Origin of the sequence: Pseudomonas cannabina, from assembly GCF_900100365.1 — a bacterium.
In the GTDB taxonomy this organism is placed as follows: domain Bacteria; phylum Pseudomonadota; class Gammaproteobacteria; order Pseudomonadales; family Pseudomonadaceae; genus Aquipseudomonas; species Aquipseudomonas cannabina.
Map to the genome: position 1 here is coordinate 1,491,328 of NZ_FNKU01000001.1, position 56,412 is coordinate 1,547,739.

The window sequence follows — 56,412 nt, forward strand, 5'->3', positions numbered from 1 at the left end:
GCCTGTGGCAAAGCCGCGAGGATCTTGCCGAGGTCTACCTGAATTGGGGCGGCTACGCTTACGGCGCAGCCGACGAAGGCACCCCGGCCCGGCAACGCTTTGCCCAGCGCCTGTCCCAGGTGCAGGCTGTCCTGCAAAATCAGGACAACCGTGAGCACGACCTGCTCGATTCGAACGATTATTATCAGTTTCAGGGCGGCATGCTCGCGGCGTCGGAAAGCCTCAGCGGGCAGAAGACCGCCAGCTACCATGGCGATCATAGCCAGCCGGACCTGCCGAAGATTCGTACCCTCAAGGAAGAATTGAACCGGGTGATCCGCTCGCGTGCGGCGAACCCGAAATGGATCGAAGGGGTCAAGCGCCATGGCTACAAAGGCGCGTTCGAAATGGCCGCGACCGTGGATTTCCTGTTTGCCTTCGACGCCACCACCGAACTGATCGATGATCATCAATACGCGCTGCTGGCCGACGCGTATCTGCTCGACCCGGCGACCCGCGATTTTATCGCGCAACACAACCCCGACGCCCTGCGTGACATGACCGAGCGCATGCTCGAAGCTCAGCAGCGCGGGCTCTGGCAGGAACCCGGCGAGTATCAGCAAGCGCTGGAAGACCTGTTGTTGGACATAGAAGAGAACTGATGACCTTGCCTGACTCAAGCCCGAGCGACACTCCACATTTTCCGCTGGCTGCGGTGGTCGGTGCCGATGACCTGAAGCTGGCCCTGTGCCTGACCGCCATCGATCCGCGCATTGGCGGCGTCCTGATCGAGGGGCCCCGCGGCATGGCCAAGTCGACCCTGGCGCGCGGCCTGGCTGATCTGCTGGCCAGCGGTCAGTTCGTCACCTTGCCGTTGGGGGCCACCGAAGAGCGGTTGGTCGGCACGCTCGATCTGGATGCCGCACTGGCCGAGGGCCGAGCGCGTTTCTCGCCGGGCGTGCTGGCCAAGGCTGACGGTGGCGTGCTGTACGTCGATGAAGTCAACCTGCTCGCCGATCATCTGGTTGATCTGTTGCTGGACGTTGCCGCCAGCGGCGTCAATCAGGTCGAGCGCGATGGCATTTCCCATCGCCACGCTGCGCGCTTCGTGCTGATTGGCACCATGAACCCGGAAGAAGGCGAATTGCGCCCGCAGTTGCTGGATCGTTTTGGCTTGAACGTGGCGCTGAGCGGTCAGACCCAACCGGCCGAGCGCAGCCTGATCATCCGTCGGCGTCTGGATTTCGATGCCGATCCAGTGGTTTTTTGCCAGCACTGGCAGGCGCAGCAGGACGACCTGAAGCTTCGTTGTGAACAGGCGCGTCTGCTGCTGCCAGGCATCGAGCTGGATGATCATTCCTTGGCCGAGATCACCGAACGCTGTTTCGCGGCGGGGGTCGACGGCATGCGCGCCGATCTGGTCTGGTTGCGGGCTGCTCGTGCGCATGCCGCGTGGCGTGGTGCGGGCCAGATCGAAGAGCAAGACATTGAAGCGGTGGCCGAATTCGCTTTGCGCCACCGCCGTCGCGAACCCACTCCGCCGCCACACAATCAAGACGCACCGCCGCCTGATTCGTCTCCCAGGCCAGACAAACCAGAGGGCGGGCAGGGCAGTTGGGGCGAGTTGCCAGCTCAGGCGGTGATTACCGGTTCTCGTCGCGAAGTGCCGAGTTGGCCAAAAAAGCCTTAGGCATCCGCCCTCGCGCTGCAAAGGGGGCGGATGCCATTCCCCGTCCCGGTCGACTGGCCGCCGGTAGACAAGGTGCCGTTCGCGCAGGTGCCGACGGCCCGGTGCGATGGCTACCGACGCTGCTGAAGGGGCGCCCGAAAAGTCGCAAGGATCTGGTGCGTCAGCCGCGCAGTGCTCGCCCGAGTGAATTGTTGCTGGTGATCGTCGATGCCTCGGCCTCAACGCGTCGTCACCAAGCGCTGAGCCAAGCCAAAGGCCTGCTTTCGCAAGTATTCGATGATGCCTATCGGCGCCGCGCGCGGCTGGCTCTGCTGACCGCGAGTGGCACTGCACCGCGCTGGCAGCATCAGGGCCTCAAGGCGTCAACAGCACTCACTCCATGGCTGGATGGACTGGGCGCGGGGGGTGGCACACCGCTGTCCGCCGCGCTTGAACAAGCCATGACCTGGCTGGCACAACGTCAAAAACGCCACCCCTCGGAACAGCATCGCGTACTGGTACTGACCGACGGCAGAATCAAGCAACTGCCAGCGCTGCCGACATTCGCCTGCGCCACCCTGCTGATCGACATCGAAAAAGGCCCGGTCCGATTGGGAAGAGCAAAAGAACTGGCATCAACCCTCGGCGCCGAATATCGGCACATCGACGAGCTGAAGCGGGTCTGAGCGGCTGATTCGTATGCGTGCCAAGGCTTCGGCACGATAGCCAATGCAATCAAACCGCTTTTGATGTGCTTTTCAACCACAATGGCACTGACGACGCAAATTGCGACGTAAGTGACGGCTGAGTCTTGACGCTGATCCGGGGGATGCGAGGCAGGACGCCGAGCAAGCCGCATCCGGGCCAAGGATGGCCCGTTGCGGCGGCCCCCGGATCAGTGTCAGGGCGAAGGAACCCGACGAAGTCGGGCCGGAAACGGAGCCGGGATTTTGGTTACTTTGATCCTTCAAAGTCACTCGCCGAGGGGCGAAAAAGTGCCTTGAGCCTTAAACAAATATCCCTGACATCGCGGAACCGCTGAGTGACGCGGAGCGTCGGCACGATAGTCAAAGCAAGCAAAGCGCCTCATGCCCAGAAACCTGAAAGCTCCGCTTCCAGACTCCCATGGGCCTGCGAGTAAGCCTCGCACAAAGCGTGATCAGGCCGGCATAGTCCAAGGCATCAAGTCATACCCTTCATTACTGATTTCCGCACGGGCCTGTTCCAGAACGCTGGCCAACTGCTGCTTGTCCGAATAAGTACTGCTCGGAATCTGCTTGCGGCCAATACGGTTACTGGTGCGATCGATCACCGTCAGGCTCAACTCGCCGTTACCGTCCTGTGGTGCCCAGGCAACACACTGGAAAGGTTCAAAAGCGTGTCCAGCGATCAGAAGTGCATCGTTGAAGCGCAGTGGGGCGTTCATGGTCGTTTCCTCAAGTGCCCGTATCAATTCAGTCACGTCGGTGCGCTGACCGTCCGGCTGGTTACTTGTATTGATGAGCGACAAGGGGACCTGAGTCACACGCTTAACCGGAAAAATCCTGAAATTTTTTTCACCCGCCCCCGGCGCGTGCAAGGCCGGGTCGGCCAGACAGGCGCGCGCTACATAATCACATTTGGTTATGACGATTAGATCCAAACGGTACAAGGGAGCGTCAAATATTTGCTAACGTAATATTCGGGCTCGCCAACATGCTGTTTATAAAACATTTTTAAAAATCCCCATTCGACGCCGGGCGCCAAGGAACCTATATGCATGAAACGGCCCCCGCGCGACGTCTGCTGATGATCGATCCAGACGAGGCGTGCCAGCACCTGATCCCGATCCTGCAAGCTGCCGGATGGACGGTCGAGAGCAGCACACTGGATACTGACCCTGTCGATGACTATGACGTCGGCTTGATCCACTTGAAAGCCACACATTTCGAACACCTCGACACACTTGAAAAACGGATCACCCGTGAGGCTACCCGCTGGGTCGCGCTGCTAACCGCCAACGACCTGCGACGCGAGCGAATCGGTGATTTTGTCTGCCAATGGTTTTTCGATTTTCAAACCGTGCCGCTCGATGCAGAGCGCATGCAGGCTACTCTGGACAAAGCGTTCGACAGTGCACTGTCAAACACGCAAAACAGGGGGCTTGCACCTCAGGGCGAACCGGAAATGCTCGGCGACAGCCGGCTGACGCGGGAACTGCGGCGTCTGTTGAGCAAGCTGGCACCCACTGAGTCGCCGGTGCTGATCCGTGGCGAGCGCGGCACCGGCAAGGCATTGATCGCACGGAGCCTGCATGCCCAGTCCCGGCGTCGTGACAAACCGTTCGTCACGGTCGATTGTGCTGCCATTGCCGAACATCTGATCCACGCCGAGTTGTTTGGCCATGAAGCGGGTGCTGTCGAGGGCCTGTCGGAGCGCAGGATCGGGCGTATCGCGGCGGCGGATGGCGGCACATTACTGCTTGAAAACATCGGTGATCTGCCGTTGGAAACCCAGGCGGATCTGTTGCGCTTTCTGGAGGACGGGCAGCTTCAGCGACTTGGCAGCAACGAGCCGGTCAGTGTGGACGTCCGGGTGCTGGCTGCCACCGAGGCAGACCTCGAAACGGCCATTCGTAAAAAGCGTTTTCGAGAGGATTTGTATTATCGGCTCAACGTGTTGCAGGTGGGCACTGCGCCACTGCGCGAACGGCATGGCGATCTGGCGCTGCTGGCCAATCATTTTGCTCATATCTACAGCCAGGAAAGTGGCCGACGGGCACGCAGTTTCAGTCAGGACGCGCTCATAGCCCTTGGCAAGCACGACTGGCCGGGCAATGTCAGTGAACTGGCCAATCGGGTGCGAAGAGGGCTGGTGCTGGCGGAAGGCAGGCAGATCGAAGCGGTCAATCTGGGGTTGCCGGGCGACGATGACGTGGCTGGCAGCATGAGCACTCTGGAGGAGTACAAATCCCGTGCCGAACGTCAGGCGTTGTGTGATGTGCTGACGCGTCACAGCGACAACCTGAGCATGGCCGCCAAGGTGCTAGGGATTTCGCGACCGACCTTCTACCGTTTGTTGCACAAGCATCAGATCCGCTGACGGACCCAGCAGATTGGACACGGCCGCCATCGCTTGCTCGCGGCGCTGCTGCCAGTCACCGTCGAGCACTTGGTAGGCTTGCCGGTGACTGTCGAGCCATGCGCGGCTGGCGTCGAAAAACGCCTGCCGCTCGCCCAGCGCCGGCTGGCAACGTTGACCGTCGCTGATCCAGTCCACACCCTGTGGCGACAGCAGCAGGTGCAGGTCGTAGGACCTGCCCAGCAGTTGCTGTTCGATCCATGCAGGGCAATCGCCGAACAGGGTCCGGCTCCAGAGCATGTTGCTCAGCAGGTGGGTGTCGAGAATCAGCAACTGCGGAGCGCTTGCCCGTGCAGCGTCCTCCCAGGCCAATTGGCCCTGAGCGATGGCCGGGATGTCGCTGTAACGTGTATCGCGGCCCTGCCGGTCGATGAACTCGCGAACGTATTCACCGACCATGACCCCGCCGAAGCGCCGCTGTATCTCAGCCGATAGCCAGCTCTTGCCACTCGACTCGGGGCCGGTCAGGACCAGAACCTTCATCGCGCCAGCACCAGATCATTGCGCCATTCGCGCCAGCCCTGAACCGCCAGCAGGGTGAACAGTGCATAAAGAGCGGCTGTCAGGTACAGGCCTTTGTAGATGAACAGGCCGACAAAAATCACATCCAGAACAATCCACAACGGCCAGCACTGCACGCGTTTCTGCGCCATCCACACCTGTGCCACCAGGCTGAAGCCGGTCAGGGCGGCGTCGAGCCAGGGTTGTGCGGCATCCGTGAAGTGCGCCATGCCCGCGCCCAGGCCCAGGCTGATCAGCACGCCGACCGTCAGCCCCTTGAGTATCGAATAGCGGTTCAGCACGCTGACGGCCCTGACGGGCAGGCCATGGCCATGCCGGGTCCATTGCAGCCAGCCGTAGACTTGCAAACCGGCATAGATCACCTGCAGCAGCATGTCCGAATACAACTTCACGTCGAAGAAAATCCAGATGTAGATCACCACCATCACCAGGCCGATTGGCCAACACCAGGGGTTCTGCTTCACTGTCAGCCATACTGCGATCACACCGATGGCTGCGGCGAAGAGTTCAAGCCCGGACATGGCGGCACCTTGGTTGGGGGAGTGGTTGCAGGGGCGGCGATTGTAATCGCTTCCGTGCCCGGCGGGGAGCCTGCGTGGCGACGAGCATTACGCCAGCAGGCGTTGTGCGTAAAGGTCTGCTAGCATTCCGCGCCTCGCGTCTGCGCAGGTTCAAGCTTCGTTCAGGTTTGTCAGGGCATAGTGGCAACCATTTTTTACACAATAACGTTAAACGGCGAGCCTGCGGCGTCGCTTCATGGGGGAAAGTGATGGATCTTTGGACCGCTGCTCAGGCGTTGATACTGGGTATTGTTGAAGGGCTGACGGAATTCCTGCCGATCTCCAGCACTGGGCACCAGATCATTGTTGCCGACCTGATCGGTTTTGGTGGCGAGCGCGCCATGGCCTTCAACATCATCATCCAGCTGGGGGCGATTCTGGCGGTGGTCTGGGAATTTCGGCGCAAGATTCTGGATGTGGTCGTCGGCTTGCCCAAACAGCAACAGGCTCAGCGTTTTACCCTTAACTTGTTGATCGCGTTCATGCCGGCGGTGGTGCTCGGGGTGATCTTTGCCGACCTGATCCATCATTACCTGTTCAACGCCATCACGGTGGCCACGGCACTGGTTATCGGCGGTGTGATCATGCTCTGGGCCGAACGCCGCGAGCACGCGGTACGCACTGAAACCGTCGATGACATGACGTGGACCGATGCGCTGAAAATCGGGCTGGTGCAGTGCCTGGCGATGGTTCCCGGTACGTCCCGTTCCGGCTCTACCATCATTGGGGGCCTGCTGTTTGGCTTGTCGCGCAAGGCCGCCACGGAGTTTTCGTTCTTCCTCGCCATGCCGACCATGGTCGGCGCTGCCGTCTACTCGGGTTACAAGTACCGAGACATGTTTCGTCCGGACGACTTCGCGGTCTTCGCGATCGGTTTCATCACCTCGTTCATTTTCGCCATGATCGCGGTGCGCGGGCTGCTCAAGTTCATCGCCACTCACAGCTATGCAGTGTTTGCCTGGTATCGCATCGCCTTCGGCCTGCTGATTCTGGCGACCTGGCAGTTTGGCTGGATCGACTGGGCGTCGGCCAAGGCATGACCACTGCCCGGCCACCCCAGAGGCCCGCCAGCCGGGGGCGTGCGCCTGTCCGGCACTTGCCCCTGAAGCTGGCGCTGTTCGTGCTGTTGTGCGCGTTGCCGGTGTACGGCTCGGTGTCGCTGTGGGTCCGGCAGGGCATGCTGATTCCGGGGTGTGCCTTGCTCGGAATGAGCCTGCTGGCGTTCGTGCTGTATCGGCACGACAAGCGCCAGGCCGGAAACGGCGGTCAGCGCACCCCGGAAAATGTTCTGCACACCCTCGAATTACTGGGCTGCTGGCCGGGTGCGCTGTTGGCGCAACAGCTGTTTCGTCACAAGACCCGGAAGGTGTCGTTTCAGGTCGCGTTCTGGCTGATCGTGCTGGTGCATCAGGCGTTGTGGATCGACTGGCTGTTTCTCGGCAAGCGGCTCTGGCAGATGCTGCCGTTGCCGCTTCAGAGCCTTATAACATCAGCGCAATCTGCTGGCGCTTTGGCAATTTGCTGACCACCAGTTGATGAGAGCGGGTCACCAGATCCCTGATTTCCGGTCCGCTCAACGCCTCCAGTTTCGTCACGCTGATCCAGTGCGCACTGGCCAGATAGGGCGCAGGGCGTATGCCGGGCCGGTCGACGTAGCCCAGAAACAAATCCGCAGCGACCTTGAACGCCAGCTTCCCGCCGGCCAGGTCCATGACTGCAAACATCTTCTTCTCTGCAACCGAAAACACCCGCACACCGCCCCATTTGTAGTCTTCCCGCGCACCCGGCAGGCTGAGGCAGAATCGGGCGATGTCTTCTTTGCCCATCGGCTTTGGCATGCGCAAGCTCCTTTATGTGGTATCGATAAGGTGATCTCGAACGGCAAGCTGTTCGATAGCCGCACGGATATTCGATCAGCGGATTGTATGCGGCGGTGACACTCATTAGTGTGCAGGTTTGCCCTTTCTATGGAGCCTGCTATGCCTGCCGCGCAACTCGCTGATGGTGAACTGAATTATCTGCTGGAAGGTCAGCCCGGCGCACCGGTGCTGGTGTTGTCCAACTCGCTGGGCACCGACCTGCACATGTGGGACAACCAGATTGCAGCGTTTACCCGGCATTTCCAGGTAGTGCGTTACGACACGCGCGGGCATGGTAAATCGCTGGTCAGCGAAGGCAGCTACAGCATCGAGCAGAACGGCCGTGACGTCCTGGCATTGCTGGACGCGCTGCAGATCGAAAAGGCTTCCTTCTGCGGGCTGTCCATGGGCGGTCTGATCGGACAGTGGCTGGCGATCAACGCGCCGCAGCGCCTGCAACGGGTGGTGCTGTGCAACACCGCTGCTAAGATCGGCAATCCTGATATCTGGAACCCGCGCATCGAAACCGTGCTGCGTGACGGGCAGGCGGCCATGGTCGCGCTGCGTGATGCCTCCATCTCGCGCTGGTTCACCCCGGCATTCGCGGTACAGCAACCGGCAGTTGTGGACCGTATTGTCAGCATGCTGGCGCATACTTCACCGCAAGGGTACGCGGCCAATTGTGCTGCCGTACGCGACGCCGATTTTCGTGCGCAACTGGCGGGCATCAAGCTGCCGACGCTGGTGGTCTGCGGCACCGAGGACGCGGTCACCACACCGGCAGACGGGCGTTTCATGGTGGAGCGCATTCAAGGCGCACAGAGTGTCGAGTTGCCGGCCGCGCATTTGTCCAGTGTCGAAGCAGGGCAGTCATTCACTGCGCCGGTACTGGCCTTTCTGACTGCCGATTAACCGGTCCGCTTCTCGCACCGTGTCTTGAGAGGCTTGTGCTAGCGCTGCATACTCGCTGCTCCAGAAACGAGGTGACCGGTGTTTGATCTCAATGATCTGTATTATTTCGTTCAGGTGGTCGAGTGTCGGGGCTTCGCGCCGGCCAGCCGCAAGCTGAGTGTTCCGAAATCCAAGCTCAGTCGGCGCATTGCCGGGCTGGAAGAGCGGCTTGGCGTCACGCTGATTCACCGCTCGACCCGCAAATTCGCCGTGACCGAAAGCGGACGCGACTATTACGCCCATTGCGTAGCGATGCTGGTCGAGGCCGAAGCTGCCGAAGAAGCCATTCAGCGTTCCAAATCCGAACCTCAGGGCAAGGTCGTGGTGAGCTGTCCGCCGGCCATGGCGGCCATGGGCATCAACGAGGCAATTGCCGGTTTCATGGCCGCGCACCCCAAGGTGCAGGTGCATATCGAGAGTAGCAATCGGCGAGTCGATCCGCTGACCGAGAACATCGATATCGCCTTGCGCGTGCGTTTTCCGCCGCTGGAAGATGACGGCCTGGTGGTGAAGACGCTCGGGCACAGTGCGCAACGGCTTGTTGCCCACCCTGATCTGGCTGCACTGCTCCCGACGAATCCTTCGTTTGACGATCTGGCCCGGTTACCGAGTCTGGATGTGCCTTCTTCCACCCCGGAACATCGCTGGCTGCTGGAGAACGGACCGGGGCATTATGTCGAAGTACGGCACGCACCGCGTCTGGTCAGCTCGGATCTGGACGGCATACTGCAAGCCGCTCTGCAGGGTGTCGGCGTCGCCCAGTTGCCGGAAATTCTGGTCAGGGAAGCCTTGCAGCAGGGCCGCATGGTGGAGTTGTTCGATGCGCACCGCCCCAAGTGCGGGTTCCTGCACGCGGTGTTTGTTTCGCGCCGCGGCCTGCTGCCTGCCGTCAGAGGCCTGCTGGACGCGTTCGAGAACTCGTTCAAGGAACTGACGCACAATCCTGAGTCTCTGTATTGTTCCTTACATAGAACGAACAGTCGCATTCAAGGCGACTAATCATTCATTACGATCACAGATAGGATGCTCCTTACTTGATCGCCCCTCGGCGATATTCACTTGGGAAGCCCGTTATGAACCTTTTGCACCTTGATTCCAGCATCCTCGGCGACCATTCTGCTTCGCGTCAGCTGACCCGTGATGTCGTCCAGGCCTACCAGAGCGCGCACGCTGACGCTCAGGTGACGTACCGCGATCTGGCCAGCGATGCGCTGGGTCATTTCTCTGCCGCCAGCCTTGCCGCAGCCGGTACGCCGGTAGAAGCCCGCGATGCCGCCCAGCAGCACGAAGTGGAAGCCAACGAAGCGACACTGCAACAATTTCTCGATTCCGACGTCGTGGTGATCGGCGCGCCGATGTACAACTTCACGGTGCCATCCCAGTTGAAGGCGTGGATCGACCGCATTGCCGTTGCCGGTCGCACGTTCCGCTACTCCGAAGCCGGTCCTGAAGGTCTGTGCGGCGGCAAGAAGATCATCATCGTGTCCACTTCCGGTGGCCTGCACCAAGGCCTGCCGAGTGGCGCGGGTCATGAAGAGCTGCTCAAGGCGTTGTTCGCGTTCATCGGCGTGACCGACCTGCAATTCGTGCGTGCGCACGGCCTGGCCTACGGTGAAGAGCCTCGTGCTAGTGCCATGACGGCCGCGCAGCAGCAGATCAAGGACCTGTTCGCCGCCTGATCATCAGCACAAACCTGGTACGAACTCCACCGCCTGCGCATTGATTTGCGTCGCGCCGTGGAGTTTTTTTCTATGTGGCAAAACTGCTTGTAACCTTGACAGCTTCCTTACAGGCAAGCAGGCGGATTGAGGATTAAGCTGATCCTCCTGACGCCTGTTTTCGGCGTTTTTGTCGAATAGTTCGCATGTGCGAAAAAGAGTGGGCCGATGCTGGCTCGACTTGTGCACTATTTCAGTTTCAAAGACTCTCATTTTTAGGATCTGTACGAAAAGTGGCTGCGCTCGGTGATGCTGCGTTAAAAACAGGCTCGGAATGCTCATTTACAACACGTAGAGTCGAACGCGACTCCGACCGTTCCTCGCCTGTTTTTGCCTTGCCTGACCTTCGCTCGCCGACTTTTCGTACAGAACCTAGTAACACATAAAATAAGAGCGGCGCGCTGGAGCACGATGCTCGACACAAGCGCATGAATGGACTGTCCGGACACGCTGCCGGAATGACAAAGGTTGGGCCTTGCCACGGTACGTCTTTGTGCAGTTATGCTGGTTTGCCTGCTCGACAGCATGATTTCGGTGCACGCTCAGGCTGCTGATGCCTGGAGCGCGGGTTATCACGAATTGACTTTTCCCGATCCGCTTGACTCGCAGCCGATGCAGGCGATTGCCTTCTATCCTTCGACGGGCAGTGAGCAGTCCAGCATTATTCAGGGCTATCGTGTCGAGGCGGGCGAGGATGCACCGATTGCCATGGGCCGCTTTCCGCTGCTGCTGTTATCCCATGGCAACACGGGTACGCCGCTGGCACTGCACGATCTGGCGACTTCGCTGGCACGGCAGGGTTTCGTGGTGGTCGCGGTGGTCCATCCCGGCGACAATGATCGCGATCACAGCCGCCTGGGCAGTCTGAGCAACCTCTATGGACGTCCGTTGCAGATATCCGAGGCCATCAGCTCAGCCTTGCTCGATCCGATGCTTTCGCCTTACCTCAATGCGCGCCAGGTGGGTGTGATCGGCTATTCGGCTGGTGGCGAAACCGCATTGATCCTCGCTGGCGCGCGCCCGGATCTGAAGCGCCTGCGCCAGTATTGTCTGGAGCGGCCGGGTGATCGGGATGCCTGCAAGACTCAGGGCGAGCTGGTAGCCGATCGTGACGATTTGCACGCACAGGCGGACCCGCGGGTGGGCGCATTGATGCTCATGGCCCCGTTAAGTCTGATGTTCGGTCGCCATACGCTGGGCGACGTGCATGTGCCGGTGTTGATGTATGCCGGTGATGATGATCAATTGCTGGCCATCGACCGTAACGCCGAGGCGCTGGCGCGCAAGCTGCCGCAGGCACCGGATTACAGGTTGTTGGCGGGGGCGGGGCACTTCGTGTTCATGGCACCGTGCAGCGACGAGCAACGTGCGACTGCGCCGCTGCTGTGCAATGACCCTGACGGGGTTGATCGAGAAGACATCCATCGCACCTTGAGCGCTGAAGCAGTGCGCTTCTTTACCACGGCGCTCAGTGCCGCTGACCCGGATCGCTCCGGCATGCAGACCGCGCACCATCAGTAATGGCTGTTCAGCCGTTCAGCGAGCGCAGGTAATCGCCAAACCCGCCTCTGGCTTTAGAGTCGAGGCGGGTGCTGGTGGTGACTCTGGGGCGGCAACTCCAGGCGATCCGCGCGCCAATCAATTCCAGTTGCTGAACCAGATGCACATCCTCGTGACAGGCCAGCGCTGGGAAACCGCCGGCGCTGACATAGGCAATCGAACTCACCCCCAGATTGGCACCGTGTATGTGCCGATGGCCGTCGCGATGCTGGTAGTGGCTGAGGTAGGCGGCCTGCGCAGCGGCAGAAATGTCCTTGTTCCAGTCGCCGGGCATGACGGTTCCGCACACGGCGTCGGCATCCAGGGCAAGCTGCTCGCTCAACCAGTCGCTGGCCACGCTGCTGTCGCCATCGGTGCAGGCCAGCCAGCGTGCACCCCTGTCGAGCAGAAACGCAGCCCCTTCGGCACGCGCCTGGCCTACGTTGCGCGCCGTCACTTCCAGAATCATCACCCCGTGAGCACGAGCGATCTCTGCCGAGCTGTCTGTGCAGCTGTCGAGCACCACCAGCACCTCCACCGTTTCCCCGTTGAGGTCCGGGTGGGCAGCGGCTTGCAGCACAGTGGTCAGGCAGGCGCCCAGCAACTGCTCTTCATTGTGCGCCGGAATCAGAATGCCGATCATTCGAGAACTCCTGTTCTGCGACAGAGGTAGCATCACGACTCCACAGGTCCAGCAGGAAGTCCTGTTCGTGATGACTGAAAAGCCGGTGCATGGACAGCCTTTCAGCAAGTGTGTCGTGAACGCGCTGTGCGTTCAGCGGACAGCCTTCGATGTCGGGCCGCCAGTGGCAGGCGAGCAGTTGGCCGTCAGGCGTCAAGGCGTCAAGCGCGCAGTCGATCAGGCGGTTCAGATCCTCAAGGTCCAGGTAATAGCCCAGTTCGCTGAACACGATCAGGTCGAACTGTCCCGCTGGCCATTGTTGCGGCAGACGAGCTTGCAACACCCGGACGTTGGGCAGGTCAGCCAGACGCTGGCGCGCCAGCTCCACGGCCAGGGTCGAAGTGTCGCAGCACAGCAGGGTATCGCAGCGTGCGGCAAGGTCAGCGCTGAGTTCGCCATTGGCGCAGCCCGGCTCCAGAATCGCCCGGTAGTGCTCACGGGGCAGGGCGGCCAGGGTCAAGGCGCGCTTGCGGCGTTCGTACCAGCGCTTTTTGAATGCCCACGGATCGCTGTCATTACTGAAAAGACTGTCGAAGTAGCTGTCGGCAACGCTGCTCATGTGAACACCACTTCGAACGGCTGCATCAGCCGTTCCAGAACGCTGGCAGGCAGCACCGGAGACAGCCCGACAGCCGGATCGCCTTGCAGCTGGCTGGTGAACGCCTGGGCGGCATGACGCTTGCGGGCGAGTGTCATCGGGTCAAGCAACAACTTGCGCGCCCGCTCCCAGGGCAGGCGCGGGTCTTCCGGATCTGCCCAGTGCCAGGCCCAGATCGGCACCTCATGTAATTGCGCGCCGGTGGTGGCACATGCACTGGCACTGGCCCTGCCAACTGCTTCGTGGTCACCATGGCCATCGCCTGACCAGGTCGCGAACACCACATCCGTCGGCCCAAGGTGCTGTTCAAGAAATTCGACCAGACGCTCTTCCTCTACTGCAACCTCGCCATCCTGAAAGCCGCCACGCACCCACTCCAGGCGTTCGAGGGGAATGTCGAGACGTTGCAAGGCCTCAGCGCTTTCCTGAGGGCGAATGGCAGACAGACGCTCGATAGACCAAAGTGCCGAACCCGGATGGCTGGAGGTGCCGTCGGTGATTGAAATCAGCAGAAGATGGCGCTCCAGTTGCGCGAGCTGACTCATCAGCCCGCCACAGCCCAATACTTCATCATCCGGGTGCGGCGCGATGATCACCGCCCTGCAATTGGGCGGTACCAGCAGGTCGGCGGTGATTGCCGGCAAGCCGCGCAATTTGCTGGAGGCATTCCAGGCGGCCAGTGGCGTGCCTTGGCCGGCTTCATCTTCGCTTACCAGAAAATCTTCACTCATGATGCATACGCTCTCATAGCGACCACGCCGAGGGCGACTGCAGCCGTTTGCCAGTCAATTGCCCCAGCGCAGCCAGGTCTTGCTCGGCATGGCTCTGACGCAAAAAGACAGGCAGATCGGCAATCAGTCGGGCGAAATGCGCATCCTTGCAATACGGGCCTGCGCCCACGGCGCGACCGACGTGCTGGATAACCTGCTCGGCGGTCTGCTCGATAAACGCCCGACAGCGCCGGGCGATGACTTCCGCGTTCTCGGTGGGCGCTTTATTCAGGTGTGTGGCGGCCGCACGCAGCACATCGGCCGCGGCGTGCAGCGCGACGTCTACGGCGCCCAGATGCGCGAACGCATGGGGCTCGTCGCGCTTGCCGACCTGTTGCAACAGACGCGTCGCGATCGAACGCGATGCGCCGAACCAGCAGGCCGCTATGCCGATACCGCCTTGCCAGAACCCCGGTCGAGCCAGATAACCGCCCGGTTCGCCGACCCGCTCTGCGCTGGCCCGCTCGAACAGGACTTCGACGCTACCGGTCGCACCCATGCCTACCGCTCGCCAGCCGTCGTTGGTGACGTGGACGCCCGGCTGGTCGAGACGTACGGCGACCAGTTGTTGACGCTGTTGCTCGTCCCATACGGTGATCAGCGCGTGGCTCAAGGCCGACGCACCGGAGCACCAGGCTTTGCGGCCATCCAGGCGAAGTGAATCGCCGCTGCCGCGAAGCGTTACCCGTGCCTGTGGCGGCTCTGCCGCCCACATGCCCCAGGTACTGAATTGTTCGGGGGGCGGGGCACCCAGTTCCGCCATGATCGCCAAGGCGTCAGTGTGCCCCTCGTACAACTTGCACAACCCCAGGTCATGGCCTGCAACGCAGGCCAGCGCCTGCCAGCGCTCAAGTGTCTGACCACCGGCAGGCAGGGGGAGCTGATCCAGACCTTCATTGACCAGTGCCTGCAAGCACTCGCCCAGCGCACGCGTGTCGGCATAGCCCTGCCTGCGCCAGTCGAGAAACTCACTCAAGGCATCGGTCATTGCTGATCTTCGCGCTTCAATTCGAACAGCAGCAGTGAACGCGGGGTGACGGTGTATTGCGAACCGAACGCGAACTGCTCCTTGTTGCGGGCATCGTCCTGATTGGTATCGATCAGGCACTCGTAATGCGTGCCTTCAGGCACTTCCGGCAGCGTGAAGTTGACGCCATCGTGATGGGCGTTGACCACCAGCAGCAGGGTGGCGTCTGCGCCTGGGCGGCGGATGCCGGTTTCCTGTGCGCGACCATCCATCAGCATGCCCAGGCAACGGCCATTGGCATCGTGCCATTGTTCGACACTCATCTCTTCGCCATTCGGCGCGAGCCAGGTCACGTCCTTGACGCCGATTTCTTCGTTGTAGTCGCCTACCAGGAAGCGGCTACGGCGCAGGATCGGGTAAGTCTGACGCAGCTTGATCACGCGGGTCACGAACTTGAGCAGCGCCTCGCCGTCCTCGTCCAGATCCCAGTTGATCCAGCCAATCTCGCTGTCCTGACAGTAGGCGTTGTTATTGCCGTGCTGGGTGCGGGCGAACTCGTCACCGGCCACAATCATCGGTGTGCCTTGCGCCAGCAGCAGGGTGGCGAAGAAGTTGCGCATCTGGCGCAGACGCAGGGCATTGATTTCCGGATCTTCGGTCGGACCTTCAACACCATGGTTCCAGGACAGGTTGTTGTTGCTGCCATCCTGGTTGTTTTCGTCGTTCGCTTCGTTGTGCTTGTCGTTGTACGACACCAGGTCGTGCAGCGTGAAGCCGTCGTGCGCAGTGATGAAGTTCACCGAAGCCTGAGGGCGGCGACCGCGCTGGTTGAACATGTTGCCGGAGGCCGTCATGCGCGCTGCGAAGTCGGCCAGTTGGCCTTCATCGCCTTTCCAGAACGCACGCACGGTGTCACGGAATTTGTCGTTCCACTCCATCCAGCCCGGCGGGAAGCCACCGACCTGATAACCGCCCGGGCCGCAGTCCCAAGGCTCGGCAACCAGTTTGACCTGACGCAGGATCGGGTCCTGACGGCAGGCAACGAGGAAGCTGTGACGCTCGTCGAAACCGTCGTGGTACCGACCGAGAATGGTGGCAAGGTCGAAGCGGAAGCCGTCGACGTGCATTTCCGACGCCCAGTAGCGCAGCGAATCGGTGACCATCTGCAGCACGCAAGGGTGACTCAGGTCGAGGGTGTTGCCTGTACCGGAATCGTTGATGTAGTAGCGCTTGTCGTCCGGCATCAGCCTGTAATAGGAGGCATTGTCGATACCGCGCATGGACAGGGTAGGGCCCAGCTCGTTGCCCTCGGCGGTGTGGTTGTAGACCACATCGAGAATGACTTCCAGACCGGCGTGGTGCAGGTGTGCAACCATTTCCTTGAACTCGGCAATCTTGCCGCTTGCTAGGTAGCGCGGGTCCGGGGCGAAGAACGCAATACTGTTGTAGCCCCAGTAGTTGGTCATGCCTTTTTGCAACAGGTGCTGATCGTTGACGAACGCGTGGATCGGCAACAGCTCGACGGAGGTCACGCCCAGCTTGCGGATGTGCTCGACGACCGGCGCTGACCCCAGCCCGGCGAAGGTGCCGTGCAGTTCTTCGGCAACCTCAGGGTGGCGCATGGTGATACCGCGCACGTGGGTCTCGTAGAAAATGGTCTTGTCCCACGGCGTACCGACACGCTGGTCACGGCCCCAGGTGTAGGCCTCGTCAATGACCTTGCTTTTCGGTACGAACGGCGCGCTGTCGCGTTCGTCGAAGCTCAGGTCGCCATCCGGATGGCCGATGGTGTAGCCGAACAGCGCTTCCGACCACTTCAGTTCACCCACCAATTGCTTGGCGTACGGGTCGATCAACAGTTTGTTGTGGTTGAAGCGATGGCCGTTCTTCGGATCGTAAGGGCCGTACACGCGGTAGCCGTAAATCTGGCCGGGATGAGCATCGGGCAGGTAACCGTGGTAGATCTCATCGGTGTATTCCGGAAGCTCGATGCGCTCCAGTTCTACTTCACCGGTCGAGTCGAACAGGCAAAGCTCCACTTTGGTAGCGTTTGCCGAAAACAAGGCAAAGTTGACGCCCAGGCCATCCCAGCTGGCACCGAGTGGGAAGGGAAGTCCTTCACGAATGCGTGTCGGGGTACTGGACGGTGTGTCTTGCGTGGCCGAACTTTCTTCCGACGCTGATGTGGACTTCGTATTCATGGGACCTTCCTGACGTCTGATGATTTTCTGAGCGGCCAAGACCGCTACCGAAGCCGGAAGGCTTCGATATTGACGATAGAGTGTGGGGGTGCAGCAAGCCTGACTTCAATGTTCCGAGCAGGCCTGCGGTAGTGGACTGGCATAGCGTACGAAGAGTATCACTCAGCCGATGGCTTGCGCGGTTTCTTCGCGGCCGACTTGGCGGGAGCGTCGGTTGCCGGCGCCGAACCTGCCGCTGCCTTTGGCTTGGGAGCTGCTTTGGCCGCTGGCTTGGGCTTGGCTGGCGTCGGTTTTGCCGCAGGTGCAGACTTGGCCACCGGTTTGGCAGCGCCCTTGGCTGGCGCCTTGGCTTTGTCCACTTCAGGCAGCTTGGGCTTGCTCGACTTGCTGACGGTGGACTTGTTCGGCGCCAGCGCCTCGGCTTCCGCCAGCTTGCGCGCCATTTCCCAATGACGCTCGTCGTGACCGGAAGGCTTGCCTTCCGATTCCCAGATTTGATAAGCAAAATCGCGAATTCGTTTTTCGTCGGCACTCATCTCGACACTCCCAGGTATTACGTAGTTTGAATAAGCATATTGACGGAAAATCTCTCAAGCACTGTGCTGAGGGGCAGTTCCCGATCATGTGTAACGACAACGTCAGAAAAGAGGCCTTTCCAATCTGAACCAGAATCGGCAAATGGCACGATAATCTGCGTGTCGCCCCAATTGGCAGCGTTAATCAATGGAGTTTGTGCAGTGCCCAATAGTTCACTGCTTATGCGTGGGACTACGATGATAGCGCGCACTCCTTGCGTGACCCTGGCAAACGCCATGACCTGATCGGCATGGCTGCCCTTTATTTCCAGCGGGAGATACTCCCCCTCACTGAACAGCGTCGAATGCGTGGCCCGCAGGTTCAACACCTTCGCAATCAGTGCCTGTTTGATTCGGCCGTCCTGCCAGTGACTCAACAGATCGTCAACGCTGGCCTGTTCTGCCAGTGCCTTTTGCCGGGCTGCGTAATCCACCGGACGACGGTTGTCCGGATCCACCAGACTGAAATCCCAGAACTCGGTGCCCTGATACAAATCGGGGACGCCGGGCACGGTCAAGCGTAGCAAGGTTTGCGCCAGGCTGTTGAGCGCGCCGGCGGTGGCAATACGATTCGCCGTAGCGCTGAGTGACTGGCGCAGCGCCAGCGCTTCGGGAGCCAGCAGCAACCGTTGCAAAAACTCGCGGCAGGCCGTTTCGTAGGCCTGATTGGGCGCGCTCCAGCTGCTCTGCAATTTGGCTTCGCGCAGGGCCTTCTCCTGCCACTGCACCATGCGCTTGGTATACGCTTCGTGGGCCTCTTCGCCTTCCAGACTCAGAGGCCAACTGCCCAGTAAAGCCTGGTAAAGCATCAATTCGTCACCGGCGCTGATTGGCGATTCATCGCCTTTCAACGGCAGGGCCAGCTGCCGCCAGCGTTCTACTTGCTCGGCATACCAGGGCGCGCACTCGCTGAGTACTGCCAGACGGGTGCGGGTGTCTTCGCCACGCTTGTGGTCATGCGTCGCAGTGGTCAGCAGGTTGTCGGGAAACTTTTCCAGACGTTGCAGGCAGACCTGATGGAAGTCCTCGACCGGTGCACTGAAATGCTGCGGATGAAAGCCCACGTCGTTACGCGACAGCAGCACCGCAGAACGGTAGAACGACGTGTCCTCGACCGACTTGGCAGCCACCGGGGAGGTCAGTTGCTGGAAGCGCACGCAAGCGTTCTTGTACAGCTTGCGCAAGTGCCCGCGTGGCAGTTGACGCCACGACTCGCCACCCAGCCAGCGGGCCAGATAGTCCAGCACCGGCCAGTCGCCTTCATTCAGCGTGGTACGAGCGCCTTCCATCGCTTGCTGGAAGTAGCGATCGTCTTCTGCCGAGCGGCCGCAGACCGAAATGTAGGTACGGTAGATCGGGAAATTCACCACCAGCGCCAACAGCGCCCGGCGAATCGCGCCCAGTGTCAGGTCACGGCTCATCAAATCGCTGCGTGCCACTTGCAGCAGGGACTGCGCGACGTTCTCGAAATCGCCTGCGAGGGTGCCATGCAAGACCAGATCACGAGCGACCAGCACTTCTTGATCGAAGTCAGCAGTCCGCTCGCTCAGTCGGCTCCACAGCTCGCCCAGTGGCTCTTTGCCTTTGGGATCGTGTTGCAACAGCGACACCTGATTCATGAATTCGTAACCGGTGGTGCCGTCCACGCTCCAGTCTTCGCGCAATGGCTCGTCCGGGCCGAGAATCTTCTCGACGAAAATAGGCAGATGCTCGATCTGCGCTTCGGCAGGGCGTTGCTTGAGCAGGCTCTTGACCCGCCGATGCAGCTTGCGGCCGTAGCCACGCGGATTGGCCAGCCCGTCGATGTGGTCAATGCGCAAGCCGTCAACCAGGCCATCGGCAACCAGCTGGAAGATTTTGCCGTGAGTCGCTTCGAATACCTGTGGCCGCTCGACACGCAAGCCGCCCAGTTCGTTGATGTCGAAGAAGCGCCGCCAGTTGATGTCGTCGCCAGCCGTTCGCCAACTGGCCAGACGGTAGTGCTGGCGCTCGAGCAACTGGTGCAGGCGCTGGAAACCTGCGGGTGTGCTGGAATCGAAATGTGCCAGCAGTTGGTCGATTGCCTTGCGGGTCTGCGAGCTTTTCGCCTGCTCGGCCAGTTCGGCCTTGGCCTGACGGGCACGCTCGTAGGCCTGCGGGTACTCGACCAGCGCGGTGAAACGCTGGGCCAGCTCTTTGAGCTGTGGATCTTCGACCGATTGCAGCAGTGCGCCGTAGGTCAGCGGACAGATCGGGAAGTGATGCTGATAGTGCTCGATGTAAAACGAACCCTGGTCAGCATCGAAGCGCAGCGGGATTTCTCCGGCCTGCAACACCGTGCCGTAATCGCTGCTCAGGAAGGGCAGCAGCAACTGTCCTTCCAGCAGCGGATCAGGTGAATTCCACTGAATGTCGAAAAATTCCGCGTAAGGGCTGCGACCGCCCCATTCCAGCAGGTCCAGCCACCATGGGTTGTCTGCGCCACCGACGGCCATGTGATTGGAGACGATGTCGAGAATCAGCCCCATGCCGTGTTCGCGCAGGGTGGCGACCAGACGCAGCAGCGCAGGTTCGCCGCCCAGTTCCGGGTTGATGACGGTCGGGTCCACAACGTCGTAGCCGTGCATCGAGCCGGCCCGTGCTTTCAACAGCGGTGAAGCGTAGATATGGCTGATGCCCAGGCTGGCAAAGTAGGGCACCAGTGGCACCGCATCGTCGAGGGTGAAATCTTTATGGAATTGCAGGCGCTGAGTGGCACGCAAAGGTTGTAATGGACGGCTCATCGGTCACGCTCCGCAGCTTGCAGCCGGGATTGGGAGAGCAATTCCAGTCGTCGAGCAGCATGTGGTTTATCAAGCAGGGTGGCGGCATCGCCGGGCAGGCGTCTGCGCCAGTTCGGGTGGCTGTCTATGGTGCCGGGCAGGTTGGCCTGTTCTTCGACACCCAACGCATCTTCGAGGGGCAAGAGCACCAGCGGCGCGCGGGTCTGGCCCAGGTAGCGAACGCTGGCGTCGATGATGTGCTCCGGGTCTTCGCTGTCGGAAGGCAAGTCATCGATGTTTTGGCTCAAGGCAAAGCGCAGGCTTTGTGACTCGCGCACGCGCTCTTCGCGCCACTGGGATTCGCGCTGTTCGTCGATATGATCCAGACGGGCATTCCATTCGATGTCCAGCTCGCTGAGCCAGCCAGCGAGTGTCGGCAGGTCGTGGGTGCTGGTGGTTGCCAGCGCCTGATCGGACCAGTCGAGGATCGGTTTGAACTGGCCGTTGTTCTGTTCGAACAACAGCACGCGCATGCCGAGAATGGAGCGCGCGATCAGCTTGTCGCTCAGGCCTTCGGGCACCGTGCCCAGGTCTTCACCCAGCACGATTGCCTTGTGGCGCCACGATTCGAGGCTTAACAGGCGCAGCATGTCGTCGAGCGGGAAATTCAGGTAGGCGCCTTCACTGGGCGGCGAACCCATCGGGATCACCCACAGGCGTTGCAGGCCCATGACGTGGTCGATGCGCAGGCCGCCAGCGTGGGCGAAGTTGGCCCGCAGCATCTCGATGAAGGCACGAAAACCGTTGCGCTTGAGCCCGTCCGGGGAAAAGGCAGAGATCCCCCAGCTTTGTCCGGCGCGTTTGAGGATGTCCGGTGGTGCGCCGACGGTCAGTGCTGATAGCAGTTCATCCTGACGACTCCACGCCTGACTGCCAGCGCCATCGGCACCGACTGCCAGATCGGCGATCAGACCCACGCGCATGCCGCTGCTGCGGGCGGCGTCCTGAGCGCGTTTGAGGCTGCGGTCGATCAGCCACTGGGCAAACGCATGGAAGCTGATTTGTGCGCTGTGACTGGCGGCAAAATCGGCAACGGCCTTGCCACGCGGGTCCTTGAATGGCTCTGGCCATTCATGCCAATTATCACCGATACCGAGCTCGGCGGATGCTGCGCGCAGCGCTTCGAAGCGGCAATGATTCTCCAGCGCCTCGCCGCCACTGTGGCGAAAGCTGTTGAAGTCTTCATGCAGTGGATGAGCCGCCTTGCTGAACGCTTCGTAAAGCGCATGCAACGCTTTCCATTTGGCATTGGCGGCGGCTGGCCAGTCGATCAGTTGCAGCGTTTCCAGGCGTTTCATCTCGTCGCCAACGCCCGCCTGTTCGATTGCTTCGCGCCAGGCACGCTCGCCGAGAATCGCCCCCGGCGACGCATACAGGCTGTTCAGAAACAAGCGGCTGGACGGCGAATAGGGGCTGTAACGGTGTGGATCGTTGGCGAACATCGCGTGAATAGGGCTGATGCCGATTGCATCAGCACCTCGCTCTCCGGCAGCGCGTACCAGCGTCTCAAGTGCTTCGGTGTCGCCAAAGCCGCCGTCGCCGTTACGGCGCAGGCTATACAGTTGGGCGGTCAGGCCCCAGCCGCGCGGCACATCGGCTTCGGTGGCCATGGCCATGCTGAAACAGGTTTTCGGCGCAACTGCGATAGTCAGATGCTGCCCGGCGATTTCGAGCTGTTGATAGCCGGGCGGCGCGAGTGCAGGCAGTTCGCCTGACGCAGTCAGCCTGGCATCCAGCGATGAACCGTCTTCAAGATGCAGTGTGAAGGGCGTCTCTGGCGCAAACCACGCCGACATATCAAGATTGCTGTCCAGATCGACAGTCAGCAGCGGCGGGGCGCTGGCAGCGTGGCGCTCGGTTTGCAGGCATTGCAGGCTGGCGTCTATCGCTTCGCCATTTTCAGCAGAAAAACCCAGTGCTTCCAGAACCTTGCGCAAGACATCAGGGCTGACGGTCTGAGGCCGAGCGTTGGCGTCGACCCAATGCACCGACAGGCCGGCTGCGGTCGCAAGCCTTTCCAATTGCTCATTGTTCATCCTGTTCCTCCAGAACATCACGTGCTGTCAGACTGACAATGGCCGTGTAAGGATTGAGGATGCCATCAGATGAAAGTTCGGACGATTTTTCGGCGCTGGAGAAAATCAGCCGTGCCTTGCGCTGCGGCTGGGTGGCAACCGCCTGCTCGCTGAGGTTCAGATCAATGCGCAGCACGCTGTCGTCGCCCAGCGTCCAGCGTGCACTGACGGCCTTGTCACCGAGGATGTCGGTTTTCAGGAACCGCGCGCCCTGCAGGCGAGGCACGATTTCCTGATGCCGCAAGGCCAGCAATCGTGTGTAGAACTCAAGCCAGTTGCGGTGGTTTGCAGCTTTGTCGGTGTCCATATCGAAGGCCGCGAAATCCGGGCGCGATGCCTCGAATGTCTTGATGTCGTTCGGGTCAGGAATGTGCTCGCGTTTTTCCGGGTCGGCGAAGGCCGCAAAGTCGGCAAACTCCTTGCGGCGGCCTTCACGCACCAGATCGGCCAGTTCGCCATGGTGACTGGTAAAAAACAGAAACGGCTCGCTGGCCGCCCACTCGTCACCCATGAACATCAGGGGAATCATGGGCGAGAGCAGCAGCAGGGCGGTCGCGGCCTTGAGTGCTTCCGTGGAGCACAGTTGCGGCAGGCGTTCGCCCAGCGCGCGATTGCCGATCTGGTCATGGTTTTGCAGGAACAGCACGAACGCGCTAGGCGGCAGGTGGCCGCTGGGCTCGCCACGGGTGTGGCCATGGCGGGTCGGTTCGCCCTGATAGACGAAACCTTCACTGAGCAGACGCGCAAGCTTTTGCGTCGGTTCTCTGGCGAAATCCGAGTAGTACGCATCGGTTTCACCGGTCAGCAGCACGTGAAGCGTATTGTGCCCGTCGTCGTCCCACTGCGCATCGAAGCCCTTGTCGAGGTGTCTGGCCTGGTTGAACTCGTTTTCCAGGTTCAGCCAGACGTGACGCGATGGCTCGATCTGCGCGCGTACGCGTTGGGCGAACGCCGGAAGAAATGTCTCGTCACGAATGGCGTGTACGGCATCCATGCGCAGCCCGTCGAAGCGGTATTCGAGCAGCCACATCAGCGCGTTGTCGACGAAGTAGTCCCGCACTTGCGGGCGACGAAAATCGATGGCATCGCCCCATGGCGTGTGCAGGTCGCTGCGGAAAAACTCTTTGGCGTAACTGCCGAGGTAGTTGCCATCCGGGCCGAAGTGGTTGTAGACCACGTCCAGAATCACCATCAGGCCATGTTCGTGGGCGGTATCGATCAGGTGTTTGAGCTGTTCAGGCGTGCCGTAGGATGACTGCGGAGCATATGGCAGCACGCCGTCGTAGCCCCAATTGCGATCACCCGGGAACTGCGCCAGTGGCATCAGCTCGATTGCCGTGATGCCAAGGGCTACGAGACGCGGCAGGTGTTGTTCGACGCCTGCGTAGCCACCCATGGCACCCACGTGCAGTTCATAGATGACTGCCTCGTGCCAAGGGCGACCTTTCCATTCGGTGTTTTGCCAGGAATAGGCGGGATCAACCACGACGCTGTGCGCATGTACATCGCCAGCCTGCGCGCGCGAGGCCGGGTCGGGTACTTCCAGCTCATGATTGATCTTGAAGCGATATCGAGTGCCTGCCTTGCAGCTTGCGTCGACAACGAACCAGCCTTCAGGCTGAGGCAGCATGGCCAGCGACTGGCCATCCTGCAATTCGACACTGACGTATTCGGCATCCGGCGCCCAGAGGGCAAAGCGGGTGTGATCAGAATCCAGTAAAACGGCGCCGTGGCGCCAGTTATCGTCTGTACGCAGTGGCATCCATTGATCCTTTTCCTAGTAATGAGTCGAAACGCCCACGTTTTTCTTCAGCAAGTCGCGGTAGAGTTCTGCGTAAGGCTCCACTGCCTGGTGCCAGTTGAACGGGGCGGCCATGGCGCGGCAGCGCATGGCGTTGAATAATTCCGGGTGGGAAAACACATTGAAGGCGCGGTTCAGCGCTTCCATGTAGCTTTCGACCGTGGATTCGTTGAACAGGAAGCCGGTCACGCCATCTTCGATGGTGTCAGCCAGGCCGCCGGTATTGCGGGCAATCGGCAGCGAGCCGAAGCGCTGCGCATACATCTGGCTCAAGCCGCAAGGCTCGTAGCGCGACGGCATCAGCAGGAAATCACCGCCGGCGAACATGCGCCGCGCATCGGTCTCGTTGAAACCGACACGAACGCCGATACGGCCAGGGAAGCGCGCAGCCAGCTCACGCATGGCCTCTTCTTCTTCGGGCTCGCCGCGACCAATAATCGCAATCTGCCCGCCGCTGTTGACGATGTGCTCGGCAACACCAATGGTCAGATCCAGACCCTTCTGATAAACCAGACGCGAAACCACCGCGAATAACGGGCCGGTGGACTCATCCAGTTCGAACAGTTCACGGACGTGATCGGCATTGATCTCCTTGCGCGTCCATTCGTTTGGCGCGAAATGGCAGATGAGGTGTTCATCGGTCGCTGCATCCCAGCTTTCATCGATGCCGTTGGGAATGCCACTCAGCTGGCCCTTCTTCGCCTTGCTCTGCAAAAAGCCCTCAAGCCCGCAGCCAAATTCCGGTGTGGTGATTTCCCGAGCGTAAGTGGCGCTGACTGTGGTGATGTGGCTGGCATAAGCCATACCGGCCTTGATGAACGACAACTGGCCGTAAAATTCCATGCCTTCCGGGTGGATGGCTTCATCCGGAATGCCCAGCTCGCGACTCGACGCAGTGCTGACCGTGCCTTGATAGGCAAGGTTGTGAATGGTGAAGATGCTCGGCGTGGACTGCCCGCGCCAGCGCATGTAGGCGGGCGCCAGGCCGGCTGGCCAGTCGTGGGCGTGAACCAGCTCGGGGCACCACTGGCTTTTCACTTCGCCAGCGGCAAATTCTGCAGCGGCAAGGCCGAGGCGCGCGAATCGAATATGGTTATCGGACCAGTCCCGGCCTTCGCTGTCCGCATACGGCGTGCCTTCGCGTTCATACAGCTCAGGGCAGATCAGCACGTAAATCACCAAGCCATCTTTCATGTCCATGCGGCCCACCTTGCATGGTGGAAGCGCGGCATGGCCACCCAGCTGACTGATGATATGAATCGGGTTACCGCTATTGATAACTTGCGGATAGCCGGGGATCAGAACCCGGACGTCGTGCAGATGACGCATGGCGCGTGGCAGCGCAGCGGACACATCGCCCAGCCCACCGGTTTTCACCAGATCAGCCAGCTCGGAGGTCACGAACAGCACTTTGCGCCTGTTGACCTGAGACATGGTCTGTTGGGTCGATGCAGGCGGCATTTGCAACACAGGTAAATTAGTAGTCGCAAAAACCGGCAGATGAGTCAGCTCGCCGACCGGCTGGTTAAAACTCTCTCCCTTCTGGGTTTTGACAGCGGCGCTAATCATCGTTTTTCCCCTTAAAACAGTTTTGGTGCATCACTTGATTTTTATTGGCCATTTCCTATGGCCGGGTACACATACGTGCACTACGCAAGATCGATACCCGTTCGGATCATGCGTAGTGACAAAGCGGTGTGATGTCGCCATAACCGGATGTCAGCCAATAGCATAGATGCTCTATTCACCTGACCCAGGTGTTTTAGAGAAGTTTCCACTTTTTTATGCGCAAATGTCTGGCCTGCGGCGTTGCGCCCGTCGGACAGCCGGCTACAGACGCCTGCCGCTATGCCGTTGCGCGTTTAAGGGGCAAAAATCTGCACGCTATCAGCGCATGACCGGCCGTCGGATCGTTTGACTATCCTGTCTCCGGGCGCTTCCCTGACGCTGCCGCATGCCTGGTTATATCGCGTTTCGATCTCAATCAGTGCGATGCGCCTTTTCGCGGTGCATTTGAAGCGCTGTCTACGTGCATCATGGGAAATTTCCTACATCCGTGCTGAAACAATTTAAGGTGAGGCAGGATAGAATCGATTTGTGCTGCCCACGGGAACCGCCCTGGCCTCACTGAATCATGCTGTTTTGAATAGTTGACGAGGATGGAAATGGAAGCCCCTGAGGTACTGGTATTGCAAGCGAGCTACACAAACCCCGTGCATGCCGATGCAATCGGTTTTGTCCTGAATGAATACTCACTGGATGCCATGGGCACGGGGCGGCCTCTTTCAGCCGACACTCGTCAGCAATTGGCCATCGAGCTGGCAAAACGCCCGCACGCGTTCAGTGTGCTGGCGTTCGTTTCCGGTGAGCCGGTAGGGCTGATCAACTGTTTCGAAGGGTTTTCAACGTTTGCCTGTCGGCCGTTAGTCAATATTCATGACGTGGCGGTCATTTCAAAGTACCGGGGTCTGGGTATCAGCCAGAAGATGCTGACCAAGGTCGAAGAGATCGCACGCCAGCGCGGTTGCTGCAAGCTGACACTGGAAGTGCTCGAGGGTAATGAGGTTGCGCAGGGTGCTTACAGGAAGATGGGCTTCGACAGTTATCAGTTGAATCCGGAAATGGGCCGGGCGATGTTCTGGCAGAAGGCGCTCTGATCGCGCGCCGGAACTCAAGGGCATGACGGGCATCTGCCGGGTGCGCGGGTTCGGCCTGGAGAAAAGGCGTTTATATAAAGGCGGATCGATCGAGGAGGGCGGATCAAGCGGGCAAGCCAGCGTATCGGGCTTGCCACGGTGCGGTCTAAATCGTTTTTACGTTGCTGTCAGGCGTGAAGCATTGCGCCGGGCGCAGACAGCTGGGCTTGCTGCAGCATTCCGCTCAAATGGGCGACCTTTCGCTGCAACTGCTCGCGCCCTTCTTTCAAGGCACGCAGCTCGTCGCGACGGATAGTGACATACAGGGTTTGTGGTGCAACCGGTGGTAGTACAGTGCCCATTGCTCACCTCGCAAATGGCGGATTCAACCTCAGAAAGGTCCTGAGCAATGACGTTCAATCCCTGAGTGCCGCTGCTTACCTCTCTATCGGCTACGATTCTGAATTCTTTTGCGCTTTTTTGGAACTTTTTTATTTTTAATGGTCGCGAGTGCTCGCCGATCACGCCAAAATGCACCGACTGAGGGCGTTGACGCCATCACTTGCTTTATAGGGAATCGACTATAAGGGAACCGACGTTCCGCCTCGCTTGACTAACCTGCATGCTCATAACCTGTCGAAGCGCTGTCAGTCAGGTGAGGCACCTTTTTACGAGTTAAGGAGCACCTTCATGCAACTTGGGATTATTGGACTGGGCCGCATGGGCGGCAATATCGCACGGCGTCTGATGCTGGATGGTCACACTACCGTGGTGTACGACCGTGATGAAGCATCACGCAGCGCCCTGGCCAATGACGGAGCGACCGCCGTCGCCGATCTGGCAGAAATGGTCGCCGCTCTGGCGAAACCCCGCGCTATCTGGGTAATGCTCCCGGCAGGCGCTCCGACCGAAGACACCATTCAGATGCTCAGCCAGGTGCTCGAGGCCGATGATGTGATCATCGATGGCGGTAACACCTTTTATAAGGATGACATTCGCCGTGCTCAGGAGCTGACCGAAAAAGGTCTGCACTACGTTGATGTCGGCACTTCCGGCGGCGTCTGGGGGCTGGAGCGTGGCTATTGCATGATGATCGGTGGTGAAGACGCCATCGTGCGTCGTCTCGACCCGCTGTTCGCAACGCTGGCGCCCGGCCTGGGTTCCATCGAGCGCACCAAGGGTCGCGTCTCCGACGATGATCGCGCCGAACGTGGCTATATTCATTCCGGCCCCGCGGGCTCCGGCCATTTCGTGAAGATGATTCACAATGGTATCGAGTACGGCATGATGCAGGCATTCGCCGAGGGCTTTGACCTTCTCAAGCAGAAGAATTCCGAACACCTGCCGCCTGAGCAGCGTTTCGATCTGAATACCGCCGACATTGCCGAAGTCTGGCGGCGTGGCAGCGTGGTTTCGTCCTGGCTGCTGGACCTGGCCGCCGATGCGCTGGCCACCGATCCGCAACTGGACGCTTTCTCCGGCTCGGTTGCCGACAGTGGTGAGGGGCGCTGGACCATCGAGGCCGCCATCGAGCAGGCCGTGCCGGTCCCGGTACTCTCCAGCGCGTTGTTCGCACGCTTTCGTTCGCGTCAGACCAGTTCGTATGCAGACAAGATGCTGTCGGCGATGCGCTTCGGATTCGGTGGCCACAAGGAACCTAAATAATGGGCCTGTCGCGTGGCACCGCCAATCAGACACCGGAAGTGGCGCCGCCCACGACCCTGTTCCTGTTCGGCGCCCATGGCGATCTGGTCAAGCGTCTGCTGATGCCGGCGCTTTACAACCTGTCACGCGACGGTCTGGTGGACGAAGGTCTGCATATTGTCGGGGTCGATCACAACGCGATCAGCGACGCCGACTTCGCGAAAAAGCTGGAAAACTTCATTCGTGAAGAAGCTGCCGGCAAAGTCGCCAGCGGTGGCAAGGAACCTCTTGATCCGGCACTGTGGAGCAAGCTGGCCGAGCGCATCAGCTATGTGCAGGGCGACTTTCTCGATGATTCGACTTACCGCGACATCGACAGCAAGATCAAGAGTACCGGCGCGGCGAACGCGGTGTTTTATCTCGCCACGGCGCCACGCTTTTTCAGCGAAGTGGCGCAGCGCCTTGGCGCATCGGGCCTGTTGAAAGAGACCGATGACGGGTTTCGGCGAGTGGTGATCGAAAAGCCGTTTGGCTCCAACCTGGCAAGTGCCGTCGAGCTCAATCAGTGCCTGCTCAAGGTGATGAGCGAAAAGCAGATCTACCGTATCGATCACTATCTGGGCAAAGAGACGGTGCAGAACATTCTGGTCAGCCGTTTCTCGAACGGTCTGTTCGAGTCGTTCTGGAACAATCACTACATCGACCATGTGCAGATCACTGCGGCAGAAACCGTAGGCGTTGAAACACGTGGCAGTTTTTATGAGAACACCGGCGCACTGCGCGACATGGTCCCCAACCACCTGTTTCAGCTGTTGGCGATGGTCGCGATGGAGCCGCCAGCGGCTTTCGGCGCTGACGCTGTGCGTGGCGAGAAGGCCAAAGTTGTCGGCGCGATTCGTCCGTGGAGCGAGGCGGAGGCGTTGGCCAATTCGGTGCGCGGCCAGTATGCGGAAGGGACGGCCGGGGACAAGACAGTCGTCGGCTATCGCCAGGAAGACCGCGTTGCGGCTGACAGCACAACCGAGACCTACGTGGCAATCAAGGTGATGGTCGACAATTGGCGCTGGGTCGGTGTGCCGTTCTATTTGCGCACCGGCAAACGCATGAGCGCCCGCAGCACTGAAATCGCCATGTGCTTCAAGCCCGCGCCCTATGCGCAGTTTCGCGATACCGAGGTTGACCGGCTCAAGCCCAACTACCTGCGGATTCAGATTCAGCCCAACGAAGGCATGTGGTTCGATCTGTTTGCCAAACGCCCGGGCCCGACGCTCGACATGGAAGACATTGCTTTGGGCTTCGCTTACAAGGACTTTTTCGAAATGCAGCCTTCGACCGGCTATGAAACGCTGATCTACGATTGCCTGACCGGTGATCAAACGCTGTTTCAGCGTGCCGACAACATCGAGAATGGCTGGCGTGCCGTGCAGCCGTTCCTCGATGCCTGGGCCAGACAACCGGCAGTGGAGCTGTACGCCGCCGGCAAGGACGGTCCCGACGCCGGTGAAGAGCTGTTGAGCCGCGACGGCCGTGAATGGAGAGAACTGAATGTCTGAAGCCCCATCATTGCCCGTGCAGTTTGTGATGTCCGATATCGACGGCACGTTGCTGCGTCGTGATCACAGCCTTAGCCAGGCCAATATTGACGCGATCGGGCGCCTGCGAGCGGCGGGCATCCATTTCACACTGGCCAGCAGTCGCCCGCCGAGGGCCATGCGTCAGGTGATAGAAGCATTAGGCGTCGATCTGCCGACCGTTGCGTTCAACGGCGGCACCATCACGCATGCCGATGGCAGCTTGCTGGTCGCCCATCGTATCGACCAGGCTGCAGTGCGAACCTGTCTTGACCTGTTTGCTGGCGAGAAGGTTGCCATATGGGTCTTTGCCGATGATCAGTGGCTGTTACTCGACCCGGCAGGGGATTATGTCGATCACGAGCGTGATGCCCTTGGCTACGAGTATGTCCAGGTCGAGAGCTTCGAGCCTTATCTTGACCGGGTCGACAAGATCGTCGCGGCAAGCGCTGACTTCGAACTGCTCAAAACCCTTGAAGCCCGGCTCAACCCGATGATTGACGGGCTTGCGCTGGCTGCGCGTTCGCAAAAGTATTACCTGGACGTTACCGCGCTGGACGCCAACAAGGGTTCAGCGCTGGCAACGCTCGCGGATTACCTCGGCGTCGAGCTTTCACGCACGGCCGCCATCGGCGATGGCGGCAATGACGTGGCGATGTTTCGCAAGGCCGGGTTATCGATTGCGATGGGGCAGGGCGAGCCGACAGTCAAGGGACAGGCTGACCATGTTACAGATAGCAACGAACAGGACGGCGTGGCTCGCGCTATCGAGCGCTATATCCTGCCGGCCTGAACAGATCTGGCGCGGTGATGGGCGCTGCGCGGCACTGTGCACCATCAATATAACGGGCAACATGACGGGCATTTCTGAACGGCTGCATTGATCGAAGACTACGCGTTGCTGGGCAATTGTCAGACTGCGGCGCTGGTCGCTCGCGACGGTTCGCTGGACTGGTTGTGTTTTCCCCGTTTCGATTCGACCGCCTGTTTTGCTGCGCTGCTAGGCAGCAGTGACCACGGCCGCTGGAAGATTGCGCCGACCGCCGAGGTCATTGCAGTCGAGCGTCGCTATCGAGAAGGCACGCTGGTGCTTGAAACAGTCTTCGAGACCCGCGAAGGTCGCGCCATGCTGATCGATTTCATGCCCATGAACACCAGCGGCCATGTGGTGCGTATCGTGGTCGGGCTGGAGGGGCAGGTCGAATTCGCTGTCGACCTCGCCATTCGTTTCGACTACGGCAGCAGCGTGCCGTGGGTCGAGAAAAAGGACGCGCATACGCTCACCGCAGTGGCAGGCCCGGAAATGCTGGTCTTGCGCAGCCCGGTGCCGTTGCACCCTCAGGATCATCACACGGCCAGCCAGTTTCAGGTGGCTGAAGGCGAGCGCAAGGTCTTTACCTTGGCGTATCAGGCGTCCTATGAGCCGTTGCTGGCGGATATCGATGTCGAGAAAGCGCTTCAGACCACTGTCAGCTACTGGCGTGAATTTTCTGATCGGTGTCCGGATGTCGGTCCCTGGACCGGGCAGGTCAAGCGTTCGTTGATCACCCTCAAGGCCATGACCTACGCGCCGACCGGGGGCATTGTTGCCGCCGTCACGACGTCGTTGCCCGAGCAATTGGGTGGCGAGCGTAATTGGGATTATCGGTATTGCTGGTTGCGCGACGCAACGATGACCCTGTTGGCGTTCATGAATCTGGGTTATTTCGAAGAGGCCACAGCCTGGCGGGACTGGCTGTTGCGTTCGGTGGCCGGCAACCCGGAACAGATTCAGATCATGTATGGCGTAGGCGGCGAGCGGCGTTTGCAGGAGTACGAGTTGCCCTGGCTGAGCGGCTATGAGAACTCGCAACCGGTGCGGGTTGGCAATGGCGCTGCGACCCAAGTGCAGCTCGATGTTTACGGCGAAGTTGCCGATGCCATGATTCAAGCGCTGCGTAGCGGCATGCCGGCGCACCCGCGCAGTGTGGCGATCTCCAAGGTGGTCATGCCCTATCTGGAAACCATCTGGCACCTGCCGGATGCCGGAATCTGGGAAATCCGTTCCGAACCGCGGCATTTCACCCATTCGAAAGTCATGGCCTGGGTGGCGTTCGACCGCAACGCCAAGCAAATCGCCCAAGCCGCTGACAGTGATGAAGACCGCGCGTTGGCCGAGCATTACCGGCAGGTGGCGGATGAGATTCATGCTGACGTCTGTCGTCACGGTTTTGATGCCGACCTGAACAGTTTTGTGCAGACATATGGCGCGACCGAGGTTGACGCCAGTCTGTTGCAGATTGTCCTGACCGGCTTTTTGCCGCCCGAAGACCCGCGCGTTATCGGCACCGTCGCGAGGATCGAGCGCACCTTGATGCAGGATGGCTTGCTGCTGCGGTATGACAACGAGCGCAGCGATGATGGGGTAGCGGGGCGTGAAGGCACGTTTCTGGTCTGCTCGTTCTGGCTGGCCGACGCCTATGTGCTGCTTGGGCGCGCTGACGATGCTGCCAGGCTGTTCGAGCGACTCTGCGGCCTGTGCAACGACGTTGGCCTGCTGGCCGAGCAATATGATCCTAAAGATGGCCGCATGCTGGGTAATTTCCCGCAGGCGTTCAGTCATATCGGCATCATCAATACCGCATTGAACCTGCACCGGGTCGTGTGCCCGGCGCTGACGCGAACGTCTGCCGAGCTTGCCGCCACTTGATCAGTCGTGTCGACCGGCTTTGCGAAAGGTCAGGTTGATGCGCTGCTCGCCCAGCAGCGGGTGCCCGGCCTGCTTGACCGGCAGAATACCGTGAAAGCGCAGTCGGTCCTCACCACCCCAGACCACGACATCGCCGTGAAACAGTGAGATACGCTGGGGTTTGTCGCTGCGCAACATGCCGCCGAACTGAAAAATCGCCGGAATGCCCAGTGATACCGAAACCACAGGCCATTGATGGTCGTGTTCGTCACGATCCTGATGCAATGACATTTTGGCACCGGGAACGTAGCGATTGATCAGGCATGCGTCCGGTATGAAGCCTGGATAGCCTGCAGCGCGCGCGGCATTTTGCGCCAATTGCATGAAAACATCTGGCATCGCCGGCCAGGGCCTGCCGTTTTGCGGGTCTGTTGCGCTGTAACGGTAGCCGTGGCGATCGGTGATCCAGCCCAGTTGCCCGCAACTGCTGAGCGCGGCCGACATGTTCAGGCCGCTGGGCGTTTGCATGTGGCGGAACGGGGATTGCGCAACGGTTTCTTCCAGGGCAGCCAGCAGTGGCGCCATCACCTCAAGCGCAAAACCGCTGAGCAACCATGATCCCGGCCCTATCTGTTCGTTGCGCCGCGGTTGGGGCGCCTGCTCGGCAAACAGATCGAGATTGGCAGGTGTTTCACCTTTGCGCTGCATAATGGATCGAGCACCTTCAAGGAGTCATCAAAGCGCCTTGCTGACCTTGACGTCGGTAATCCGGTCGTCACTCTGGTCGTGCATTTTTTTCAGTGCGGCTTCGGCTTCTTCGACCGAGGCGGACTGTAGCTGCGCGAATTCGAAACGGCGTTCACCGTTGAGTTTATAGCTGACCGCGTATTTGGTCGTGCGCGTGGCGGGATTGTTCACAGTGACTCCTTGCATCATCTCAACTGAGAGGTCGAGCGGCGGACGATCTTGATGGCGTGGGTAAACGGCGGCTTGCGACCAGCGTTGGTATCGACCTTGCGTCCGGCAGTGTCAATGGTAATGTTCCAGAAACCGGTGCTGGGTGCCGCGATCTTGGCCGGAAAAGTATCGAATGCACCGCCGTGGTAAGTATGACGGCCACCGTTCTTGAAGCTGCGAAAGTTCGCATCGTTCATCAGGCGAATATTGCAGGTCTGCGAGCATGTGATGACGACCAGATCGTCCTCGTTCAAATGCTCACGCTGGTGTACGAATTTCATGACCGGGGCTCCGAAGCAGGGCTTTTTCTGAAAAATCAAAACGATAGCATGCTGTGCCCGTGATTTGCCGCCGGGCATCATTAATTTGCAGTCTTTCAGGTAAAAAATGCCGGTGTGGGGATTTAATTGTCACCAGCCTTGTCGTAGCTCCTTTATTCGGGAGACTTTGTATGAAACTGGCTGTAGTAGTCTTGGCTCTGGCGATGACCGGCTGTGCAACGGTAAGCGATATCGAACATACCCCCCCGACCATGAATGTCATGTCGGGCAAGAACCCCAAGGAATACACTGACTGTTTCGTCAGCAAGATCAGCAGCAGCCGCAAGCCTTCTCTGATCGAGTCCCGTCATGACGGTCTGCGCATCATTGTTCCGCAAAAGCTCAGCAAGGCGCCGGCAGCCGTGCTGGATGTCGAGAGCCGTTCAGGTGGCAGTACCATCAAAGTGTATGAGCGTCTTTCCAACGTGCCGATCCGCTTCAGGGATGTGCAAAACGCCGCTGAAGCCTGCATTTCCGGCTGACGGTCAAACAGTCAGAGGCGCCCGGCCAGCGAAGCGGGTCGGGCTGTAAGTCGGGTCTGCCTGATGCGTTTTTATTGGCACGTCGTTAGTTTGCGGACTACTTATTTGCACACGACCAGTACGCTGCGGCTCTTGTAGTTGCCGACGTCCACGCCCAGTGTTTTTTCGCTTTCAGCCGGTTGCGGGGTGCCGTCAGTGCCGACGATTTCATACCCCGTGCCCGCGCAAGAGGCGTCTGCCTTTTCATAGCAGCTTGCCCAGGACATCGCCTCACCTGAGCAGTCGATGCTCAGGCCCTGTTTGCCATTTTTCAGGTAGGTGTTAGAGGCGGTTGCGCAGCCGGTAAGGCCCAGCACAGCAATTATGGACAGGATTCTGATCATGTTTTTCGCTTCGAGAAGATGAAGATAAGGCCGGAAATCAGCAAGTGCAGCGTTGGACTGATGTACAGTGCCATCGTTCCGCCATGTTTTACATTCCTATCAGCTGTTTTGTAGCCGTGCGCTGAGCGACAGGACGTCATTCAAGCGTGTGATTCGGGATACAGGCGGCTGGCGGGATTGGTGGCAAATCAATAATAGTGCGGAACTATCTGCCCGTGGATTCCTCTATGAAGGCATCAGACGGCCAAAGGCGGGGCATTGTAACGTGACCGCCGCCTGATTAGACTGCGCCGTTAACACCAACAGCCCTTATCAAGGACTTTTATGATCAAGAAATGCTTGTTCCCAGCAGCCGGTTACGGCACTCGCTTTTTGCCAGCGACCAAGGCCATGCCCAAGGAAATGCTGCCGGTGGTCAACAAGCCGCTGATCCAATACGGTGTTGAAGAAGCACTTGCGGCTGGTCTGACTGAAATCTCCATCGTGACCGGCCGCGGCAAGCGCGCTCTGGAAGATCACTTTGACATCAGCTACGAGCTTGAGCATCAGATCAAGGGCACCGACAAAGAGAAATACCTGGTCGGTATCCGCAAACTGATCGACGAGTGCAGCTTCTCTTACACCCGTCAGACTGAAATGAAGGGCTTGGGCCACGCGATCCTCAGTGGTCGTCCGCTGATCGGTAACGAAGCGTTTGCCGTAGTTCTGGCGGATGACTTGTGTGTCAACCCTGACGGTGACGGCGTGCTGGCGCAGATGGTCAAGCTGCACAAGCATTATGGTTGCTCGATCATCGCCATTCAGGAAGTTGATCCGCTGGAAACCAACAAGTACGGCGTGATCGCGGGTGAAGAGATCAAGCCTGGCCTGTTCCGCGTGACCAACATGGTTGAAAAGCCAAAGCCTGAAGATGCGCCGTCTAACCTGGCCATCATCGGCCGCTACATTCTGACGCCGGATATCTTCGAGAAAATCGAGCAGACCGAGCCGGGCAAAGGCGGCGAGATCCAGATTACCGACGCGCTGATGAAGCAGGCTGCAGAAGGCAACGTGCTCGCCTACAAGTTCAAGGGTGAGCGCTTCGACTGCGGTGGTGCCGAGGGCTACATCCAGGCCACCAACTTCTGCTTCGAGCATTTCTACAAAACCGGCAAAGCGCATTGATTTTTGATTGATGACGTTCTGGACAAAGCCACCTTCGGGTGGCTTTGTCATTTCTGACAGGCCGCCAAGCGGTTATGCTGTCCCTCTGTCCAGGAGATATCAATGGCCTTTGATTTTGATCTGTTTGTAATCGGTGCCGGTTCGGGTGGCGTCAGAGCGGCACGTTTTGCGGCCGGTTTTGGTGCTCGGGTAGCGGTGGCTGAAAGCCGCTATCTGGGAGGAACCTGCGTGAATGTGGGGTGTGTGCCCAAGAAGCTGCTGGTGTACGGGGCGCATTTTTCCGAAGACTTCGAGCATGCCAAGGGTTTTGGCTGGTCATTGGGCGAGGCTGAATTCGACTGGTCAATGCTGATCGCCAACAAGGACCGCGAAATCAATCGACTGAACGGTATCTACCGAAAGCTGCTGGTCGACAGCGGTGTCACGCTGCTGGAAGGTCATGCGAAGCTCGTCGGTGCACAGCAGGTCGAGATCAACGGTCAGACGTACAGCGCCGAGCGCATTCTGATCGCCACCGGTGGCTGGCCGCAAGTGCCCGATGTGCCAGGGCGCGAGCACGCGATTACGTCTAACGAAGCGTTCTACCTCAAGACGCTGCCAAAACGCATTGTGGTCGTCGGCGGTGGCTACATTGCCGTGGAGTTTGCATCGATTTTCAACGGGCTGGGTGCCGATACCACGCTGGTCTACCGTGGCGAACTGTTCTTGCGCGGCTTCGATGGCAGTGTGCGCACCCATCTTCATGAGGAGCTGCTCAAGCGCCACATGAATATCCGTTTCAACAGCGACATCGCGCGTATCGACAAGCAGTCCGACGGGAGTCTGCTGTTGACGATGAAGGACGGCGGCACGCTGGAAACGGACTGCGTGTTTTACGCGACGGGGCGTCGACCGATGCTCGATAACCTCGGTCTGGACAGCGTCGACGTCAAGCTTGACGAGCATGGCTACATCAAGGTCGACGAGCATTATCAGAGCAGCGAGCCCTCCATTCTGGCGATCGGCGACGTTATCGGTGGTGTGCAATTGACCCCGGTTGCGCTGGCGGAAGGCATGGCGCTGGCGCGACGTCTGTTCAAGCCTGAGCAATACCGTCCTGTGGACTACAATCACATTCCGACAGCGGTTTTCAGCCTGCCGAATATTGGCACTGTGGGTTTGACCGAAGAAGACGCGATCAAGGCGGGTCATGAGATTCAGGTTTTCGAAAGTCGTTTTCGGCCGATGAAGTTGACCCTGACTGATGATCAGGAGCGCACGTTGATGAAGCTGGTGGTGGATGCCAAAACGGATCGAGTGCTGGGTTGCCATATGGTGGGGCCGGACGCTGGCGAAATCGTGCAAAGCCTGGCGATTGCCATCAAGGCTGGCGCGACCAAGCAGGTGTTCGACGATACGATCGGCGTGCACCCGACCGCAGCGGAAGAGTTCGTCACCATGCGCACCCCGGTACAGCGATAAATTGCGGCGCCCGGAGGTCAGGATGATCTCCGGGGTAACTGCTTGAACTGGACGGAACCCTATAGTGAATAAAAGCAAACCGTCGATTTGCACGCCCCTTCACACGGAGGGGCAAAGCTCTGAAGTCCGGCAACACACCGACGTGTTGCGCGAAAGCGAACAGCCGTTCAAGACGCTGGCCGACAACATGAGCCAGCTTGCCTGGACCGCCGACCCGCGCGGCCAGGTCAATTGGTACAACCAGCGCTGGTACTCCTACACCGGCGCTTCGTTTGAAGCCATGAAGGCGCTGGGCTGGCGATCGGTTCTGCACCCCGAGCACCGAGAGCGGGTGGTGGCGAGGCTGCAATACTGCTTTGCGACCGGCTCTGTCTGGGAAGATACGTTTCCGTTGCGGGGCAAAGATGGCGTCTTCAACTGGTTTCTGTCACGGGCACAGCCCATTCGCGACGTGCACGGCCATATCACCCACTGGCTGGGCACCCACACTGACATCACCGCCCAGGTCAAGGCTGAAGAAGCCTTGCGCGATCTCAATGAAAGTCTGGAGATGCGCGTTGAAGCGCGAACCCGTGAGCTGGCCAAAGCCTATGAGTTATTACAGGTCGAGATTGCCGAGCGTGCCCAGGCTGAAGAGGTGCTGCGTCATGCACAAAAGATGGACGCTATCGGCCAGTTGACGGGCGGCATCGCCCATGATTTCAACAATATGCTTTCCGGGGTGCTGGGGGCGCTGGAGCTAGTCAAGCGTCGCCTGGCAGCCGGGCGTGGCGATGAGGTGGAGCCCTATATAGACGCGGCAACCGCGTCGGCCAATCGCGCGGCAGTGCTGACCCAGAGGTTGCTGACATTTGCGCGACGTCAGTCGCTGGATGTCAGTGCGGTGGATATCAATCGCATGGTGCGGTCGATGGAGGCGTTGTTGCGAGGCACGCTTGGCAGCCGTGCGGCGTTGCGCATCGAGCTTGAAGAAGGGTTAAGCGTTATCCATACCGACGAACATCAACTGGAAAATGCCTTGTTGAATCTGGTGATAAATGCTCGCGATGCCGTACCTGAGGGTGGGCAAGTCCGGGTGCGCAGCCAGTCGGTAAAGCATGCGGTGCGGCAGGGGGCGCTGCCTGCGGGCGATTACGTGCGGCTCAGTGTCGAGGACACGGGGTGTGGAATTGCTCAAAGCGTTATCGACCGGGTATTCGATCCGTTTTTCACCACCAAACCTGTCGGTCAGGGCACCGGGCTGGGCTTGTCGATGGTCTACGGTTTCATCAAGCAGGCGGGCGGGCACGTGCAGATTGACAGCGTCGAAGGGCAAGGTACCGAGGTCCATCTTTATCTGCCTTGTCCTGTCGCCTAGCGGGTTGATGTCTCACGTGCTGGCTGGCGGCTTCTTGGCGCTGGCTTTGGGTTTTGCAGCCTGGCGGGTCTGGTGTTGCAGGTTTTCCAGGGCAACTTCCTTTTTGGTCAGCAGTAACTCCAGAACCCGGTTTTGCTGCTGAGCGTCTGTCAGGTTCTGCCTGAGTGCGGCCGCTTCGTCTTGCAGGCTGCCCAGCCTGTCCTCCAGCAGTGCGCAGTGGGTGCGCGCTTGTTGCTGCTGCTCGGCTGAAGCGGTCGCCTGAAGGGTTGCCTTGCTCAGCAGGTCTTGCTGGCGGTGCAATTCGCGTTGTGCGGTGCGGTTCTCGGCCAGCAATCTTTCGTTGTCGCGATTCAGTTGCGTAATGTCTTCCTGGCGCATGGCCAGACTTTGTTGTGCCTGCCGCAACTCCATCTGCAGCTGCTGAACCTGACCTTCATGACGTTGTTGCTCGTGTTCACGCTGATCCTTGATCGAGTTGCGATAGTGCTCAAGCGCTTCGCGAGCATGCTGATGTTTCTCTTCCAATGAGCCTATCTGCCCATCCTTGTCTTGCAGGCGCGCCTCCAGGTCAAGCCTGGCCTGAAGCAGTCGGGCCTGCTCGGTCTGGGTGCTCTGAAGCGTCTGTTGAGTGTGGAGCAGGGCGGCGGCCTGCTGTTCAAGCGTCTCATCCCGCTGCTGCAGGTGTTTTTGCAGTTCGTCGATCTGTTGCTGAGCGGTTGAAAGTTGCTGCCGTAAATCATTACAGCTGGTTTCGTACTTCTCGTGCGCCTGGTCGATACGCTCTCGGGCCTGTTCCTCAAGCCGTTGGGCGAGACGCGCCACCAGTTCGGTGAGCTCCTCATTGATGTCGGGGGCCGATGCGTGCGCTGTATCCAGCTCTTTAAGGTAGCGATGGATGGTGGTCTTCGAGCCGGTGTTGCCCATTTCAATGCGTACCGCATCGATACTGGGGTTTTCGCCTCTGGCCAGCAGGGCGACCCTTGCTTTCTGCACCAAAGCCTTGTTTACGCCGCCCCGAGCCATGATTACTCCTACGATTTCGTACTGTGGTATGTACTCTGTAATTACATACTATAGGAGTGGTTCAAATTCGTCATTTTTAGAATTAAATAACGCGGGATATTGGCGTATTATCCCGTGTCAGGCGGATCTGAGCGGTTTTTTGCGCCTGATCCCGTACGATTTGCAGGCTTGAGCCATGAATGACATTGATCGCTACATCGATGCCGCAACCCGTGACAACACGCGGCGCAGTTACCGGGCCGCCGTCGAGCATTTTGAAGTGTCGTGGGGCGGCTTTTTGCCAGCGACCAGCGAAAGCATTGCGCGTTATCTGGCCAGCTATGCGGGGACGCTGTCGGTCAATACCTTGAAGCTGCGGCTTTCTGCGCTGTCGCAGTGGCATGTCAGCCAAGGTTTTGTCGATCCGACCAAGGCGCCGATGGTGCGCAAGGTGCTCAAGGGCATTCGCGCCCTGCACCCGGCGCAGGAAAAGCAGGCCGAACCCTTGCAGTTACAAGACCTGGAAAGGGTCGTCGCTGCACTGGAGCTGGAAGCCAGCGATGCTGACGCGCACCACGATCAACCACGGTTGTTGCGCTGTCGTCGTGATACGGCGCTGATATTGATGGGCTTCTGGCGGGGCTTTCGCAGTGATGAGCTGTGCCGCCTGCAGGTGCAGGACGTCAAGGCAACTGCCGGGTCAGGCATCAGTCTGTACCTGCCGCGCAGCAAAGGTGATCGCGAGAATATAGGCAAGACTTACCAGACGCCGGCGTTGCAGCGGTTGTGCCCGGTGCAGGCGTACATCGAATGGGTCAACTGTGCTGCGCTGGTGCGCGGTCCGGTGTTTAGAGCGGTCGACCGCTGGGGCAATCTGGGCGAGGAGGGCCTGCACGCCAATAGCGTCATTCCTTTGCTGCGCCAGGCGTTCGCACGCGCGGGGGTCGAAGCGTCGCAGTACACCAGTCACTCGTTGCGGCGGGGTTTTGCGAGCTGGGCGCACAGCAACGGCTGGGACCTCAAGTCGCTGATGGCCTACGTTGGCTGGAGGGACATCAAGTCCGCAATGCGTTACATTGACGCCGCGCCGTTCCCGGGCTACTCCGAGGCAGTGAGCGGCCTGAAGGTTTCTTCTATTGATAAGCTGCCTTCATAGCGAAAAGCAATGGGTGACATGAGGTTTGCCAATGAGCGATTGTCACTGATGATGCGTAAGCTTCACTCCATCGAATTCACAACCCATCCAATCCATCAGGAGATATACCGATGCCTATCATCAACAGCCAAGTAAAACCGTTCAAGGCTACTGCGTTCAAGAACGGCGCTTTCGTTGACGTTTCGGACGCTGACTTCAAAGGCAAGTGGTCTGTCGTATTCTTCTACCCGGCTGACTTCACCTTTGTGTGCCCGACCGAGCTGGAAGACCTGGCTGACAACTACGAAGCCTTCAAGAAGCTGGGCGTTGAAATCTACAGCGTGTCGACTGACACCCATTTTGCTCACGCTGCATGGCACAACACTTCGCCAGCAATCGGCAAAATCCAGTACACCATGATCGGTGACCCGACGCTGACTATCTCGCGCAACTTCGACGTGCTGATCGAAGAAGCCGGTCTGGCGGATCGCGGCACGTTCGTGATCAACCCTGAAGGCCAGATCAAAATCGTCGAACTGAACGACGGTGGTGTAGGCCGTGATGCTTCCGAGCTGCTGCGCAAGATCAAGGCTGCTCAGTACGTCGCTGCTCACCCGGGCGAAGTCTGCCCAGCCAAGTGGAAAGAAGGCGAGGCTACTCTGGCTCCGTCTCTGGACCTGGTCGGCAAGATCTGATTCGCATGAATCGGCTGGGGGCGTTGAGCTCTTGAGCAAGTAAGCCGCATCGCCCCAAAAAACGCCCGGGCGGTAATCGCCTGGGCGTTGTTATTTCTACCCTTCGTAAAACAGGAAGTCGCCACATGTTGGACGCCAATCTTAAAGCCCAGTTGAAATCCTACCTGGAGCGGGTCACTCGCCCCATCGAGATCGTCGCGTCCCTTGATGACGGCGCGAAGTCTCAGGAAATGCTTGCACTGCTCAACGACGTAATCAGTGTTTCCAAAGACGTCACCCTGAACGACAGCGGCACCGATGCGCGTACGCCGTCGTTCTCGCTGAGCAGCCCTGGCCACGATATCAGCCTGCGTTTCGCCGGTATCCCCATGGGTCACGAATTCACCTCGCTGGTCCTGGCGCTGCTGCAAGTTGGCGGCTACCCACCCAAGGTCAGTGCAGAAACCATCGAACAGGTTCGCGCTCTGCAAGGCGAGTTCCATTTCGAAACTTATTTCTCGCAGTCCTGCCAGAACTGCCCGGACGTCGTCCAGGCGTTGAACCTGATGGCAGTATTGAACCCCGGCATCAAGCACGTCGCCATCGACGGCGCGTTGTTCCAGGACGAAGTCACCGAGCGCAAGATCATGTCGGTGCCGAGCATCTACCTGAACGGCGAGCTGTTCGGTCAGGGCCGCATGGGCCTGGAAGAGATTCTGGCCAAGATCGACACCGGTGCCGGTGCGCGTCAGGCCGAGAAACTCAATGCCAAAGACGCGTTCGACGTGCTGGTGGTTGGCGGCGGCCCTGCCGGTTCGGCGGCTGCGGTCTATGCGGCTCGCAAAGGTATTCGTACCGGTGTGGCGGCTGAGCGCTTTGGCGGTCAGGTGCTGGACACCATGGCGATCGAGAACTTCATCTCGGTACAGCACACTGAAGGGCCGAAGCTGGCTGTGGCGCTTGAAGAACACGTCAAGCAGTACGAAGTCGACATCATGAACCTGCAACGCGCCGACAAGCTGATTCCTGGTGCAGCCGGTCAGCTGCACGAAGTGAAATTCGCCAGCGGTGCGAGCCTCAAGGCCAAGACCGTCATCCTTGCCACTGGCGCGCGCTGGAGGGAGATGACCGTTCCGGGCGAGCAGCAGTATCGTAACAAGGGCGTGGCCTACTGCCCGCATTGCGACGGTCCGCTGTTCAAAGGCAAACGCGTTGCCGTGATTGGTGGCGGTAACTCAGGTGTCGAGGCTGCCATCGACCTGGCGGGGATCGTGTCACACGTGACTTTGCTGGAATTCGACGTGCAACTGCGCGCCGATGCTCTTCTGCAGCGTAAACTGCACAGCCTGCCGAACGTCACAGTGATCACCAGTGCGCAAACCACTGAAGTGACCGGTGACGAGCAGAAGGTCAACGGCTTGCGCTACAAGAACCGCACCACTGGCGAGGAAATCACCGTTCCACTGGAAGGCATTTTCGTCCAGATCGGTCTGCTGCCAAACAGCGAATGGCTCAGAGGCGCCATCGAATTGTCGCCACGTGGCGAGATCGTGGTGGATTCTCGCGGTGAAACTTCTGTTCCTGGCATCTTCGCGGCTGGTGACGTCACCGTTGCACCGTACAAGCAGATCATCATCGCCCTGGGCGAGGGTGCCAAGGCCTCTCTGAGCGCCTTCGACCATCTGATCCGCACCTCCGCGCCAGCCTGATACAAGGCGCAAAACAAAAAGCCCCGCCTGTGTAAACAGACGGGGCTTTTTCGTTACTGCCGAATCTCTCGATCAGTCCGCAACACCAACTGGCTCACGCTCGAAACGTGAGAAGCCCTCAGTCATGAGGACCGCGATGGTCTCAAAGCGGCGTCGGCTGGATAATTTCTACCCAGTAACCATCCGGGTCCTTGATGAACGCCAAGCTGTTCATGCGGCCGTCGGACAGGCGCTTCTGGAAGTCCACACCCAACGCCTCAAAGCGCTCGCAGGCAACCTTCACGTCAGGCACCGACACGCAGATGTGACCGAAGCCACGCGGATCGCTGTTGCCATTGTGATACGACGCCGTCGCATCGTTCTCGGTGCCGTGGTTGTGAGTCAGCTCCAGAATGCCCGGAATCGATTTCATCCATTCATTACGCGCAGCATCGTCCTGCGGGATCTGCGCCTTGTCGACCAGGGCAAGAAAATACAGACTGAATTCAGCTTCCGGGAAGTCGCGCTTCTCAACCAGGCTGAAACCCAGCACGCGGGTGTAGAAATCCAGCGATTGGGTGATGTCCTTGACGCGCAGCATGGTGTGGTTGAACACAAATTGCCGGGTAGCCGCTTCAGGCTCGGCAGTCACGCCTGGATGTGTATTGAGTTCGTGCAAGCTCATCGATATTTCTCCAACAGATGTACAAATTAGTGACAAATGATACGGGGCAGGGTGGTCAGTGCCAAACCGCTGGCAGCGGATAAACCCGTTGCGCCCTTGCCCGGCGGCGGCAACAGGCTCAGAATTTGCGGTCCACCGTACCGGCGAGCCGACCATGATGCTTTCGCACTACCGACGTTTTTTGCCAGGCCTGGGCCTTTTTTTGCTGCTCGGCACTGCCTGTGCTCATGCCGCCGACGCAATGATCGTCTGGCCTGCGGGCTGGGAGGTCGAGTCACTGGCGACCGAATCGGATGCACCCGCCCAGCCCTCCGTGCAAGTCAGACAGCGCGCTGTCAAAAACGATCAGAATGGAAACCCGCTGATGGTCATGGAGCTGACGCAGACTCGTCTGACGCCGGGGCATGAGGTCAATGTGTCCGGTGTATTGCTGGAAATGCGCAAAGCCATTCAGGTCAATTTCGCCCGTGGCGGTTTGCAGAGCGCGTGTACGCATGTGCGTGAAGGTCGACTCAGTGTGGTGCCGGCACTGGAGACAACCTGCACCATCACCCAGAATGGCGTACACGTACTGACCCAGACGCTGGTTGCGGCGGCTAGCAAAGAGCTGGCCTGGTCGTTGTCCTATGCAGGGTCGGCGCAGGGGTATGCGGCCAACAAGGACGAGGCGCTGCACATTCGCGAAAGCCTGCGCCTGGACGCAGTGCAATGAGGTGGACTTTACTGCAGGCAAAAAGAAGCCCGCCGAGGCGGGCATGGGGCGCTATTCCTTTAGCGGTCTTCATCATCTTAGAATCCATGTGAAAAAAGTGTGAAGCTCTGCCGCGCCGCTTGAGCGAAGGCAAATGGCTTACGCGCCTGCTTTAAAGAGTGATTTAATCTCGTGTAACAATTGAGAAACTGAATAATTACTCTACGGTATTCAGCAAATGTTCAGATTTGTAACTGTGCACTGAATCGCTTAACCCGAGAATGTTTATTGGCGTCATTATTTTTGCGGTACCCAATAGGGCTGTTGCGCAAAGTTATATGTACCAATCAGTTCACTTACTCACGCCCAAAGCTGACAGGTTCGCGTAGCGCTGGACTGCAAGCACGCTGTCTATCTGTCGGTCTATCAGCCCAAGCCGCTGTACGGGAAGGCAATCATACGGGCCGCAGGCAGAAAAAAGCCCTGCAAGTGCAGGGCTTCAGGTGACGTAGTTCGAATCAGGCACGCAGCCACGAATCAACAGTGTCCACACCGTATTGTTCTTTCCAGGCTTTGAGTCCGCGATGATTACCGCCTTTGGTCTCGATCAATTCGCCCGTGTGCGGGTTTTGATAAACCTTGACGACGCGTGCGCGGCGACGTTTCGGGCCAGCCGGTGCAACCAGCGACGTGGCGCCTGCAGGGTCCATGATTGCAATGATGTCACGCAGCCTTTTGCCATAGGCGCCCATCAGCTCTTTGAGCTTTTGCTCGAACTCGATCTCCTTTTTCAATCCGGCGTCATTCTTCAACGATTCCAGCTGTGCAAGCTGTTCCTGAAGGGCTTTTTCTGCAGCTCGAAACTCGGCAAGTCTGGACAAGTAATACACTCCAACAATGTAATGGCTGTTGTCAGCCCAATAAAGCGATGAGACAAAACTGTCTGGCCGATTTGCTCACTCGGTTCTGGCCGATACCTGCGGCTTCAATGATCAAACATGGCCTTCCCGGCGGGGGGATGTGCAGATACGGGGTCTTTATAACTCACTAGCCCGCAAATGATGCGCCTTTTTTTTCAGTTAGAAAACAGTCTTCTTCAAAATCATTAAATGAGGTGAGGCGTGGCTGTTGGATATACAGGACGTTTGTTGTGTTATCCGGCGCGATGGCTTGTAAGTTATTTCCGATATTAGCCGATGATGGAAAACGTGCCGCATCGGTTCGGCGCAGTGCAACGTCAGAAACATCTGACAGCCATGAAGGCCATCAGAAATCGACCTATCGGAAATGTCTGCAGACCGCTCGATAAGCGGTTCTTGGCGACCCTCGAAGATGGCATCGAGCCAGTTTTTCAGGCCTCGTCTGGCCCTACAATCCTTGCTGCAGCGCCGGATCGTCAGGGTTCTGCTGTTCCAGCTCGGCCAGCAGCACCTGGACGTTCTGCAACTGGCCGGTTTCCTTCCAGTACTGGACAAGCAGCACCCGGGCCCTGCGATTAGCCGGGTCGTTCTGAACAATCTGGGTCAACTGCTTTTGCGCAGCTTCCAGCTCGTTCAGCGAATGCAAGGCGGTGGCGAGGTCGTAACGGTAGTCGTTGTTTTCAGGGGCGAGCTCGGCAGCCTTCGCCAGACTGAGCACGGCGAATTCAGCCTGTCCGTGGTTCAGCAGCCAGATACCCAAGGCATGCTGGAGCATCGATGAGCCGGGGTTGTGCTCCAGCAACCGGGCGAACAGGGCTCTCGCCTGTTCGGCCTGGCCTTTGCGGTCCAGCAGTTCAATGTGCGCCAGCGCTGCTTCAGTGTTACCTGGATCAAGTGCCGTGGCTTGTTGCAGTGCGCTCAGGGCGGGTTCGAGATCGCCAGTCTGCAGATACAGTTTTGCCAGTTGCAGTTGATTCTGTGCACTCGGCGGTCGACTTTTCAGTGCCTCCTGATAAACCTCGGCACTTTGCTGCAGAACGGCAAAATACAGCCCCAACTCATCGGGTGACAGACCCGGCAGGGCGTCGGTGGCGTGAAACCTGACGGATTGGTCGTCGTCATCCAGCAGCGGGCCGAGCAGCAGGCTGCGCTGGCTGTTGGAAACCAGTTTGACGCTGACGTCGATGGCGGCTTCGCGAATTCGCGGCGATGAATCCCCCAGCCCGGCATCCAGCAGTTTGAGGGCCTGCGGGCTTGGGTAGTCGCTCAGTTCGGCAAGCAGGTTGATGCGCTGCGCCTCGGACAGGTCAGTGCGCGCTAACTGCTGATACAGCACGCGCGCCGCGCCGGGCTTGCCATCGTGAGCCTGCTCCAGCGCCTGCTCGTAGGTATGGCTGAGTTTGGCGGGCGCTGTCTGTGCCGGCGTGCGCCACCACCAGAATGCCAGCGCAAGCACTAGCAGCGCAGCGGCCGCTGCGCCGATCAACCAGCGACGTCGAGTAACGGGGGGAGGCGACAATCCCTTGAATGGCAATCTGGGCATAGCGGTTTCCAGTGCTTGACGGGGTGCAGCTTCGGATAGCGGGTCGCAGCTGTCAAACGCCAATCGTATGACGAACGGATCAGCGACAAAAAAGCCCCGCGTCCTGAAAAGAGCGCGGGGCTGTGTCGGCCGTCGGTCAGATCAGGCCTGGGGCTGCCAGCCGCCGCCCAATGCCTTGTAGATCGCTACGATGCCACGATACAGCTCGATTTCCGCTTGAGCCTGGGAATCCTCGGCGGCCAGACGTTCGCGCTCGGCGTTCAGCAGCACCAGGAAATCCGCAGTGCCCTCGCGGTATTGCACCGAAGCCAGCCTGGCGGCGGCGCGGCTCGACTCGCTCTGGCGCATCAGCGCCACCAGACGTTGCTGGCGCTTGTTGTAGTCACTGAACGCGTTCTCCGACTCCTCAAGGGCCAGCAAAACCTGCTGCTCATAGTTGGCCAGCGCACCCTCGGCGTCAGCATCGGCGCTGCGAATCTGCGCGCGGACACTGCCCAGATCGAAGGCTGCCCAAGTGATGCTCGGGCCCAGCGACCATGCTCTGGCGGCGGACGAGCCTATCTGCGAGCCACGCCCGGCGGTAAAACCCAGAAAACCGCTCAGGCTGACGCGCGGAAACAGGTCGGCTGTCGCCACGCCGATCCGCGCAGTCGACGCGGCAAGCTGACGCTCGGCGGCGCGTATGTCGGGACGATTGCGCAGCACCTGCGTTGCATCGCCGATCGGCAGGGCCTTGGCGATGGCGGGCAGTTTGCTCGGGCTCAGGTCGACGCTGAGGGTGTCCGGGCGTTCGCCCAACAGTGTTGCGATGCGGTTGCGCTGGCGAGTCTGTTCGGCCTGCAATTGCGGAACCGTGGCTTCGACCGCAGCAAGCCGCGCGTCGGAACGCACCACGTCCAGCTCGTTGCCGACCCCGGCATCGCGCAGTTGAGTGGTGATGTCCTGAGACTTCTGCTGGTTGGTCAGATTGTCGCGGGCGATGGCTTCACGCAATTGTGCTCCGCGCAGTTGGCCGTAAGCGTCCACCACTTCGGCAATCAGTGTGACCTGAAGCTGATACAGATTGGCTTCGGCCGCGTCCTGGTCGGCATCGCTGGCTTCCAGCTGGCGCTGGATACGCCCGAACAGGTCGACTTCCCACGCCATGTCGAGGCCCAGGTCATAGCGCTCGCTGTTGACCCGGCGCTCGGTGATGCCGGGCTGTTGACCCTTGCCGATGTCACTGCTGGCGCGGCTGGTCACAACCGGCATGATGTCGTTGGCGACGTCATCACGTATGGCCCGTGCCGACTTGAGGCGGGCAAATGCGATGCGCAGATCACGGTTGCCGTCCAGTGATCGGGCGACCAGCTTATTGAGGGTAGGGTCCTCGAATTGCTGCCACCACTGGGTGTTCATCTTGCTGCGGTCATAGTTGCCCTGGGCCGCTGACTCCAGCTTTGCCGGCGCCGTCTGCGGCGCTTTGTAGTCCGGCCCGACGGCGCAGGCTGCCAGCGCCAGGACCAGCAGGCTCGGGATGAAGAGTTTAAACGCGCTCATCAATGCATCTCCGCAGGCAGTTTTTGCAGTGGCTGCGCACGGGCGGCCTTGCGGGCTTCCTTGCGCTCGACATAGTTACGGATCAACACGTAGAACACCGGTGTCAGCAGCAGGCCGAAGAAGGTGACCCCGAGCATGCCGGAGAACACCGCAACACCCATCGCGTGACGCATTTCGGCACCGGCACCGCTGGACAGGACCAGCGGTACGACGCCCATGATGAACGCGAACGAGGTCATCAGAATCGGGCGCAGCCGCAGCCGGCAAGCCTCCAGCACCGCATCCAGCGGGCTCATGCCTTCAGCCTGTTTATCCTTGGCGAACTCGACGATCAGAATCGCGTTCTTGCACGCCAGACCTACCAGTACGATCAGGCCGATCTGGGTGAAGATGTTGTTGTCGCTACCCGCAATCATCACCCCGGCAATGGCCGAGAGCAGGGTCATCGGTACGATCAGGATGACGGCCAGCGGCAGGCTCCAGCTTTCGTACTGAGCCGCCAGTACCAGAAACGCCAGCAGTACGCAGAGCGGGAACACGAACAGCGCGGTGTTGCCCGACAGGATCTGCTGATAGGTCAGGTCGGTCCATTCGTAGATCATGCCGCTGGGCAGTTCTTCACGAAGCAGTTTTTCCACCGCCGCCTGAGCCTGGCCAGAGCTGAACCCTGGTGCCGCAGCGCCGTTGATTTCGGCGGTGATGAAACCGTTGTAGTGCATGACCCGGTCGGGACCTGCGGTGTCACTGACTTTGACGAAGGTGGCCAGCGGGATCATTTCGCCGAGGTTGTTGCGCACTTTGAGCTGGGCAATCTGATCGGCGTCCTGACGGAACTGCTGCTCAGCCTGAACGTTGACCTGATAAGTGCGACCAAACCGGTTGAAGTCGTTGGCGTACAGCGAGCCCAGGTACACCTGCAGGGTGTCGAAGATATCGCTGACCGCCACGCCATGCGTCTTGGCTTTTTCACGATCGATTGCGGCATCGACCTGTGGCACGTTCACCGTGTAGCTGGTAAACAGCCCGGCCAGTTCCGGCACGCTGCGGCTTTTCGCAATGATGTTCTGGGTTTCCTTTTACAGCTCGTCATAGCCCAGGTTGCCACGGTCTTCGATTTGCAGACGGAAGCCGCCAATGGTGCCCAGACCCTGAACCGGCGGTGGCGGGAAGATCGCCATGTAGGCTTCCTGAATCGAGGCGAACTGGCCGTTCAGCGCGCCGGCAATCGCGTTGGCTGACAGACTGGCGTCCTTGCGCTCATCGAACGGTTTGAGGGTCACGAACACTACGCCGTTGTTGGGGCTGTTGGTGAAGCCGTTGATCGACAGGCCGGGGAAGGCGATCGCGTCTTGTACGCCGGGCTGCTTAAGGGCCAGCTCGGACATGCGTTTGATGACGTCTTCGGTGCGATCCAGGCTCGCGGCGTCCGGCAACTGGGCGAATGCAACCAGGTATTGCTTGTCCTGGCTCGGTACGAAGCCGGTCGGTGTGCTGGCAAAGCCCATCCAGGTCAGGACCATCAGGCCCGCATACACCAGCAAGGCGATGCCGCTGCTGCGAATGACCCTGGCAACCGTGCCGACATAGCCATGACTGGCTTTTTCGAAAAAGCGGTTGAACGGGCGGAACAACCAGCCGCCGAGCAGCTTGTCGAGGAAGCGCGAGAAGCCGTCTTTGGGTGCGTCATGAGCTTTGAGCAATACCGCGGCCAGTGCCGGCGACAGGGTCAGCGAGTTGAACGCCGAGATGGCAATCGTCAGCGCGAACTGTTTGTAGAACTGTCCGCTGAGCCCGGAAATGAACGCCGCAGGTACGAACACCGCGCACAGCACCAATGCCGTCGCGATGATCGGGCCAGTCACTTCGGCCATGGCCTTGTGCGTGGCGGCGACCGGTTCAAGCCCCAGTTCGATGTTACGTTCGACGTTCTCCACCACCACGATGGCATCGTCCACCACAATCCCGATCGCCAGCACCAGCCCGAACAATGACAATGCATTCAGCGAGAAGCCGAACATGTGCATCACGGCGAAGGTGCCGATCAGCGAAACCGGTACGGCGACCAGTGGAATGATCGAGGCGCGCCAGGTTTGCAGGAACAGGATCACCACCAGCACGACCAGAATCAGTGCTTCGAACAGCGTGTGAATCACCGCTTCGATGGAGCCACGAACGAAAATGGTCGGGTCATAAACGATGCTGTAATCCATCCCTTCCGGGAAGCTCTGTTTCAGTTCGGCCATCCGCGCCCGTACATCGTTGGAAATGTCGATAGCGTTGGAGCCGGGACGCTGGAAGATCGGGATTGCCACCGCAGGCTGGTTGTTGAGCAGCGAGCGCAATGCGTACTGGCTGGAACCCAGTTCAATGCGTGCAATATCCTTCAGGCGAGTGATTTCGCCATCGGCACCGGCACGCACCACCACGTTTTCGAACTCTTCCTCACTGACCAGGCGGCCCTGAGTGTTGATCGACATCTGGAAGCTGGTGGCATTCGGCGAGGGCGGAGAGCCCAGTTGGCCAGCAGCGACCTGGCGGTTCTGCTCGCGAATCGCGTTGACCACGTCGGTGGCGGTCAGGTTACGTGACGCAGTTTTGTTCGGATCGAGCCAGACGCGTAGCGAGTAATCGCCCATGCCGAACAGCTGCACGTCGCCGACGCCGCCGAGGCGCGCCAGTTCGTCCTTGATGTTGAGCACCGCGTAGTTGGACAGGTACAGCATGTCGTAGCGCTTGTCCGGCGAGGTCAAGTGCACAACCATGGTCAGGTCAGGGGAGGCCTTGTCCACGGTGATACCGATGCGCGTCACTTCTTCGGGCAATTTGGGTTCGCTGCGGGTCACGCGGTTTTGCACCTGCACCTGCGCGTTGTCCAGGTCAGTGCCCAGTGCGAAGGTGATGGTCAGCGTCAGCTTGCCGTCGGCGGTGGCTTGCGAGGACATGTACAGCATGCCTTCGACGCCGGTAATCGCCTGTTCCAGCGGCGAAGCGACGGTTTCGCCGATCACCTTCGGGTTGGCGCCGGGGAAGTTGGCGCGGACCACGACGGTCGGCGGGACAACTTCCGGGTATTCGCTAATCGGCAGCTGGAACAGCGAGATGGAACCGGCGATGAGGATCAGCAGCGACAGCACGGCGGCGAAGATCGGCCGTGAGATAAAGAATTTGGAGAAGTTCATCGGACGAGTCCCTTAGCCGCGTGGCGCAGAAGCGCTGGCGATATTGACGGCCGGTTTGGGCGTCACGTTTGGCTGGTTGCTGGCGTCGAGGGCCTGGCGTTGTTTGAGCAGTGCAGCGAGGGTCTCGGCGCTGGCCATCGGTGTCATTTCAGGGTCCACAGGCGTACCGGGAAGCACGCGTTGCAGCCCTTTGACGACGATGGTGTCGTCCTTGCCCAGCCCGTTGCGCACGATGCGCAAGACTTCGATTTTCGGGCCCAGCTCGACGGCGCGGTAGGCGGGCTTGTTGTCCTTGTCCATCACTAAAACAAACTTCTTGCCCAGGTCGGTGCCGACCGCTTCGTCGTTGATCAGGACCGCCGAATAAGTGCCGCTGCCGACCAGTTTCAGGCGCGCGTACAGGCCTGGCGTGAAGCTGCCATCCGCGTTATCGAAAACGGCGCGACCGCGAATGGTGCCGGTCCTCGGGTTGACCTGGTTATCGACGAAGTTCATCTGCCCCAGGTGCGGGTTGCCGGTTTCATTGGACAGCCCCAGGTAAACCGGGGTGGTCTGGCCGCGTTGACCCTTGCGAGCGAGTTCGGTGTATTTGAGGAACACGCGTTCGTCAGCGTCGAAGTAGGCGTAGACCTTGTCGGTGGAGACCACGCTGGTCAGCGGAGTGACATCGGCTGTGACAATGTTCCCGGCGGTGATCTCGGCGCGGCTGACGCGACCGGCAATCGGTGCCGTCACGCGGGTGAAGCTGAGGTTCAGTCGCGCCAGGTCCAGTTGCGCCTGGATCGCCGCAACACCGGCCTTGGCTTCTTGCGCCGAGGTGCTGCGCGAGTCGGCCAGCTCGGCGGAAATCGCATTGTTGCTGCGCAGGCGTTCACCGCGCTGGGCTTCGCTTTCACTGCGAGAAGCCACGGCACGGGCCTGTTGCAACTGGGCTTCGAGACGGCGGACTTCGGACTGGAACGGACGGGGATCGATCTGGAACAGCAAATCGCCTTTCTTGACCAGCGAACCGTCGGTGAAGGCGACCTGATCGATCTGGCCTGAGACGCGCGGACGAACTTCGACGGTTTCCGGCGCTTCAAGGCGACCGGTGAATTCATCCCATTCGTTGACCGGCTGCTCCAGCACCTTGGCCACGCTGACCTTGGCTGCGCCAGGCGCTGAAGTGGCTTCTGGCGTACGACCGCAGGCGCTGATCACGATGAGCGCGAGCGCGGTGAGGGGAAAGCGCAGATGGCTGATTGTCTGGGGCATGGGAAGTTCCGCCGAGAATAATGAATGAGCGGATTCTGTTGGCGGGGGGTGTCATTAACGAATCGAATAAATCGAAGGTTACTATCACTCGCAATGATGAATGCGCATAGCACTCGCCGATCCTGTCGGCCAACGTGATCGGCAGCTGTTCGAGTCCGCTCGGCAAAGTCAGCGCGAGCGCAACAGACGTGGCCATCCGGCGCGTGGAGCATCCGCTAGACACACACTAAAAGCCCATGCAATCGGACTATGCATGCGATCAATCTTTGCAATCGCCTTGGCCGTCAAGTTGTTGGTCCGCACGTCGATCTTTGGGTATCACGATAACAACCCAAGGCGAACATTTGATGAAGTCGACATGGCTGGACAATCTGAAAGTCAGTAAAAAGCTGAGCATAGGCTTCGGCCTGATATTACTGGGCGTACTGACGGTGACCACGATTGGTTACCTCAGCGCCAATTTGCTGATCGAGCGGCTGGGCAAGGCCTCCAAGGTGGCTGAAGTGAAAGCCGATGCGCTGAGTATCAGGATCGCTGCGCAGATCTACACCGCAAAGCCTGATGCCGGCAACGCGCAGGGCTACGGCAGCGCGCTGGACAACATGGGCAAGACCATCGAAGAAGGTCTGAGCATTCTGACGGTGCCGGCCAACGCCGAATTGCTCAGAGGGATTCGCGATCAGGCGGGTGGTCTGAGGCAGACGTTCAGCCAGTTGGTGGACAATAACCAGAAAATCGATCAAGCCATGCAGCCGCTGATTGCCATTTCCGAGCAGGTCAGCGGCAGCTTTGAAACGCTTCTGCAAAAGACCTTTGAGGACGCATCGCGCGCGCTGGATCAGAACGCCATCGATCAAGTGAAGATTGCTGGCGACCTGCGCAACGGCATGACCAACTTTCGTCTGGTCTTCCGCCGCTATATCAGCATTCCGACTGCCGAAAACAGGCAGATCACTTTTGATGCAGCAGACTCGCTGATCGCTCAGGTAGGCAGCGCACGCAGCCGGTTGCCGAGCCAGGCTGGCCCGGCGGTCGATACGGCCCTTGCGGCGCTGCAACAGTACAAGTTGTTGATGGTGTCGATCTCGCAACTGATGCAGCAGAACGATCAGATCCGCGACACGCTGCGCCAGGAATCGCTGGACATCGTCAAAAGTGCCGAAGGGTTGATGGCGGGTCAGGTGGTCAGCGCCAACAAGGAAAAGAGCAGCGCCGTGGCCCAGTTGTTCACGGTCGCCACCATCGTCCTGCTGCTGGGTATCTTTGCTGCCATCCTGATTACCCGTCAAATCACGCGTCCGCTGGACTCCACAGTGATCGCGGCCCGCCGCATTGCTGACGGTGACCTGACTAACGACATCAGTACCACGCGACAGGACGAGCTGGGCCTGCTGCAAAACACCATGCAACACATGACCGTGTCACTGCGTACCTTGATCGGCGGTATCAGCAACGGTGTGACACAAATTGCCACGGCAGCCGAAGAGCTGTCGGCCGTGAGTGAACAAACCAGCGCGGGCGTCACCTAGCAGAAAATGGAGGTCGATCAAGTCGCGACGGCCATGAACCAGATGGCGTCGACCGTGCAGGAAGTCGCTCAAAACACCGAAGACGCCTCGCAGGCCGCCAGGCAGGCCAGCGAGCGTGCAGCCCATGGCAGCAGCGTGGTGCAACACGCCACTCGCGAAATCAGCCAGCTGGCCGGTGAAGTCGGGCAACTGGGCCAGGCCATGCAGCGTTTGATTCAGGACAGCGACAAGATCGGTGGAGTGATCGATGTGATCAAGGCGGTCGCTGAGCAAACCAACCTGTTGGCCCTCAACGCCGCCATCGAAGCTGCGCGAGCAGGCGAGCAGGGGCGTGGCTTTGCTGTGGTAGCCGATGAGGTGCGCTCGTTGGCCCAGCGCACGCAAAAGTCCACCACGGAAATCGAAGCGCTGATTCAGGCCTTGCAGCAGGGCACCGGCGCGGCTTCGGATCTGATGGACGCAAGCCGGCAACGAACCGAAGGCACCGTACAGTTGGCGCGTCAGGCCGAGCAGGCGTTGGTGGAGATCACTCACTCGATCGGCACTATCGAGCAAATGAGTCAGCAGATTTCCGCAGCCGCCGAGGAGCAAAGCGCGGTCACCGATGAAATCAACCGCAGTGTGATCAGCGTGCGTGACATCGCCGATCAGTCCGCCACGGCCACCGAGCAAAGTGCGGCGTCCACCGTGGAACTGGCGCGCCTGGGCAGCAACCTGCAAGGCATGGTCGCGCGCTTCCGGATCTGATGGTCATTGCCCTGTTGCAATCAGGCCGTGTAGCAACAGGCCGTGTAGCAAAAAGCAGCGCTGTACGTCAGCGCTGCTCCACCAACTGCAGAAAGCGTCGCGTTCGTTCATTCTCCGGGTTCAGCAGGATTTCGCTGGCTGAGCCGTCCGCCACAATCCGCCCGCCCTCCACGAATAAAACCCGGTCAGCGATGTCCTGCGCGAATTTCATTTCGTGGGTCACCAGCAGCATGGTCATCTGAAACTCATGGGCAATCGAGCGAATCACCGCCAGCACTTCACCGACCAGTTCAGGGTCCAGCGCTGACGTGACCTCGTCGAACAGCATGATCTGCGGCCGCATGGCCAAGGCTCTGGCAATCGCCACACGTTGTTGCTGACCACCGGAGAGCTGACTCGGGTAGGCGTCAGCCTTGTGCGCGAGCCCGACCAGTCTGAGGTATTGATGAGCACGCTCCAAGGCCTCGTCGCGGGCCAGCCTGAGCACACGCAATGGTGCTTCGGTAATGTTTTCCTGCACCGTGAGGTGTGGAAACAGATTGAATTGCTGGAACACCATGCCGACCCGATGAATTACCGGGGCCTTGCGCGAGCCGGGCCAGCGCCAGCGTGAGGCTTGAGCCGGAACCGCTTCGCCGGCCACTTCAATGCGGCCTTGCTGGTAGCTTTCCAGCCCCTTGATCAGGCGCAGCACCGTCGATTTGCCCGAACCGCTCGGGCCGATCAAGGCGACTTTCTGGCCTTGCGGGATGCTCAGATCCAGATGGTCTATGACCCGGTTGCGACCAAAGTCCTT

At 59.5% G+C, this 56,412-nt stretch carries 51 protein-coding genes and 1 pseudogene (2 of these 52 cut by a window edge); 25 read left to right on the forward strand and 27 right to left on the reverse strand.

The window, feature by feature from the left end; all coding sequences use genetic code 11:
* The 3 genes in view from cobN to BLT55_RS07070 are tightly spaced (at most 53 nt apart) and all read left to right on the forward strand, a layout consistent with a single transcriptional unit that may run on beyond the window.
* Positions 1-641 carry the end of a cobaltochelatase subunit CobN gene (cobN, locus tag BLT55_RS07060; protein WP_055001815.1) on the forward strand. It extends 3,124 nt beyond the left edge of the window, so only the last 641 of its 3,765 coding nucleotides appear in the window; the start codon falls outside the window, past its left edge; the stop codon is at positions 639-641.
* Positions 641-1,669 (forward strand): magnesium chelatase ATPase subunit I, encoded by a 1,029-nt coding sequence (locus BLT55_RS07065; RefSeq protein ID WP_055001814.1) that lies wholly within the window; start codon positions 641-643, stop codon positions 1,667-1,669. The genes cobN and BLT55_RS07065 overlap by 1 nt, the downstream gene beginning before the upstream one ends.
* 53 nt (positions 1,670-1,722) lie before the next feature.
* A complete protein-coding gene (locus BLT55_RS07070) occupies positions 1,723-2,334 on the forward strand; it encodes a vWA domain-containing protein (protein ID WP_055001818.1) in 612 nt (203 codons plus the stop codon).
* A 473-nt stretch (positions 2,335-2,807) separates the two neighbouring features.
* On the opposite strand, the gene BLT55_RS07080 is transcribed toward BLT55_RS07070, so the two are convergent.
* Complete coding sequence (locus tag BLT55_RS07080) at positions 2,808-3,074, reverse strand: hypothetical protein (RefSeq protein ID WP_007249337.1); 267 nt, start codon at positions 3,072-3,074, stop codon at positions 2,808-2,810.
* A gap of 329 nt (positions 3,075-3,403) precedes the next feature.
* Between BLT55_RS07080 and BLT55_RS07085 the strand changes: the two genes are divergently transcribed.
* On the forward strand, positions 3,404-4,729 hold the full coding sequence (locus BLT55_RS07085) for a sigma-54-dependent transcriptional regulator (RefSeq protein ID WP_055002128.1): 1,326 nt from the start codon (positions 3,404-3,406) through the stop codon (positions 4,727-4,729).
* Here the strand turns inward: BLT55_RS07085 and BLT55_RS07090 are convergent.
* Positions 4,673-5,251, reverse strand: coding sequence for an AAA family ATPase (locus BLT55_RS07090; RefSeq protein ID WP_055002127.1), 579 nt, complete (start codon positions 5,249-5,251; stop codon positions 4,673-4,675). The genes BLT55_RS07085 and BLT55_RS07090 overlap by 57 nt on opposite strands.
* Positions 5,248-5,811 (reverse strand): nicotinamide riboside transporter PnuC, encoded by a 564-nt coding sequence (pnuC, locus tag BLT55_RS07095; RefSeq protein ID WP_007249340.1) that lies wholly within the window; start codon positions 5,809-5,811, stop codon positions 5,248-5,250. Before pnuC ends, BLT55_RS07090 begins: the two co-directional genes overlap by 4 nt.
* A gap of 248 nt (positions 5,812-6,059) precedes the next feature.
* Here pnuC and BLT55_RS07100 point away from each other — a divergent pair, with 248 nt between their 5' ends.
* Both BLT55_RS07100 and BLT55_RS07105 read left to right on the forward strand, forming a co-directional pair.
* The gene (locus BLT55_RS07100; RefSeq protein ID WP_055002126.1) at positions 6,060-6,890 is read left to right on the forward strand and encodes an undecaprenyl-diphosphate phosphatase; all 831 of its coding nucleotides are present in this window, start codon (positions 6,060-6,062) and stop codon (positions 6,888-6,890) included.
* Entirely contained in the window at positions 6,887-7,375 is a 489-nt protein-coding gene (locus BLT55_RS07105; RefSeq protein WP_055002125.1) for a DUF1294 domain-containing protein, read from the forward strand. Before BLT55_RS07100 ends, BLT55_RS07105 begins: the two co-directional genes overlap by 4 nt.
* Here the strand turns inward: BLT55_RS07105 and BLT55_RS07110 are convergent.
* Complete coding sequence (locus tag BLT55_RS07110; RefSeq protein ID WP_055002124.1) at positions 7,332-7,688, reverse strand: MmcQ/YjbR family DNA-binding protein; 357 nt, start codon at positions 7,686-7,688, stop codon at positions 7,332-7,334. The two genes, BLT55_RS07105 and BLT55_RS07110, sit on opposite strands and share 44 nt — an antisense overlap.
* A 141-nt stretch (positions 7,689-7,829) precedes the next feature.
* Between BLT55_RS07110 and pcaD the strand changes: the two genes are divergently transcribed.
* From pcaD to BLT55_RS07130, 4 genes are all read left to right on the forward strand, one after another.
* A complete protein-coding gene (pcaD, locus tag BLT55_RS07115; RefSeq protein ID WP_055002123.1) occupies positions 7,830-8,621 on the forward strand; it encodes a 3-oxoadipate enol-lactonase in 792 nt (263 codons plus the stop codon).
* 78 nt (positions 8,622-8,699) lie between these two features.
* The gene (locus BLT55_RS07120) at positions 8,700-9,659 is read left to right on the forward strand and encodes a LysR family transcriptional regulator (RefSeq protein ID WP_055002122.1); all 960 of its coding nucleotides are present in this window, start codon (positions 8,700-8,702) and stop codon (positions 9,657-9,659) included.
* Between the two features lie 74 nt (positions 9,660-9,733).
* Positions 9,734-10,339, forward strand: coding sequence for an FMN-dependent NADH-azoreductase (locus BLT55_RS07125; RefSeq protein WP_007249346.1), 606 nt, complete (start codon positions 9,734-9,736; stop codon positions 10,337-10,339).
* Positions 10,340-10,879: 540 nt separating this feature from the next.
* On the forward strand, positions 10,880-11,899 hold the full coding sequence (locus BLT55_RS07130; RefSeq protein ID WP_055002120.1) for an alpha/beta hydrolase family protein: 1,020 nt from the start codon (positions 10,880-10,882) through the stop codon (positions 11,897-11,899).
* Between the two features lie 7 nt (positions 11,900-11,906).
* On the opposite strand, the gene BLT55_RS07135 is transcribed toward BLT55_RS07130, so the two are convergent.
* From BLT55_RS07135 to glgA, 10 genes are all read right to left on the reverse strand, one after another.
* Positions 11,907-12,560, reverse strand: a complete 654-nt coding sequence (locus BLT55_RS07135) for a glycosyltransferase family 2 protein (RefSeq protein WP_055002119.1) — start codon at positions 12,558-12,560, stop codon at positions 11,907-11,909.
* A complete protein-coding gene (locus BLT55_RS07140) occupies positions 12,529-13,158 on the reverse strand; it encodes a class I SAM-dependent DNA methyltransferase (RefSeq protein WP_055002118.1) in 630 nt (209 codons plus the stop codon). The genes BLT55_RS07135 and BLT55_RS07140 overlap by 32 nt, the downstream gene beginning before the upstream one ends.
* Complete coding sequence (locus tag BLT55_RS07145) at positions 13,155-13,928, reverse strand: PIG-L deacetylase family protein (RefSeq protein ID WP_055002117.1); 774 nt, start codon at positions 13,926-13,928, stop codon at positions 13,155-13,157. Before BLT55_RS07145 ends, BLT55_RS07140 begins: the two co-directional genes overlap by 4 nt.
* A gap of 13 nt (positions 13,929-13,941) precedes the next feature.
* Positions 13,942-14,955: an acyl-CoA/acyl-ACP dehydrogenase gene (locus BLT55_RS07150; RefSeq protein WP_007249351.1), complete on the reverse strand. Its 1,014-nt coding sequence runs from the start codon at positions 14,953-14,955 to the stop codon at positions 13,942-13,944.
* The gene (glgX, locus tag BLT55_RS07155; RefSeq protein ID WP_074800220.1) at positions 14,952-17,135 is read right to left on the reverse strand and encodes a glycogen debranching protein GlgX; all 2,184 of its coding nucleotides are present in this window, start codon (positions 17,133-17,135) and stop codon (positions 14,952-14,954) included. The genes BLT55_RS07150 and glgX overlap by 4 nt, the downstream gene beginning before the upstream one ends.
* A gap of 158 nt (positions 17,136-17,293) precedes the next feature.
* Positions 17,294-17,671, reverse strand: coding sequence for a DUF2934 domain-containing protein (locus BLT55_RS07160; protein WP_054999950.1), 378 nt, complete (start codon positions 17,669-17,671; stop codon positions 17,294-17,296).
* A 17-nt stretch (positions 17,672-17,688) separates the two neighbouring features.
* Positions 17,689-20,472, reverse strand: a complete 2,784-nt coding sequence (locus tag BLT55_RS07165) for a malto-oligosyltrehalose synthase (protein WP_054999951.1) — start codon at positions 20,470-20,472, stop codon at positions 17,689-17,691.
* Positions 20,469-22,547, reverse strand: a complete 2,079-nt coding sequence (gene malQ, locus BLT55_RS07170; RefSeq protein WP_054999952.1) for a 4-alpha-glucanotransferase — start codon at positions 22,545-22,547, stop codon at positions 20,469-20,471. The genes BLT55_RS07165 and malQ overlap by 4 nt, the downstream gene beginning before the upstream one ends.
* Positions 22,537-24,348, reverse strand: coding sequence for a malto-oligosyltrehalose trehalohydrolase (gene treZ, locus BLT55_RS07175; protein ID WP_054999953.1), 1,812 nt, complete (start codon positions 24,346-24,348; stop codon positions 22,537-22,539). Before treZ ends, malQ begins: the two co-directional genes overlap by 11 nt.
* A 15-nt stretch (positions 24,349-24,363) precedes the next feature.
* Complete coding sequence (glgA, locus tag BLT55_RS07180) at positions 24,364-25,956, reverse strand: glycogen synthase GlgA (RefSeq protein ID WP_054999954.1); 1,593 nt, start codon at positions 25,954-25,956, stop codon at positions 24,364-24,366.
* Between the two features lie 596 nt (positions 25,957-26,552).
* Between glgA and BLT55_RS07185 the strand changes: the two genes are divergently transcribed.
* Positions 26,553-27,044 (forward strand): GNAT family N-acetyltransferase, encoded by a 492-nt coding sequence (locus tag BLT55_RS07185; protein ID WP_054999955.1) that lies wholly within the window; start codon positions 26,553-26,555, stop codon positions 27,042-27,044.
* Positions 27,045-27,211: 167 nt separating this feature from the next.
* On the opposite strand, the gene BLT55_RS07190 is transcribed toward BLT55_RS07185, so the two are convergent.
* The gene (locus BLT55_RS07190; protein ID WP_074800223.1) at positions 27,212-27,385 is read right to left on the reverse strand and encodes a DUF6026 family protein; all 174 of its coding nucleotides are present in this window, start codon (positions 27,383-27,385) and stop codon (positions 27,212-27,214) included.
* Between the two features lie 328 nt (positions 27,386-27,713).
* On the opposite strand from BLT55_RS07190, the gene gnd reads away from it, so the two are divergent.
* From gnd to BLT55_RS07210, 4 genes are all read left to right on the forward strand, one after another.
* Positions 27,714-28,688: a phosphogluconate dehydrogenase (NAD(+)-dependent, decarboxylating) gene (gene gnd / locus BLT55_RS07195; protein WP_054999956.1), complete on the forward strand. Its 975-nt coding sequence runs from the start codon at positions 27,714-27,716 to the stop codon at positions 28,686-28,688.
* On the forward strand, positions 28,688-30,220 hold the full coding sequence (gene zwf, locus BLT55_RS07200; RefSeq protein WP_054999957.1) for a glucose-6-phosphate dehydrogenase: 1,533 nt from the start codon (positions 28,688-28,690) through the stop codon (positions 30,218-30,220). Before gnd ends, zwf begins: the two co-directional genes overlap by 1 nt.
* On the forward strand, positions 30,213-31,031 hold the full coding sequence (locus BLT55_RS07205) for a Cof-type HAD-IIB family hydrolase (protein ID WP_007249363.1): 819 nt from the start codon (positions 30,213-30,215) through the stop codon (positions 31,029-31,031). The genes zwf and BLT55_RS07205 overlap by 8 nt, the downstream gene beginning before the upstream one ends.
* Positions 31,032-31,118: 87 nt before the next feature.
* Positions 31,119-32,927, forward strand: coding sequence for a glycoside hydrolase family 15 protein (locus BLT55_RS07210; protein WP_054999958.1), 1,809 nt, complete (start codon positions 31,119-31,121; stop codon positions 32,925-32,927).
* On the opposite strand, the gene alkB is transcribed toward BLT55_RS07210, so the two are convergent.
* The 3 genes from alkB to BLT55_RS07225 are packed head-to-tail and all read right to left on the reverse strand — an operon-like array spanning position 32,928 to position 34,144.
* Positions 32,928-33,614: a DNA oxidative demethylase AlkB gene (gene alkB, locus BLT55_RS07215; protein WP_054999959.1), complete on the reverse strand. Its 687-nt coding sequence runs from the start codon at positions 33,612-33,614 to the stop codon at positions 32,928-32,930.
* Positions 33,615-33,641: 27 nt separating this feature from the next.
* Positions 33,642-33,824 carry a hypothetical protein gene (locus tag BLT55_RS07220; RefSeq protein ID WP_074800226.1) on the reverse strand — a complete coding sequence of 61 codons (183 nt, stop codon included), beginning with the start codon at positions 33,822-33,824 and terminating at the stop codon, positions 33,642-33,644.
* A 14-nt stretch (positions 33,825-33,838) separates the two neighbouring features.
* On the reverse strand, positions 33,839-34,144 hold the full coding sequence (locus BLT55_RS07225; RefSeq protein WP_007249367.1) for a DUF1883 domain-containing protein: 306 nt from the start codon (positions 34,142-34,144) through the stop codon (positions 33,839-33,841).
* 170 nt (positions 34,145-34,314) lie between these two features.
* On the opposite strand from BLT55_RS07225, the gene BLT55_RS07230 reads away from it, so the two are divergent.
* Positions 34,315-34,665, forward strand: coding sequence for a hypothetical protein (locus BLT55_RS07230; protein ID WP_007249368.1), 351 nt, complete (start codon positions 34,315-34,317; stop codon positions 34,663-34,665).
* Between the two features lie 101 nt (positions 34,666-34,766).
* On the opposite strand, the gene BLT55_RS07235 is transcribed toward BLT55_RS07230, so the two are convergent.
* Positions 34,767-35,048: a hypothetical protein gene (locus tag BLT55_RS07235; protein WP_024673801.1), complete on the reverse strand. Its 282-nt coding sequence runs from the start codon at positions 35,046-35,048 to the stop codon at positions 34,767-34,769.
* A gap of 324 nt (positions 35,049-35,372) precedes the next feature.
* Here BLT55_RS07235 and galU point away from each other — a divergent pair, with 324 nt between their 5' ends.
* The 3 genes from galU (at position 35,373) to BLT55_RS07250 (ending at position 39,030) form a co-directional block, all read left to right on the forward strand.
* Positions 35,373-36,212 carry a UTP--glucose-1-phosphate uridylyltransferase GalU gene (gene galU, locus BLT55_RS07240; protein ID WP_007249370.1) on the forward strand — a complete coding sequence of 280 codons (840 nt, stop codon included), beginning with the start codon at positions 35,373-35,375 and terminating at the stop codon, positions 36,210-36,212.
* Positions 36,213-36,314: 102 nt separating this feature from the next.
* A complete protein-coding gene (gorA, locus tag BLT55_RS07245) occupies positions 36,315-37,673 on the forward strand; it encodes a glutathione-disulfide reductase (protein WP_054999961.1) in 1,359 nt (452 codons plus the stop codon).
* Between the two features lie 64 nt (positions 37,674-37,737).
* Complete coding sequence (locus tag BLT55_RS07250) at positions 37,738-39,030, forward strand: PAS domain-containing sensor histidine kinase (RefSeq protein ID WP_054999962.1); 1,293 nt, start codon at positions 37,738-37,740, stop codon at positions 39,028-39,030.
* A 12-nt stretch (positions 39,031-39,042) separates the two neighbouring features.
* Here the strand turns inward: BLT55_RS07250 and BLT55_RS07255 are convergent, their stop codons facing one another.
* On the reverse strand, positions 39,043-40,053 hold the full coding sequence (locus BLT55_RS07255) for a DNA-binding protein (RefSeq protein ID WP_054999963.1): 1,011 nt from the start codon (positions 40,051-40,053) through the stop codon (positions 39,043-39,045).
* Between the two features lie 175 nt (positions 40,054-40,228).
* On the opposite strand from BLT55_RS07255, the gene BLT55_RS07260 reads away from it, so the two are divergent.
* From BLT55_RS07260 to ahpF, 3 genes are all read left to right on the forward strand, one after another.
* A complete protein-coding gene (locus tag BLT55_RS07260; RefSeq protein WP_054999964.1) occupies positions 40,229-41,188 on the forward strand; it encodes a site-specific integrase in 960 nt (319 codons plus the stop codon).
* A 110-nt stretch (positions 41,189-41,298) separates the two neighbouring features.
* Positions 41,299-41,862 carry an alkyl hydroperoxide reductase subunit C gene (gene ahpC, locus BLT55_RS07265; RefSeq protein ID WP_007249375.1) on the forward strand — a complete coding sequence of 188 codons (564 nt, stop codon included), beginning with the start codon at positions 41,299-41,301 and terminating at the stop codon, positions 41,860-41,862.
* Positions 41,863-41,987: 125 nt separating this feature from the next.
* Positions 41,988-43,550, forward strand: a complete 1,563-nt coding sequence (gene ahpF / locus BLT55_RS07270) for an alkyl hydroperoxide reductase subunit F (RefSeq protein ID WP_054999965.1) — start codon at positions 41,988-41,990, stop codon at positions 43,548-43,550.
* Positions 43,551-43,692: 142 nt separating this feature from the next.
* Here ahpF and gloA read toward each other — a convergent pair whose 3' ends face one another.
* Complete coding sequence (gene gloA / locus BLT55_RS07275; RefSeq protein ID WP_054999966.1) at positions 43,693-44,214, reverse strand: lactoylglutathione lyase; 522 nt, start codon at positions 44,212-44,214, stop codon at positions 43,693-43,695.
* Positions 44,215-44,368: 154 nt separating this feature from the next.
* Between gloA and BLT55_RS07280 the strand changes: the two genes are divergently transcribed.
* Entirely contained in the window at positions 44,369-44,926 is a 558-nt protein-coding gene (locus BLT55_RS07280; RefSeq protein WP_054999967.1) for a DUF4946 domain-containing protein, read from the forward strand.
* 497 nt (positions 44,927-45,423) lie between these two features.
* Here BLT55_RS07280 and BLT55_RS07285 read toward each other — a convergent pair whose 3' ends face one another.
* The 5 genes and pseudogenes from BLT55_RS07285 to mexE form a co-directional block, all read right to left on the reverse strand.
* Entirely contained in the window at positions 45,424-45,786 is a 363-nt protein-coding gene (locus BLT55_RS07285) for a histone-like nucleoid-structuring protein, MvaT/MvaU family (RefSeq protein WP_054999968.1), read from the reverse strand.
* 487 nt (positions 45,787-46,273) lie between these two features.
* Entirely contained in the window at positions 46,274-47,368 is a 1,095-nt protein-coding gene (locus tag BLT55_RS07290; RefSeq protein WP_074800229.1) for a tetratricopeptide repeat protein, read from the reverse strand.
* Between the two features lie 141 nt (positions 47,369-47,509).
* Positions 47,510-48,907 carry an efflux transporter outer membrane subunit gene (locus BLT55_RS07295; protein WP_054999467.1) on the reverse strand — a complete coding sequence of 466 codons (1,398 nt, stop codon included), beginning with the start codon at positions 48,905-48,907 and terminating at the stop codon, positions 47,510-47,512.
* Positions 48,907-52,086 (reverse strand): annotated as a pseudogene (locus tag BLT55_RS07300) (efflux RND transporter permease subunit). The gene BLT55_RS07295 and the pseudogene BLT55_RS07300 overlap by 1 nt, the downstream one beginning before the upstream one ends.
* Positions 52,087-52,098: 12 nt before the next feature.
* Positions 52,099-53,340: a multidrug efflux RND transporter periplasmic adaptor subunit MexE gene (gene mexE, locus BLT55_RS07305; protein WP_054999466.1), complete on the reverse strand. Its 1,242-nt coding sequence runs from the start codon at positions 53,338-53,340 to the stop codon at positions 52,099-52,101.
* 347 nt (positions 53,341-53,687) lie between these two features.
* On the opposite strand from mexE, the gene BLT55_RS34705 reads away from it, so the two are divergent.
* The gene (locus BLT55_RS34705; RefSeq protein ID WP_375233481.1) at positions 53,688-54,869 is read left to right on the forward strand and encodes a methyl-accepting chemotaxis protein; all 1,182 of its coding nucleotides are present in this window, start codon (positions 53,688-53,690) and stop codon (positions 54,867-54,869) included.
* Between the two features lie 42 nt (positions 54,870-54,911).
* On the forward strand, positions 54,912-55,616 hold the full coding sequence (locus tag BLT55_RS34710; RefSeq protein WP_371745308.1) for a methyl-accepting chemotaxis protein: 705 nt from the start codon (positions 54,912-54,914) through the stop codon (positions 55,614-55,616).
* Between the two features lie 67 nt (positions 55,617-55,683).
* Here BLT55_RS34710 and BLT55_RS07315 read toward each other — a convergent pair whose 3' ends face one another.
* Positions 55,684-56,412, reverse strand: partial view of an amino acid ABC transporter ATP-binding protein gene (locus BLT55_RS07315; protein WP_054999465.1) — the 3' portion only. Its footprint extends 69 nt past the window's final position; the window shows 729 of its 798 coding nt (coding positions 70-798); its start codon lies beyond the right edge, outside the window — the gene reads right to left on this strand; it ends in the stop codon at positions 55,684-55,686.

Excerpts from the sequence above, each read along its gene's own strand:
- BLT55_RS07065 (WP_055001814.1), top strand. The coding sequence starts at position 641 with ATGACCTTGCCTGACTCAAGCCCGAGCGACACTCCACATTTTCCGCTG.
- BLT55_RS07080 (WP_007249337.1), bottom strand. The coding sequence starts at position 3,074 with ATGAACGCCCCACTGCGCTTCAACGATGCACTTCTGATCGCTGGACAC.
- BLT55_RS07085 (WP_055002128.1), top strand. The coding sequence starts at position 3,404 with ATGCATGAAACGGCCCCCGCGCGACGTCTGCTGATGATCGATCCAGAC.
- BLT55_RS07090 (WP_055002127.1), bottom strand. The coding sequence starts at position 5,251 with ATGAAGGTTCTGGTCCTGACCGGCCCCGAGTCGAGTGGCAAGAGCTGG.
- pnuC (WP_007249340.1), bottom strand. The coding sequence starts at position 5,811 with ATGTCCGGGCTTGAACTCTTCGCCGCAGCCATCGGTGTGATCGCAGTA.
- BLT55_RS07100 (WP_055002126.1), top strand. The coding sequence starts at position 6,060 with ATGGATCTTTGGACCGCTGCTCAGGCGTTGATACTGGGTATTGTTGAA.
- BLT55_RS07105 (WP_055002125.1), top strand. The coding sequence starts at position 6,887 with ATGACCACTGCCCGGCCACCCCAGAGGCCCGCCAGCCGGGGGCGTGCG.
- BLT55_RS07110 (WP_055002124.1), bottom strand. The coding sequence starts at position 7,688 with ATGCCAAAGCCGATGGGCAAAGAAGACATCGCCCGATTCTGCCTCAGC.
- pcaD (WP_055002123.1), top strand. The coding sequence starts at position 7,830 with ATGCCTGCCGCGCAACTCGCTGATGGTGAACTGAATTATCTGCTGGAA.
- BLT55_RS07125 (WP_007249346.1), top strand. The coding sequence starts at position 9,734 with ATGAACCTTTTGCACCTTGATTCCAGCATCCTCGGCGACCATTCTGCT.
- BLT55_RS07130 (WP_055002120.1), top strand. The coding sequence starts at position 10,880 with ATGCTGGTTTGCCTGCTCGACAGCATGATTTCGGTGCACGCTCAGGCT.
- BLT55_RS07135 (WP_055002119.1), bottom strand. The coding sequence starts at position 12,560 with ATGATCGGCATTCTGATTCCGGCGCACAATGAAGAGCAGTTGCTGGGC.
- BLT55_RS07140 (WP_055002118.1), bottom strand. The coding sequence starts at position 13,158 with ATGAGCAGCGTTGCCGACAGCTACTTCGACAGTCTTTTCAGTAATGAC.
- BLT55_RS07145 (WP_055002117.1), bottom strand. The coding sequence starts at position 13,928 with ATGAGTGAAGATTTTCTGGTAAGCGAAGATGAAGCCGGCCAAGGCACG.
- BLT55_RS07150 (WP_007249351.1), bottom strand. The coding sequence starts at position 14,955 with ATGACCGATGCCTTGAGTGAGTTTCTCGACTGGCGCAGGCAGGGCTAT.
- glgX (WP_074800220.1), bottom strand. The coding sequence starts at position 17,135 with ATGAATACGAAGTCCACATCAGCGTCGGAAGAAAGTTCGGCCACGCAA.
- BLT55_RS07160 (WP_054999950.1), bottom strand. The coding sequence starts at position 17,671 with ATGAGTGCCGACGAAAAACGAATTCGCGATTTTGCTTATCAAATCTGG.
- BLT55_RS07165 (WP_054999951.1), bottom strand. The coding sequence starts at position 20,472 with ATGAGCCGTCCATTACAACCTTTGCGTGCCACTCAGCGCCTGCAATTC.
- malQ (WP_054999952.1), bottom strand. The coding sequence starts at position 22,547 with ATGAACAATGAGCAATTGGAAAGGCTTGCGACCGCAGCCGGCCTGTCG.
- treZ (WP_054999953.1), bottom strand. The coding sequence starts at position 24,348 with ATGCCACTGCGTACAGACGATAACTGGCGCCACGGCGCCGTTTTACTG.
- glgA (WP_054999954.1), bottom strand. The coding sequence starts at position 25,956 with ATGATTAGCGCCGCTGTCAAAACCCAGAAGGGAGAGAGTTTTAACCAG.
- BLT55_RS07185 (WP_054999955.1), top strand. The coding sequence starts at position 26,553 with ATGGAAGCCCCTGAGGTACTGGTATTGCAAGCGAGCTACACAAACCCC.
- BLT55_RS07190 (WP_074800223.1), bottom strand. The coding sequence starts at position 27,385 with ATGGGCACTGTACTACCACCGGTTGCACCACAAACCCTGTATGTCACT.
- gnd (WP_054999956.1), top strand. The coding sequence starts at position 27,714 with ATGCAACTTGGGATTATTGGACTGGGCCGCATGGGCGGCAATATCGCA.
- zwf (WP_054999957.1), top strand. The coding sequence starts at position 28,688 with ATGGGCCTGTCGCGTGGCACCGCCAATCAGACACCGGAAGTGGCGCCG.
- BLT55_RS07205 (WP_007249363.1), top strand. The coding sequence starts at position 30,213 with ATGTCTGAAGCCCCATCATTGCCCGTGCAGTTTGTGATGTCCGATATC.
- alkB (WP_054999959.1), bottom strand. The coding sequence starts at position 33,614 with ATGCAGCGCAAAGGTGAAACACCTGCCAATCTCGATCTGTTTGCCGAG.
- BLT55_RS07225 (WP_007249367.1), bottom strand. The coding sequence starts at position 34,144 with ATGAAATTCGTACACCAGCGTGAGCATTTGAACGAGGACGATCTGGTC.
- BLT55_RS07230 (WP_007249368.1), top strand. The coding sequence starts at position 34,315 with ATGAAACTGGCTGTAGTAGTCTTGGCTCTGGCGATGACCGGCTGTGCA.
- BLT55_RS07235 (WP_024673801.1), bottom strand. The coding sequence starts at position 35,048 with ATGATCAGAATCCTGTCCATAATTGCTGTGCTGGGCCTTACCGGCTGC.
- galU (WP_007249370.1), top strand. The coding sequence starts at position 35,373 with ATGATCAAGAAATGCTTGTTCCCAGCAGCCGGTTACGGCACTCGCTTT.
- gorA (WP_054999961.1), top strand. The coding sequence starts at position 36,315 with ATGGCCTTTGATTTTGATCTGTTTGTAATCGGTGCCGGTTCGGGTGGC.
- BLT55_RS07255 (WP_054999963.1), bottom strand. The coding sequence starts at position 40,053 with ATGGCTCGGGGCGGCGTAAACAAGGCTTTGGTGCAGAAAGCAAGGGTC.
- BLT55_RS07260 (WP_054999964.1), top strand. The coding sequence starts at position 40,229 with ATGAATGACATTGATCGCTACATCGATGCCGCAACCCGTGACAACACG.
- ahpC (WP_007249375.1), top strand. The coding sequence starts at position 41,299 with ATGCCTATCATCAACAGCCAAGTAAAACCGTTCAAGGCTACTGCGTTC.
- ahpF (WP_054999965.1), top strand. The coding sequence starts at position 41,988 with ATGTTGGACGCCAATCTTAAAGCCCAGTTGAAATCCTACCTGGAGCGG.
- gloA (WP_054999966.1), bottom strand. The coding sequence starts at position 44,214 with ATGAGCTTGCACGAACTCAATACACATCCAGGCGTGACTGCCGAGCCT.
- BLT55_RS07280 (WP_054999967.1), top strand. The coding sequence starts at position 44,369 with ATGATGCTTTCGCACTACCGACGTTTTTTGCCAGGCCTGGGCCTTTTT.
- BLT55_RS07290 (WP_074800229.1), bottom strand. The coding sequence starts at position 47,368 with ATGCCCAGATTGCCATTCAAGGGATTGTCGCCTCCCCCCGTTACTCGA.
- BLT55_RS07295 (WP_054999467.1), bottom strand. The coding sequence starts at position 48,907 with ATGAGCGCGTTTAAACTCTTCATCCCGAGCCTGCTGGTCCTGGCGCTG.
- mexE (WP_054999466.1), bottom strand. The coding sequence starts at position 53,340 with ATGCCCCAGACAATCAGCCATCTGCGCTTTCCCCTCACCGCGCTCGCG.
- BLT55_RS34705 (WP_375233481.1), top strand. The coding sequence starts at position 53,688 with ATGAAGTCGACATGGCTGGACAATCTGAAAGTCAGTAAAAAGCTGAGC.
- BLT55_RS34710 (WP_371745308.1), top strand. The coding sequence starts at position 54,912 with ATGGCGTCGACCGTGCAGGAAGTCGCTCAAAACACCGAAGACGCCTCG.